Source organism: Alkalihalophilus marmarensis DSM 21297, from assembly GCF_000474275.2.
GTDB classification, from domain to species: Bacteria; Bacillota; Bacilli; order Bacillales; family Bacillaceae_D; genus Alkalihalophilus; species Alkalihalophilus marmarensis.
Window position 1 is genome coordinate 57,672 of the sequence record NZ_ATAE01000006.1, and the last position, 55,692, is coordinate 113,363.

Sequence of the window (55,692 nt, forward strand, 5' to 3'; positions counted from 1 at the left end):
CTTTGGTCTAGGATCCGGAGTACGTTTGTTTCTTGATTCCACTCAACAGATTGAATGGTCATTTTAACACATCCTTTGTTTCTTGAATTAATTGATCAATCGTACGAATATTTCGTCTTTTTATGATGAAAGTGCTTCCTAATTGCAACGCATTTTGCTGAGCGTATAAACGTTTTTGACAATCTGAAATGTTATCAATATCAGCCACATGAGCAAGTCCAATAATCCTTCTAATTAATTCACAGCCAGCAAAGCCAACAGCATCTTCAAAAATGGTACCTAGCATATAATCGACGTAGCCTTCTGTTTGTATAAAAGCTTCTACATGGTGGTTTTGCCATAGCTTTTTATATTCTTCTTTAAATACCTCTACTGTTTCGATGATGGTTTGATACAGGTCAGAATGCTGCTGTTCATCTATAGCCGTTTTTGAGATGGTATTTAATAGTATATTAGCAATAAATAAACCTAAATCAAAGCCAGCAGGACCATAAAAAGCAAATTCCGGATCAATCACTTTTGTTTCTTCTGCAGTAACAAACACACTCCCTGTGTGGAGATCCCCGTGAATGAGAGCTTCTGATTTTGTAAGAAATATATATTTAAGTTTGGCAGCTTCTAGCTTAAGCTCTTCGTTTTTCCATAGTTCATTCACAGTATCTTTCAAATGATCTTCGAAGTCATTTGTATCATGATCAAAGAAAGGATCTGTGAACACGAGGTCTTCTGTGATTTTACAAAGCTCAGGATTTGTAAATCTAACTGAGATTTCTTTTATCTCTTGCTGGTTTTCACCAAAAGGAGAGGAATGAAAGATCGTTTTTGCTAGATATGTCCCAATATGCCTGCCAAGATTAGGGTAGGTCTCACCATCAATTAGTCCTTTTCTTAAGATAGTATAGTCAGATAAATCTTCCATAACAGTGATAGCTAAGTCATCATCAGTATGTATCACGTTAGGAACCAATGATGGGACAGTTTCTGCAGCTTTTTGCAAGGCTTCCGCTTCAATTTTTGCTCGTCTTAAAGTAAGGGGCCAGCTTTCCCCTACCACTTTTGCATAAGGTAGTGCTTGTTTGATAATGAGAGATTGTCCGCTTAGTGAATCGCTCAAGTGAAATACATAATTAAGATTACCATCACCAATCTCTTTGCATATAAGAAGAGAAGGTGCAGGGAAGAGGCCGAGCTTCTGATTAAGCTTTTCGATGTAGGCGATAGCCGTTTCTTCTGTGAATGGTTCATAACTTGTCGTGGCAATGCTTGTACTCATTAGATCATCTCCTAAAATAATAAAAATAAAAAACCTCTTTTCTGATCGAAAAGAGGTGGATGTATGATCGCATCTCTCTTATCTCTCAGACAAAGTCTGTTGGATGTAGCACCGTGCCATTGATAAGTTTAAATCATCAATTATAAAAGAAAGGTCGGTTGCTGGGCGTCATAGGGCCAATTCCCTCAGCCTACTCGTAATAAGAGTGGAATATGAAGTTTTTGGAAAAATGTAAGATCACTTGATGAAAACTATAAAACATGTATCTACAATTCGTCAATATTTTTTTAAAATAAATAATTTTCAAATCTGATTAAAATAATTATTGACAAGTTAAGTTAGTACCTGTCATGATAGTAACAATAAATTGATTGTTCAGTTTATTCTGCCGGGAATTTTTAGATTTAAGTGAGTTTAATTAGAATTTTATACCAATCTCTTATCAAGAGCAGGTGGAGGGACAAGCCCAGTGAAGCCCGGCAACCGGTTTGAAAAACACGGTGCTAATTCTTGCAGCGATTATTAGCTGATAGATAAGAGGGAGTTTAAACTATACAAACCTCTCCCTCTTTAGGAAGAGGTTTTTTTGTTTACTATTCATGCAGGAGGTCTAAAAATGACAGTTATCGCTCAGTATTTAGTTCATGATCAAAATGGTGAATTTGAAAAAAAAGCAGAAAAAATTGCAATAGGACTAACGGTTGGTTCGTGGACCGATCTGCCAGAACTTGAAAAAGCACAACTGCTTGCTCATAAAGGTGAAGTTGTTGAAGTGAGGGAAATAGAGGAATCAGCAGATGGAGTCAGAAGAGGGTTAATTAGTATTTCTTTTCCTGCTGCTAACTACAGCTTTGATCTGCCGGCTATTCTTACTACGACCTTTGGCAAACTATCTTTAGACGGCTCAATCAAACTGATCGATCTACATTTCAGCAATGAAATTCAACGCCATTTCAAAGGACCGCGTTTTGGAATTCAAGGGGTGAGAGAATTAACAGGTGCTTACGATCGTCCATTGGTGATGAGTATATTTAAGGCAGCTATTGGAAGGTCACTCGACTCGCTTCATGAGCAAATGCTTCATCAAGCGTTAGGTGGGGTTGATTTAGTGAAAGACGATGAAATTCTATTTGAAAATGAATTAACTCCCCTTGAGCAAAGAGTTCCGGTTGGGCTTGCAGCGATTGCTGAAGCAGCAGAAGAAACTGGAAATCGGCCTTTATATGCTGTGAATTTAACAGGAAAGACATTTGAGTTGAAAGAGCGGGCAAAAACAGCGATTGAACTCGGAGCACCGGCCTTACTGTTTAACGTATTTACATACGGACTCGATGTTCTTCAAGGGTTAAGAGAAGACCCGGAAATTGATGTGCCGATCTTAGCACATCCAGCCTTTTCAGGGGCTATAACCTCTTCTAGTAGATATGGGGTGAGCAATCCATTACTTTTAGGGAAATTACTACGTATGGCTGGTGCAGACCTAGTCTTATTCCCGTCACCTTATGGCAGTGTAGCGATGCCCAAACAAGAAACATTACAAATTGCTCAAGCTTTGCGAACAGCAGAGGAGCCATACGCTCAAGCATTTCCTGTCCCATCAGCAGGTATTCACCCAGGTATGACAGCGCAATTAATTGAAGACTTTGGAATTGATACTGTCATTAATGCAGGCGGAGGCATTCATGGTCATCCAGAAGGAGCGAGCGCAGGCGGTGCAGCTTTTAGAGAAGCTATAGATGGTGTTCTGTCTGGCCAGACATTAGAAGAGAAGGCTGAATCAAGTTTAAACTTGAGAAAGGCACTAGATACGTGGGGGCTCATAAAAGTATGAAGAAACCGATTATTTTCTGTGACTTTGACGGGACAATTACAGAATCAGACAACATTATTGCTCTAATGAAGCAGTTTGCCCCTCCTGAATGGGAAGAGATCAAGGATCAGATTTTAAATCAAACCATTACGATACAAGAAGGGGTCGGGAAATTATTCTCCTATATTCCCTCTTCTAAAAAGCAAGACATGCTTGAATTTCTCAGGGAGAACGCACACTATCGGGAGGGTTTTGCTTCCCTGTTAACTTATGCGAATGAAAAAGATATCCCATTTTACGTAGTGAGCGGAGGCATTGATTTTTTTGTTTATCCAATGCTTGCAGAATTTGATGTGCCTCTAGAGCAGATCTATTGTAATAAAGCCGATTTTTCAGGTGAGAAAATCCTAATTAAATGGCCGCATTCTTGTGATACGCATTGCACTAATGGCTGCGGATGCTGCAAACCAAGTATTATACGATCATTCGATGAGACATTGCATGAGCGTATTGTCATTGGCGATTCAATAACTGATCTTGAAGCAGCAAAGTTAGCAGACTTAGTTTTTGCACGAGACTATCTAAAAGAAAAATGCGAGGAATTAAATATTACCTATCAGCCTTTTGAAAATTTTCATCAGATTACGAATTACTTAGAAGGGAGGAAGTCAGTTTGTCGATAGATAAGTGGAACGAATTAGCTGATATTAAAGATGAATTAGCTGCTCGTGATTGGTTTCCTGGAACAAGCGGCAACCTTTCTATAAAGGTAAATAATGAGCCGTTATCTTTTTATGTGACAGCTAGCGGAGTAGATAAGCGTAAACGAACGGAAAAAGATTTTTTGTTAGTGGATCAATGGGGTCAATCTATCGAACAAACATCCTTAAAACCTTCTGCAGAAACGCTCCTTCATGCACAAGTATACCGGTTAACGGACGCTGGATGCTCGCTGCATGTGCATACAATTGATAATAATTTAATTTCAGATATGTACGGTGATACAGGAGCCGTAACGTTTAGAGGCAATGAATTAATTAAAGCATTCAATATTTGGGAAGAGGACGGGGAATTAACGATCCCTATTGTTCGTAATTTTGGAGATATCCCTAAACTTAGCCAAGCTGTTGCTGATGTTATTAAACCAGAAACGAGAGCTGTTTTAATTAGAAATCACGGAATCACTGTCTGGGGGCGTGACGGCCTAGAAGCTAAAAAACATCTGGAAGCACTTGAATTTTTGTTCAGCTTTCATGTGAAACAGCTGCTTCTCACACAACATGTACAAGCGATTAAGGGAGGAATGAACTATGGCAACATTGAGATTTCATGATACGAACGAGAGACTAGAAGGAGAAAAGGTAGAAGCATATTTAAATGATCAAGGTGTTATCCATGAAAACTGGTCAACAGATAAACTACCGTCTCACTTAGTTGAAAAGTACACATTATCAGAGGCTGAGAAAGAAGAAATTCTAGAAGTTTATGCAAATGAAATTGCTGATATTTCAGAGAGAAGAGGCTATCTAACTGCAGATGTAATCTCACTATCTTCTGCTACGCCCAAGCTTGAAGATTTACTTAAAAACTTTAAGCAAGAACACCATCATACTGATGACGAAGTACGTTATATTGTGAGCGGACATGGGATATTTGCTATTGAGGGGAAAGATGGCCGTTTCTTTGAAGTAGAGTTAGAACCGGGCGATCTAATTTCTGTACCTGAAAATTATCGTCACTATTTCACGCTGCAAGAAGATCGCCAAGTCGTAGCCATTCGCATTTTTAAAACAAAAGAAGGATGGGTGCCGGTATATGATCGAAAAGAGGAAGTAAAATAAAAAAAGCTGGGACGGAAGTATTTAACTGAGAGCGAACAAAATGCTACTTCATCTGAAGCATAGTATGAAGCGGAGTGTTGAAAAAACTTTACTCCTCTGGCGTTATTGTTTGCAAGACTCATTAAATGCTTTGTCCTTTTTTCTTTTTTTAATAGAGGCGCTGCATGTAGCTTTCTTCAAGCTGCTGCTGAATTGTTTCTGTGTCACGATTCAATGTCTTTGCATGACTTGATAAAATAGAGGCTGGATTTGGAAGTTCATTATCATACGAAGTTGAATCCCATAAGTTTGAACGAATAAAAGCTTTGGCACAGTGTATGAAGCACTCTTCTACCTCAACGACTATTCCTAAAATGGGGATTTTCCCTTTTACACTCATTGATTCTAATAAATTTTGATCATTCGTTACTCTAGCCTTCCCGTTGATTCGTAGAGTTTCATTAAGTCCAGGAATGATACATAACAAGCCTATCTGAGAGTTCTGAAGAATGTTTTTGATGGAATCAAGCCGCTTATTGCCTGGTCTCTCAGGAATAATCAATGTTTTTGAATCAAGGATGGATACAAAGCCCGGAGCATCTCCTCGTGGTGATGCGTCACATAAACCAGCTGCGTTGGCTGTAGATAATACGACAAAGGGAGATTTAGATAGAAACTCGCTCACATGCCGATCAATGTGATCAATAACTTTTCGTTTAGCTAAAAGACTAGGTTCCCCAAGCATATTTAAAAGTTCATTTTCTGTATTAATAAAAGAACAATCAGACAATTTCATAGATTAAAGCTCCTTTGGTTGATTTTACTATATTTATCATACTAACTTCCTTGTCGTTCGTAAATGCTTTAATGCTTATTTCTGATGTTTATGAAAACCTGAATTAGGGAAAGGATTTATTGAGATAGTAAAAGGAGTGAATGAAATGAATATACTAGTAGTTGGAGCAAATGGAAATGTAGCAAAGCAAGCTATTAAAGAATTAAGCAAAAGTGATCATAAGGCAGTAGCGATGATTAGAGATGACAAACAGACAGAATCACTTATGGATGCAGGCGCAGACAGAGTGGTCATTGCTGATTTAGAGGAAAATATCGATCATGCCTTTGACGGGATAGATGCTGTCATCTTTGCAGCTGGTTCTGGAGGTCATACCGGGGCAGATAAAACGATTTTAATTGACATGTGGGGTGCGATGAAAGCAGTAGATGCTGCGAAAAAACATAAGGTCGACCGCTTTGTTCTGCTTAGCTCAATGGGGACTGTTGATCCTGATAAGAGTGATCGCATCAAACATTACCTTGTTGCTAAAAAAATAGCAGACGATCATCTAAAACAATCAGGTTTAAATTATACAATCGTACGACCAGGCACTCTCACAGATGATGAGGCTCTTGGAAAAATTAAACTAGAGCAGGAAATTGAAGTGCGCGATACCACGATCACTAGAGCGGATGTTGCTAAGGTTTTAGCTGAGGTTGTGGATCGGGTGAATACCTATGGTAAAACGTTTGAAATTTTAAATGGTGATACACCAATTAATGAAGCTCTAGATCGAGTGTAAAAAGGAATCTTTAGGTGAGTGAACAATATTTGTTCACTCACCTTTTTTATTTTTCCTCATACACATAGGGTGAGGTGAGGGCTATGACAGGAAGTGCATTTCTCTTTTATGAGATGCTTGGGCTGTTAGTTATCGGATTCATAGGCTTTACAGCGCGGAAGGTGAGAATTCTGCCAGTTGAAGCAAATAGGGTTTTGACCCAAGTGATTTTATACATTACTCTTCCTTCTTTGATCCTTTATGCTATGGACATTAACTTATCAACTGAAATCATGTTTGAACTCCTATGGTTAATAGGTTTATCGATATATGCTATGGCAGTTGCAATCTTAGTAGGAAGAGGAATGCGAAGGAGTGCGACATTACCTGAGAATAAGCAAGGTGTGTATGAAGGGTTAATTGTATTTGGAAATCAAGGATTCATCGGATACGCCGTTACTTTTTATTTGTTTGGAGAAATAGGAGTGTTATATACAGCTATTTTTATAATTTTTTATCTATTTTTAATCTGGTCGTATGCCATCTACTTAGTGGCGAGAAACTATCAAAAAATTAACCTATCCTTATTATTCTGGAATCCTGGTATAATCGCTATTACTCTTGGATTGGTCATAATGCTATTGCCCTTCGGCTGGCCTTCTCCTGTATCCTCCCTGCTTTTAACACTAGGACAATTGACAATGCCATTATCAATGTTATTGATAGGCAGTTTATTAGCTGGTTTGACGTCTTCTACTTGCCGGAAATTAATGACATCGAAGTATGTGTGGCTTGCCGTGCTGGCAAAATTAGTTGTCATTCCTGTTTTTCTTTTACCTTTTATCTATTTGCCTGTTTCTATGACTGTTATCGGAGTAGCTATCCTTGTGACAGCAACACCATCTGCACCAACCATTACAATGTATGCAGAGAAATATGGAGGCGATACTAAGTTTGCGGCAGTTATAGTGGCAGCGGGGACAATTCTTTGTGTGCTGACGATTCCGTTATTGTACAGCTTGATCGTATGGCTTTCATAATATAGTTAGTTTTAGAAACGTTAAAACGAAGAAGGAGCTGTCCCAGCAGGACAGCTCCTTTTTAATGTTCTTTATTCAAGTTCCATAATGAAGTTTGCATCAAAATAGAAGAAAATGAAGATGGCAGCAACAAAGCAATAAATGGCAAAGTAAATAAGTTTGCTGCGTTTTAGGAACTCAATCAGCCATACAATACCTAGCCATGAAAAAATGAATGTAGCGATGAAAGCAACGACTAATGCCAGGACCCCTGTTTCAGCAACTAGTGTGCCGTCTGTAAAATCACCAATAGCTAACACTGTTGATCCTAGGATTACAGGAATAGATAAAAGGAACGAGTAGCGTACAGCCGTTTCTTTATTTAATCCTGCAAATAACCCTGTAATTAGAGTCGCTCCAGACCTTGAGATTCCAGGAATAACAGCAAGTGTCTGTCCTAAACCTACGATAATTGCATCGACAAATGTCATGTCTTTTTCTGTTCGGTTTCCGTGTTTAACAAAACGTTCAATAATAATCAAGAAGATTCCCGTTGTAGCAAGAGCTAAGGCGATAAAAGGTGGTGTTTTTAAAACACTGCCAATCGAATCTTCTAGTAATACGCCTAACACACCTGTAATTCCAGTTGCTACGATAATATAGAGTCCAAATAAAAAATGCACACGGTTTTCTTTTGAACGATTCCCAAAAAATGAGAAGAATCCAATAATGACTTCAACGATATCTTTTCTGAAATAGATGACAACCGCTAAGATGGAAGCGAGGTGTAAAAAGATCTCAAATCCAAATCCGGGGAAAGAGTAATTAAAAACCATTTGTGTAATGATAATATGAGCCGTACTTGATATAGGAAGAAATTCAGTAATTCCCTGAACAATTCCAAAAATGATTGCTTCAATTATTGACATAGTAGGTTCCTTCCTTTTTATGAATAGTCATTTTTTTATTGGGTAATAACTGCTTCATTCTAGCAAACTTTTCATTTTTAGAAAAGAGTATTTAGTAGAAATACATCGTACGTTCACTTTATTGTTTATTGCGGCTTCGTTTTTAAAATTCTATAATGTAGGGAGAAAATAGAGTAAGTGATTTTAGAATGGATGTGGAAAAATGAAACGGAAAAGAACCTTTTTGGTTTTAGCTATAGCGTGTATTTTAGCAGTTGTGACGGTTGTAACAATGGACAGGCAAGAGGTAGGTAATGAAGTTGGGATGGTTGCTGAAGATTTTGTACTGCCGACCTATCAAGGCGTTCAAGAATCATTTAATCAGTACGAGGGTCAAGTTGTGATCCTTAATATGTGGGCCTCATGGTGTGAGCCATGCCGTGATGAAATGCCAGACTTTATGGAACTACAGCAAGAATATCATCAAGAGGGTTTAGACATAGTGACTGTAAATATGCAGACGTATGAACGAACGCTAAATGATGCCCCTGAATTTATAGAAGAAATGAATCTCACACTTCCTGTTTTTTTTGATGAAGATGGGGTTGTATCAGATCGTTACGGAATAAGAGTTCTGCCGACAACTTTTGTTATTGACCGTGAAGGAGTCATTGCCCATGTGATTCCTGGTGAAGTGAATTATGAAAGATTAGAAGAATTGATTAAACCATTATTATAAGTGGATCTAGTGTAAGTCGAGCCTATGCTCGGCTTTTTGTGTTGAAGATGAGGAATTAGTAATTTATGAATAATTTGGAAGGGGAACTTCATACTATGAGCAAAGGAAAAGAACGGAGCTGATGTGAGATGTTTGCAGAAGTGCGAGATCAGATCAAAGCTATTGTGTTTGAAGATAATCATATACAGATTTTGCAGACATCTCGCACACAACAAGCTGTTTTATACAAAGCGCTGACAAAAAAAGGACGGATAGGAGATACGGTTATATTAAATACCACAGCGAGCGAATTGAATCTAGGTACCGGAGGATATGATTTTGTTAAATCAGTGGGAGAGAATGCCCATGTGACTCCTTGTCTAAATAGGGATGACGGTCATATTCTGAAATTACGATATACTCCGATGCAGCATCAAGTCTTATCTGTAGAATCACAGGAAAGTCCATATCATTCATTGTTTCAAACCGCGTTTTCTTTAGAGAAGAAGCCTGTTTTAGTCGGTGAATTGCATAGTATGATTCCCATCCTCTATGCAGGTTCTAAAGTTTTAGACAAAGGGGCTACTGTGTGTATTATCATTGATGATCAAGCAGCTTTGCCTCTTATGCTCAGTGAACACATTAGAGCACTTGAAGGAGAAGAGACATTTGTAACCATTACGGTAGGCCAGGCTTTTGGAGGGACATATGAAGCAATTACCATCCAAACTGCTCTTCAATTTGCCCATGAACATCTTAAAGCTGACATTATTATGATCACTGTCGGTCCTGGAGTTGTAGGCACAGGAAGTTATTACGGATTTACAGGAATGTCTTTGGCGAATTGGTCTAATAATGTGGCGGCTTTAGGGGGGATTCCTGTATGGATTCCGCGCTTGTCCTTTGCTGATAAAAGGAAGCGGCATAGAGGGATTAGTCATCATACATTAACGCCGCTAATAGAAGCAGTCCTGACGAAGGTTATCTTGCCCCTGCCCCTTTTAAAAGGAGATAGGCTTGAAATGATTGACAACCAGCTTTCTTTGCTGCAAAAAGCAAAAGTGAGCCCTGAAATAAAGTGGATCGAAGAACAGGAAGTTCAACAAAAGACAGAGCAAGCTCTTCGTACGTTAGGAAAAGATATTAAGACTATGGGAAGAGGCTATCAAGAAGATCCAGCTTTTTTCTGGGCAGTGGTGGCAGCATTATGGACCAGTCTTAATTTAGGCCGTGAATGAACAGTCTTAACCCAGTCTTCTACGTACTCAAAATGCTGCATAGACTCTTTCAGTTTGGCATTAATTTCCCAAGCTTTACCTGCTAAAACGATTCCTTGATTGTGTACATAGACTTTCATATCTCACACATCCTCGAATGATAGATTATATGGTACACTTCTATGTAATAACTATGTCAAAAAGAACCTAGGAGTGAGATCGTTGAATCATCTTTACGAAAAAACAATCAAATCTAACTCGATATACAGCGGCAAGATCATTGACTTGCAAGTGGATGAAGTAGAACTGCCTAACGGAAAAACAAGTAAAAGAGAGATTATTAAACACCCTGGAGCTGTAGCTATTCTTCCTATTACAACAGAAGGAAAGTTGATTTTAGTTAGGCAATTTCGAAAAGCACTTGAAAAAACGATTATTGAAATACCAGCAGGCAAGTTGGATGAAGGGGAAGAGCCTGCTGATTGTGCGAAAAGAGAGCTTGCAGAAGAAACAGGTTATGTAACAGACAATCTTGACTTTTTACTTTCATTTTATACATCACCTGGATTTGCTGATGAGCTCATTTATATGTATGTGGCTACTGGTCTTACAGCAGGGGAAGTAAGCAGGGATGAAGATGAATTTCTAGATGTGATCGAGGTAACACTTGAGGAAGCAGAAGAGATGGTGCGAGATGAACGGATTCATGATGCCAAAACAGCTTATGCGATTCAATATATGCGGTTAATGAAATATCTTGATAAATAAGAGGAGCGCTCCTGCTTTGAGAGTAGGAGCGCATTGTTGTTGTGTAATTAACATATCACCGAACTTGTTTACGATAGGGCTTGCTCTAGATCATAAATAATATCTTCAACGTTCTCTATTCCTACAGACAGACGAATTAGACCATCTGCAATCCCCATCTTTATCCGTTCTTCTCGAGGTACAACGGAGTGAGTCATAGAAGCAGGGTGCTGAATCAATGAATCAACATCCCCTAGGCTGACAGCACATTTAAGTAATTCAAGTTTGTTCATCATGTTAAGTCCAGCTTCAAGTCCTTCTTTTAATTCAAAGCTGATAAGTCCGCCGAAACCGTCCATTTGTCTTTTTGCGAGTTCGTGTTGTGGGAAGCTTTTTAACCCAGGATACATGACATTCGTCACTTTTGGGTGGGATTCTAGGAATTCGGCAACCTTTTGAGCATTTTCAGAGTGCCGGTCCATTCGTACACCTAATGTTTTTATTCCTCTGACAAGTAAAAAGGCATCAAATGGAGCAAGGATTCCGCCAATATCTTTTTGAGTTGTAAATTGAATATGCTCAAGAAATTCTTTTGTACCAACAGCGACACCAGCTACAAGGTCCCCATGTCCACCTAAATATTTTGTTGCACTATGGACCACCACATCACACCCATATTCTAGGGGACGCTGCAAGTAAGGAGACATAAATGTGTTATCTACTACTGTAGTCACATTATGCTCTTTTCCTATTTGACCTATAAGTGCTAAGTCAATGATTTGCATCGTTGGATTAATCGGAGTTTCAATATAGATAACTTTCGTATTTTCTTTTATTTCACGGAGGATGCTTTCTTTATCTCGCATATCACATAATGTGTAGTCCACATTAAACTTATCTTTTAAAATCGATAAAAAGCCAAATGTACAACCATAGAGGCCTCGTGAGCATAAAATATGATCTCCGGAGCGCACAAGACCTAGAAGCACAGCCGAAATAGCAGCCATACCAGACGCGAATGCTAATGCTTTTTCTCCTTTTTCAAGAGCTGCGATTTTTTCTTCTAATGAGGTAACTGTCGGGTTTCCAAGTCTTGAATATACATAACCTTCCTCTTCGCCGGCAAACCGCCTTCCGCCTATCTCTGCACTAGGAAAGACGAAAGTAGACGTTTGGTGAATAGGTAGAGCAAGTGAACCGGTAAGAGGATCTGGTTTGTACCCTTTATGGACAGCTAATGTTTGAAAGCCTTGCTCTCGGTTGGATTCTTTTGATGACATGATATCCCTCTTCTCTTTTTGTAAACGTTTTCATAATAGATGAAAAAAATAGCACACGTAATGGATGCCCCTCATTATTACTATACTAAAAATGAGCAAGTTTAAAAAGAAGAAAAAATCTATCATTTTATCTGCAGGCATAGATTGCAGCTTGTCTTCATAGAGTAGAGTAAGAGTGTACAGAGGAGGGATGCGGATGTTTAAGTATGGGGTAAGAGATATGATCTCATTTCACATCCAAGAAAATAGATCGATTTATTTATTCATAACTGTATTATTTTTAATTGGAATTATTTTTGGTGCCATCGTCGTTAATAGCTTGAGTTTGACACAAAAGCATGACTTATATATGTATTTGGGGCAATTTTTTGGACAGGTATCAGAGGGGAACCTAGCACAATCATCTGCTATTTTCAGTCAAAGCTTCGCTCATTATGCTAAATACTTTGGACTTATGTGGCTGCTTGGACTCTCAGTAATTGGGCTGCCGGTTATACTAATATTGTTATTTTTAAAGGGAGTCGTTGTTGGATTTACGGTCGGCTTTCTTGTCAATCAAATGGGAATGTCAGGCTTTCTTCTTTCCTTTGTAGCAATCATGCCCCAAAATTTTATCCTTGTACCAGCTTTCTTAATAGCAGGTACCGCAAGTGTAGCTTTTTGTTTGAAAATGATTCGTCATCAATTTTTAAAAAAATCAAGTACTCCTTTCTTTCCGATTTTCATTAAGTATTCTGCATTAATACTATGTGTGGGGGCAGCGCTTGCTGCAGCGTCTGCTGTAGAGGCATATCTTTCACCTTTGTTAATGAGGTTTGTACTAACTACTTTTTAATAATTATTCTTAAATAAGAACATATGATTAACTTTAAATAATAATCATTATTGATTGACACTATTTTTTAAGATGATTATAATGATAGGAGGTTAAAGGCTTGGGAGGGACACACATACAATGGAGAAAAGACTAGAAAGAATTAAAAAGCATTTGCACTCACAAAGCTATAAATTAACACCGCAGCGTGAAGCAACCGTTCGTGTGTTACTTGAGCATGAAGAGGATCACTTGAGTGCAGAAGATGTATACCTCCTTGTCAAAGATAAAGCACCGGAAATTGGACTAGCTACGGTATACCGCACGCTAGAATTACTAGCTGAACTTAAAATTGTTGATAAAATTAATTTTGGTGATGGCGTATCGAGATTTGATCTCAGACAAGAAGGAGCCGCTCACTTTCACCATCATTTAGTATGCATAGAATGTGGTGCAGTAGACGAAATTCAAGAAGATTTACTTGGTGATGTGGAAGAGATCGTTGAGCGTGATTGGAACTTTAAAATTAAAGATCATCGTTTAACTTTTCATGGGATCTGTTATCGCTGTAAGGATAAAGACCAATCAAATGAAAACTCTAAGGAAGATTTAAATAGAGATTAAATAAAGTGCCGTTCACGAGGTGAATGGGCACTTTTTATATTGTGCAGACACTTAATACAGGAACCTAATGCAAGCACCTAATCACTCGTTTGTTAAGACAGGTATAATCCTCACACTTTTTGGCATAGCTTGATAGTAACAGCTAATCCAAATGGATTTAACTTTATCGAGGTGAGGATATGAAACAGTGGTTTTTGCTCGTTTTACAAAGTATTAAAGTTTTTCTGCTATTTATAGGATGCACAGTTCTATTTTATTATGGTATCCTATGGGTGAGTGCTGAGTATGAAAGCTATCATCGATATGATGAACCAAAAGGAAAAGCGGTCAAAGTGATGAGTTATGAATCAAATGAGATAGAGATGACATGGGTCGAGCGTCTAATGATGTACTATCATTTTGGTGAATAGTTTCTTAGTTTTAATGGACTTATTTGTGCTTCTCATTTTATAGACAATTCATCAAGGGCTTTAAATAAAGGAGAGGGTGTATATGCAAAAAGATGTAAGCGAATTCCTGCACTACATCCAGATTGAGAGAGGCCTTGCTGAGAATACGATTCAATCGTATCGCCGTGACCTGTTAAATTATGCGAAGTTTTTACAAAACGTCATTGATATTCAAACGTTTAAGGATGCTACACGTCACATGATTGTAGATTACCTTTTCTTCTTAAAGGAGCAGGGTCGAGCTGAAGCGACGATTGCAAGAACGATAGCGTCGATTCGTGCTTTTCATCAATTTTTGCTTAGAGAAAAATTAAGTGAGCAAGATCCTTCTGTTCACCTTGACATACCTAAAGCTTCAAAGCGCCTGCCAAAAGTGTTATCATTGGAAGAGGTAGAAGCGTTGTTAACAATTTCTGGACAAGATCATTTATCTATTCGCAACCGTGCAATGATGGAAACATTATATGCAACAGGCATGCGCGTCTCAGAATTGATTAATCTAAAGTTAACAGATACCCATCTATCAATGGGATTTGTGCGATGTATAGGTAAAGGGAATAAAGAAAGAATTATTCCTTTAGGTCAGCAAGCAACGAAAGCGCTTCAACTCTATTTAGAGCAAGCAAGGTCTACTATGCTTAAAAAGAATAGACATGAATATGTTTTTGTAAATCACTACGGGAGGCCGCTGACAAGACAGGGGTTCTGGAAAATTGTAAAGAAGTTAGCTGAAGCTGCTAAGATTGAGAAAGAATTGACTCCACATACGCTTCGCCATTCATTTGCAACCCATCTACTTGAAAACGGGGCTGATCTCCGTGCTGTTCAAGAAATGCTCGGACATGTTGATATATCTACTACTCAAATTTATACTCATGTCACAAAAACACGAATGAAAGACGTCTATGCTCAATACCATCCTAGAGCATAATCGTTTTTTTTAATAAAAGAGGTCAGACTTCTGACATCTATGATTATTAGCAAAACTCACCAAGAAAAGGGAAGACTATGGTAGGAATGTAAAGGGGGCACTTTTAAATGAGCAATCAATTTAAGCGCGTATTTTTAATTGTGATGGATTCAGTAGGTATTGGAGAATCTCCTGATGCAGCAAGGTTTGGAGATGCAGGTTCTGATACATTAGGACATATTGCAGAAAAGATGAATGGACTAACAATGCCCAATATGGCAAAGCTTGGTTTAAGTCATATTAAGGAAATAGATGGGGTAGAAAAAGTAGACAAGCCTATCGCTCATTACGGTAAAATGCAGGAAGCATCTAACGGAAAAGATACGATGACAGGCCATTGGGAAATTATGGGCTTGGATATCCAAGAACCATTTCAAGTCTTTCCAGAAGGTTTTCCGCCTGAATTAGTAGCAGAGCTTGAACGCCAAACTGGCCGCAAAGTGATTGGTAATAAAGTAGCTTCCGGGACAGAAATTCTTGATGAACTAGCAGATGAACATGTTAAAACCGGAGCGCTGATTGTTTATACTTCAGCAGATTCTGTCTTACAAATCGCCGCGCATGAAGAGATTGTGCCAATTGAAGAATTATATGATATTTGTGAGAAAGCAAGAAAGCTGACACTCGATCCTAAGTACATGGTTGGCCGAATTATTGCTCGTCCTTTTATTGGTACGCCAGGTTTATGGAAGCGTACAGCGAACCGTCATGACTACGCTTTGAAGCCTTTTGAGCGTACAGTTATGAATGAGTTAAAGGATAGCGGATTAGATTCCATTGCTATCGGCAAAATTTCTGATATTTACGATGGCGAAGGAATTACAGAAGCGATTCGTACTGTGTCAAATGATGATGGGATGGAAAAATTGGTTGGGACGATGTCAAAAGATTTCACAGGAATCAGCTTTTTAAATTTAGTTGATTTTGATGCGTTGTATGGTCATCGCAGAGACCCGATTGGGTACGGCGTGGCACTAGAGCAGTTTGATCGTCAGCTAGAAGAGGTATTTGCTCAGTTAAGAGAGAATGATTTATTAATCATTACAGCTGACCATGGAAATGATCCTACTCATCCAGGCACAGATCATACACGTGAATATGTTCCATTGCTTGTGCACTATAAAGGGCAGACAGAAGCTAAAGATTTAGGGATTCGTCAAACATTTGCTGATATTGGAGCAACAATTGCTGATAACTTTAATGTGACTCTACCTAAACACGGAACAAGCTTTTTAGGCGATCTTTAATTAATAGGGGGATAAAAAATGGTAAACAAACAAGCACTACAAGAAGCAGCAGCGTATTTACAAGAGAAAATGGGTGAAACACCATCAATTGGCTTAATTCTTGGATCAGGCCTTGGTGTACTAGCTGAAGAAATCGAAAATCCTGTAAAGATTCCTTATAACGAAATTCCTAACTTCCCAGTTTCTACAGTGGCTGGACATGCGGGTCAACTAGTTATTGGTACACTTCAAGGTAAGCAAGTTGTAGCGATGCAAGGCCGCTTTCATTTCTATGAAGGGTACAGCATGGATGTTGTCACGTTCCCTGTTCGTGTAATGAAAGAGATCGGTGTCAAGCAGATTATTGTAACAAATGCTGCAGGAGGCGTGAACGAATCATTTGAAGCAGGAAACTTAATGATTATCACTGATCATATTAATAACATGAATGCAAATCCACTAATTGGACCTAATGATGAGGCATTCGGTGTACGTTTCCCTGATATGTCAAATGCTTATTCAAAAGAATTAAGTGAACTTGCCAAAACACAAGCTTCTCAGTTGAATGTTGAACTGAAAGAAGGAGTGTATGTTGGTAATTCAGGTCCTTGCTATGAGACTCCAGCAGAAGTTCGCATGATTCGTAAAATGGGCGGCGATGCAGTCGGTATGTCAACGGTCCCTGAAGTTATTGTAGCCCGTCATGCTGGTCTTGAAGTACTAGGTATTTCATGTATCTCAAATATGGCAGCAGGTATCCTGCCACAGCCATTAACACACGATGAGGTAATGGAAACGACAGAACGAGTCAAATCAGACTTCCTATCCCTAGTAAAAGCCATCGTAAAAGAAATGTAAGAAGAAAGGCGGAAGCGACTGTTCTGGCATGCGGAGAAATAAGGGGGAGCGATTTGAAGTCGCACTTTGACTTCAATCGATGCACCGTTTTATCCCGCAGGACAAGGAGCTGCAGCTGGAGGTTTGCCAAAAAGAAGCGTTCTTTGCTTCGTTTGGCAAAGTGAAGGTGCCGATTATCTGAATCATGGAACTGGACATAGAAAGGCGGAAGCGACTCGATAAATACGAATTTATAGCCTCATAAGAAAAGCTAGTATTTATATGAATTTTATATCATCTAAAGGAGCGATTTTAATGGAAAACATGTTAGAGAAAATTAAGCAGTCAGCTACATATTTAGAAGGGAAAATCGAGACAAAACCTCAGATTGGTCTAATCTTAGGCTCTGGTCTTGGTGAGCTTGCAGATGAGATTGAAGATGCTGTTAAGATTCCTTACTCAGATATTCCTAACTTCCCTGTATCTACTGTTGAAGGTCATGCAGGTCAGCTTGTTATTGGTAAGCTTCATGGGAAAGATGTCGTAGCAATGCAAGGCCGCTTCCATTATTATGAAGGCTACACGATGCAAGAGGTAACATTCCCTGTACGTGTAATGAAGCAAATTGGTGTTGAATTAATGGTTGTTACAAATGCTTGCGGCGGCATGAACAAGAACTTTGAACCAGGCGATCTAATGATTATTACGGATCAACTAAACTTCACAGGTGATAACCCGCTTATTGGTGCTAACTTCGAGGAGCTTGGACCACGCTTCCCTGATATGAGCAGTGCGTACACTACTGAGTATGTTGATTTTGTGGAGAAGACAGCTAATAATTTAGATATTAAAGTTCAAAAAGGTGTATATGCTGGCGTAACAGGACCTACTTACATGAGTGGTGCTGAGCTTGTTATGCTTCGCAACTTAGGCGGGGATGTAGTTGGAATGTCCACGGTTCCTGAAGTGATTGTAGCTAGTCACGCCAGTATGAAAGTTATTGGTATTTCATGTATTACGGATATGGCGATTGGCGAAGAACTGCAAGGAATCACTCATGAAGAAGTAGTGGAAGTAGCAAACCGTACAAAACCAAAATTCATTAAGCTTGTAAAAGAAATTGTTTCTACAGTAGAAGTGTAAAAGCAGCACTCTAAGATGAGGGAGATGTTTGGGAAATGCGCATGGTAGATATTATTGAGAAAAAGCGTGATGGCTTAGAGTTAACGAAAGAAGAAATTCAGTTCGTTATTGAAGGCTATACAAATGGAGATATTCCAGAATATCAGATGTCAGCACTCGCAATGGCGATCTTTTTTAAAGATATGAGTACAGCAGAGCGTGCCGAGTTAACGATGTCAATGGTGAAATCAGGGGATCAAATTGATCTTTCTGCTGTAGAGGGTATAAAAGTGGATAAGCACTCTACAGGCGGTGTTGGTGATAAAACGACGATTGCCTTAGCTCCTTTAGTAGCGGCACTTGGTGTGCCTGTAGCTAAAATGTCTGGACGCGGCTTAGGCCACACAGGCGGAACGATTGATAAACTCGAAGCGATTCCAGGCTTCAGTGTAGAAATTGAAACAGATAAATTTATTGAACTAGTCAACAAAAATAAGTTAGCGGTGGTTGGCCAAACGGGGAACTTAACACCGGCGGATAAGAAACTTTACGGTCTGCGCGATGTAACAGCAACCGTGAATTCTATTCCACTGATTGCAAGTTCAATTATGAGTAAGAAGATTGCATCTGGTGCAGATGCGATTGTTCTTGATGTGAAAACGGGTTCTGGGGCGTTCATGAAAGAGTTGGATCAATCAAAAGAGCTTGCTAAAGCGATGGTTGAGATCGGGAACAGCCTTGGCCGTAACACTATGGCGATCATTTCAGATATGAATCAGCCGTTAGGTTTAACAGTCGGTAATGCTCTTGAAGTAAAAGAAGCGATTGATATGCTGCGCGGTGAGGGCCCTGAAGACCTTCGCGAACTATGCTTGACGCTTGGAAGCCAAATGGTATATTTGGCAAATCAAGCGAGTTCCGTTCAGGAAGCTCGTCAAAAACTTGAAGAAGTGATTTCATCTGGTAAGGCTCTTGAAACATTAAAAACGTTTATTGAGGCTCAAAATGGTGATCCTTCTATTGTAGATGATCCAGAAAAGCTGCCGAAAGCTAAGCACTTAATAGAAGTTAAAGCGAAAGAATCAGGTTCAGTTTCTGCCATTGTTGCGGACAAAATCGGTACAGCTGCTATGTTATTAGGTGCTGGACGAGCAACGAAGGAATCTGAAATTGATCTTGCTGTTGGACTTGTATTAAATAAAAAGATTGGTGATAAAGTAGAAGCAGGCGATTCTATTGTTACCCTTCATAGTAACAATGAAGATGTGCAAAATGTCATTGACATGGTACTAAATGCGTACTCTATTACAAGTGAAAATGTGGAAAAACCAACATTAATTTACGATGAAATTCATTAAGACTAAAAACAGCCTTTTTACATAAAAAGGCTGTTTTTATGTTTAAAATGGAACAAGAACGTTAATACATAAGTAAGTACCCAATTTAGTAGCAAAAAGGAGAGTGTACGTCATGGCAGAAGTAATGTTTACAGCACAAGCAAAAGCAAAAAATGGAAGAAATGGACATGTAACCTCTAATAATGGTGTGATTGACCATAAGCTGGTTATGCCGACAGGAGGCAATTCTGATAAGGACGGAACGAATCCTGAGCAATTATTTGCAGCAGGCTACGCCGCTTGTTTCGACGGAGCACTTAACTTAATGGCTAAAAAATCCAATGAAGACATTGATTCTGAAATTGAAGCAGAAGTAAGTTTGTTAAAGGATCCATCAGATGATGGCTTTAAAATTGGAGTTACGTTAAATGTATTTATTAAAGGTGTCTCTCAAGCCACGGCGGAAGAATTGACACATAAAGCTCATGAGTTTTGTCCGTACTCTAAAGCGACGCGCGGTAATGTCGATGTTAATTTAAATGTAAAAGCAGAGTAATCCAGTGCCCTTTATCTTTTTAGATGAAGGGCTTTTTGGTTGAACGTCAAAGATCTGAAACAAGCAAAAAGATACCATTATTTTCAAATTTAAGATACAATGGTGGCAGATAAGAAAGAGCCCATTATGTTTTAGGAGTGACTGTTTATGAATGGTGTTAGTCTTGTTTTAGAAGGCGGCGGAATGAGAGCTGTTTACACAGCTGGTGTGCTTGAAGCTCTGATGAAACATGAAATTGAAATCCCTCATGTGATAGGAGTTTCTGCTGGAGCGTGTAATGGGTCATCTTATGTGTCTAAGCAAATTGAAAGAAACCGTAAAGTTAATATTGATTATATCGATCGGCCGGAATATTTAAGTTTCAAAAACTTAGTAAAAACGAAATCGATTTTTGGGTGGGATTTTATTTTTAATACGCTTCCTAACGAACTTGAACCTTTTGATTTTGAAACATTTAAAGATTCTCCGCAAACGTTCACCATTGTAACGACGAAACTAGATACAGGTGAGCCTTACTACTTCGATAAACATTTACCAAAAGAAGATCTTTTAACTGTTTTGAAGGCATCAAGCAGTATCCCGATGCTTGCACCGCCTGTTACATACAAAAATGATGTGTTTTTTGATGGCGGGGTAGCAGATCCGATTCCAATAAAACGTTCCATAGAAGAAGGACATCAAAAGCATGTGATCGTTCTAACTCAAAATAAAGGGTATCAAAAAACCCCTATGAAATTTACGCGTTTTGCAAAATGGCAATTCAAAAACAATCCAGCTTTCTTGCAAACCATGCTCACACGTTATCAAAGGTATAATCAAACGTTAAAACGAATTGAAGAGATGGAGGCAAGTGGTGAAGCGTTTGTTATTAGACCCAAAATGCCCGTCCGCGTCTCAAGGCTAGAAAAGAACAAAGAAAGGCTCGCTGCTCTTTATAATGAAGGGGCAGAGGATATGCTGAGCGAGATGAATAAATTCGAACGTTGGTTAGCCAAGTAATGCAAAGCTAGGACAAATTGTTCTAGCTTTTTTATCCTTCCTCTTTCTAGATAGACATCTCTATGATATTCTAGAATAATACAAATAAGAACAGATGTTTCTTTTTTGATTTTCATTAGAAAGAGAGCTTTATACATATGACAGGAAAAACACATGTAGCCGGAGGGCTTGCATTATGTATGGCAGCAGATACCTTTTTGCTGCCTCATAGCGGAACACCGCTTTATTATGTTGCGGGGATGGCTGGAGCGTTAATCCCTGATATATGCCATATCCACTCTAAAATTGGAAGGAGGCTTCCTCTTTTATCTAGAGCCATCTCATCTATATTCGGTCATCGGACGCTCACTCACAGTCTGCTTTTTTTAGGAATATGGGCGTTGATTTTTCATGTCTTTTTCGCAGAGTATACGATGATACGAGATGGATTGATTGTAGGTATGATTAGTCATATTATTTTAGATGCAAGTACAGTGAGGGGAGTACGATTATTCTATCCACTAGACTTTCGAGTTCGTCTTCCGTTCTACATTCGAACCGGTGGAGCTTTCGAGAGAGTCTTATTCTTAGCTTTGTCTCTTTATATTGTCATTTATTCACTCGATACTCTTAAAGGATGGCTGTAGTTTTACTTTATCTTTAACAATTCGTTCACTCTTCTTTCTGCGCTTTTGTGGTAAAGTAATTTTCATAGGTGAAAGAAGGGGGTCCTATGTTTGGCTAAAAAAATAGAAAATATATTAATCGTTGCGTGGCTTACCTCATTTACTGCAATGCTTGGTTCCCTGTACTTTTCTGTGGTCCGTCAATTTGAGCCATGTTCGTTGTGCTGGTATCAACGTATATTGATGTACCCAATTGTGATTATTTTGCTTATTGGGATTATACGAAGAGATACAACAGCTGCTATTTATTCTTTCGTTTTTTCGATTATAGGGATTCTTGTTTCCTCTTATCATTACGCAAACCAAAAGCTCCCTTTCTTGCAGGATGCTGTCCCTTCCTGCGGGAGAGTCCCATGCAGCGGGCAGTATATTAATTGGTTCGGTTTTGTAACGATCCCGTTTTTAGCTTTAACAGCATTTACGATTATTGCTGTATGCAGCTTAATCATCATTCGTAATACTAAGGAGAGAGAGTAGAGATGAAGAAGGTACTTGTTTTTGGTGGCATCGTAGTCCTATTATTTGGGTTATTAGCAGTTGTTAATTCTATGAAACAATCTCAGCTAGCAGAGGGAAATCCATTTGGAAAAGAACGGATTGCTCCAGCAACAGCCGAGTTAATAAACGATTCAAACTATCAAAATGTCATCTTGCCAGAAGAGCTTGAGGAGATCCTTGAAGATAATGGGGATGTAACGGTGTATTTTTATAGTTCTACTTGTCCTTATTGTAAGGAGGCCACACCAAGGCTTGTACCGATCAGTGAAGAATTGGGAGTAGACCTTGTTCAATATAACCTTACTGAATTTGAGGATGGTTATTCTGATTATCGAATTGAATCCACACCAACACTCATCCATTATGAGGATGGTGAAGAGGTTAACCGAATTGTAGGCAGCGCTCCAGATGATGAATATAGAGCGTTTTTTGAAGAACACGTAAATAATTAAACAATAAAGCAATCAACGTTTTAATGTTGGTTGCTTTTTTTATATTTAGAAGCTATTGACAACTTTAATCGTTTATCGATATAATCTGATAAAACAAAGTTGTTTAGTAGGCTTTAATGAGAGGTGTGTGTTGAATGCGTTTTAGCTATGTAAGTCATTTATACTGTCCGAAATGTTCTGCAACATATTCTGCAGATGAAAAAAATAATTTGTGTTCATGTGGTTCACCATTACTAGTGAGTTATGATTACAACTCATTAAAAGAAAAGTGGAAAAAAGAAGATTTACTACATAGAGAGCCTAATTTATGGCGTTATCATGAATTGCTGCCAGTAAAAAAGAAAGAGAACATCGTTTCTTTAGGAGAAGGGATGACTCCATTACTTTCTATGGGTAAGCTCGGTGAAGAGTATGGAATTACAACATTATTGATGAAAGATGAAGGGTTAATTCCTACCGGTTCGTTTAAAGCAAGAGGATCAGCAGTTGGTGTTTCTAAAGCAAAAGAACTTGGTGTAGAAGAGCTTGCTATGCCTACAAACGGTAATGCAGGAGCAGCGTGGTCTCTGTATGCTGCGCGTGCTGGGATTAAAAGTCATATCGTTATGCCAAAAGATGCCCCGATGATTACGAGACAAGAGGTTCATGTGGCTGGCGCTGATTTGAAAGTGATTGACGGTTTAATTAGTGACGCAGGTAAATTAGTAGGGGAAGCTGTAAGTGAATATGGCTGGTTTGATGTATCAACATTAAAAGAGCCTTACCGGATTGAAGGTAAAAAAACAATGGGGCTTGAAATTGCAGAACAATTGAATTGGGAACTCCCTGATGTGATTTTGTACCCAACTGGAGGAGGAGTCGGCTTAATTGGAATATACAAAGCACTTAAGGAATTAGCCGAAATTGGTTGGATTGAAAAAGAAAAGCTTCCTAGGCTTGTAGCTGTTCAGGCAGAGGGATGTGCACCAATTGTTAAAGCATTTGAAGCAGGAGGTAAAGATTCTGAATTTTGGAATGACTCTGTAACTGCAGCTTTTGGAATTAATGTGCCTAAAGCACTTGGTGACTTTCTAATTCTTGAAGCGATCTATGAGACAAAAGGTTGTGCAATTGCGGTGTCAGATGAACATATTTTACAAGAGCAGCATCATATTGCCGAAAGAGAAGGAGCATTTATTTGTCCGGAAGGGGCTGCGACATTTGCGGCTGCAAAAAAATTACGTCAAGATGGATGGATTAAAGAAAATGAAACCGTCATATGCTTAAACACAGGCATGGGAATCAAGTATCCCGAGACGGTTCCGATGAATGTGGCTGTCCGCTCAAAAACAGAACGATTATAGGGGGATGAAGATGAAAAAGCCATCATTGTTAACTCAAATTTTATTGGCATTTGTTCTGGCCACCATCGTCGGGTCAATCTTTGGTTCTTCTGCAGAAGTTGTCAGTCCCTTAGGTACCTTTTTCTTACGACTAATTCAATTTGTGATTGCACCGCTCATTTTAGCGACCCTTGTCACAGGAATTGCAAGTCTTGGAAGCGGTAAGAAATTAGCTAGGCTTGGTGCAAAAACCGTCGGTTTCTTCTTAACCACCACTTTACTTGCTGTATCGCTAGGTCTTGCGATTGGATTTTTATTCTCTCCTGGTGAAGGGTTAAATATTGAACCGCCAGCTGCAGGTGCAGTTGAGGTAAATGAAACAGAAGGATTTGTTACAACACTTCTAAATATCATTCCTACCAATCCATTTGCAGCCCTTGCTGAACAAAATATTTTACAAATCATCTTCTTTGCAGCTGCTCTTGGTATAGGGATAACGGTAGTAGGAGAGAAGGCCATTCCTGTCAGACGATTTTTTGAAGGGTTTGCTGATGTGTTACTGCGTATCACAGGGGCTATTATGAAGCTTGCCCCAATTGGTGTATTCGGGATCATGGCTCCTATTGTCGGGAATTACGGGCTAGAAATTTTACTACCTTTAGGTAAAGTAATACTTGCTGTTGCTGTAGCATGTATCTTACATGTCGTAATTGTTTATGGTTTAGCAGTTAAGACTTTAGGTAAAGTCAGTCCACTGCATTTCTTTAAAGGTATGGCACCTGCAGCTCTTGTTGGTTTTACCACTTCAAGTAGTGCAGCAACGCTGCCTGTTACGTTGAAAAATGCACAAGAGAGAGTCGGTGTATCAAAAGAAACGAGCAGTTTTGTTTTACCGCTCGGGGCAACGATTAACATGGACGGAGGAGCTATTTATCAAGGGATCGCGGTGTTGTTTATTGCTCAATTTTATGGGATTGAGCTGACAATGCTCCAGATCTTTACTGTTATGCTGACGGCTACTCTAGCATCTATCGGTGCGGCAGGGGTGCCAGGTGCGGGTTTGATTATGCTTGCGATGGTTTTAAGCTCTGCTGGACTTCCGATTGAAGGCATTGCCTTAGTAGCAGCGATTGATCGTATTCTAGATATGTTTAGAACAGGAACTAATATCTTAGGTGATGCAGCAGCTTCGGTTGTCATTGATCGTTCTGAGAATAAGAACAAACCTATTGAAGCAAATGAGCTTGCTTCATAGAAGAAACACCCTGTGCCGTCTTAGGTACAGGGTGTTATTATTTTAGGGCTATGGTATTTACCTGTATAGTAGAGTCCTTCTTAAATATTGACTGTAGTTTTTACCCTTTTTGACAACCATACTGCCGTTTCATTGAATAGTCTATTTTCAAAAGCATGGCTTGAAAAGGTATGATCTCCTTTTTCTATGAAAATACGATTTGCATCTTTAGCGGCAGTAACAAAATCATGAGCATTGGATTTTGGAACTTCTTGGTCTTCATCACCGTGAATGATAAGTACAGAGCCATTAAAAGTTGAAATAGAAGTGAGAGGATCATGACGCTTTAAGTCTTCAAAGAAAGATTTACTTAGTTCAAAGCCTTGGTAATCATAGACACCATTCTTCTTAGCAGACATAACCGCATCCTCCGTAGTAATGGATACAATATCATCATATGGTCGAGCAACAGGTGCCCAAAGCACAACTTGATTAAGTTGAGGGATTGTAGGTGAGGTTAATGCTGTAACTGCTCCCCCTAAACTATGACCTACAAGAGATATACGATTAGGATCTACACCCTCTAGTTCCATAGTATATGAAATCACTGATTTAAGCTCGTCTACTTTCTTTGTTACACTAATATCTCTATAATGGCCATCACTTTCACCACAGCCGCTAAAATCAAATCTTACACAAATATAGCCTAAAGAACTGAAGTAGCGTGAAGCTTTCACAAACATTCTGTGTTCACCAATTTTATTGCCCACAAACCCATGAATAAAAATGAGGGCAGGTGCTTCTTTCTCAATCGATTGTTCAGGTGTATGTATTGCGGCCGATAAATTATACTCACCTGAAGGAATGGTAATATGTTTGCTTGCCATCCGTCTCACGCTCCTTTGTGTTATTTAGTTTATTATAAAGAGTACAACCCAAAATAACAATAAAAATTCTAATTGTTCCGGGTGGTTTTGTCGGAATAGAGAATAATTACTGTAAAAAGCTTTGCTGATAAGGCTACCGAGGCTTGCGCCATTTTATTGGTGCAAGTCTCTTTTATATTAAGAATAAAAATAGTCTTTATCTAAATTTAGGTAGATTTAGAATGTAAGAGATATAAGGGAATACAAGGAATGTTTTTGAATTCTTAAAAGAACATCCTAAAGTATCTACAATCTATACTCCTTGCCTCCTAAACCATAAAGGACATAATTTACATTCAAAGCAGGCTAAGAGATTTTGGCGGCTTTCCTTTCCGGAAGGCTATTTTTAATTTGATTATTTACCTAGTTATTATTGATCGAACATGTATAAAAAAGAAAACATTGGTAAAAATGGTGGGTAGCAAACTTAGGGACATCTTGTTTTTTGAGGCTTCCTTAAGAGGACTATGAAAATGATGAGATGGAGGTCGGATGGGATGCGGAAAGTCTTATCTACACTATTAGCTATCATACTTGTATGTATGGTGGCAGCACCAATGGGATATGCAGCTGAAAAGCAGGCTAATTTAGCAGAAAATGCTTCATCAGCTATTGTGATCGAGCGCGATACAGGAGAAGTGTTATTCGAGAAAAACAGCCACGATCAACTTCCCCCTGCTAGTATGACGAAAATTATGACTATGCTTTTAATTATGGAAGCAATTGATGAAGGTTCTCTTTCCTACGATGATAAAATTCGCACGAGTGAAAACGCGGCATCAATGGGTGGTTCTCAAGTGTTTTTAGAGCCAGGTGAAGAAATGACGGTTACTGATATGTTAAAAGCGATTGCTGTTGCCTCAGGAAATGATGCATCAGTAGCAATGGCTGAACACCTTGGCGGTACGGAAGAGGAATTTGTCTCAATGATGAATGAAAAAGCAAAAGAGTTGGGGCTCGAAAACACGAATTTTATGAACTCTAACGGATTACCTGCAGAAAATCATTACACTACAGCGTATGATCTAGCGATGATCTCAAAAGAGCTGCTTAAGTATGAAGATATTACAAAATTTACAGGTATATATGAAGATTACTTAAGACAGGATTCAGAAAATAAGTTTTGGCTTGTGAATACGAACAAGCTTGTAAAGTTTTATCCTGGAGTTGACGGTCTTAAAACAGGTTTTACAAGAGAAGCAATGTATTGCTTAACAGCAACAGCACAAAAGAACGATATGCGTGTCATTTCTGTGATTATGGGAGCACCTACTCCGAAAGAAAGAAACGCTCAAATTACAGAGATGCTTGATTATTCTTTTAGTCAATTTAAAACGCATAAACTGTATGAGAGAGACCATGTTTTAGCTGAAGTGAAGGTTAGTAAAGGGGATAAAAATCAAATTCCTGTACAAACCTCAGAATCTGTATCGATTTTAACCAAAAAAGGTGAATCGATTGATGACGTGACAGAGCGTATGGAAATCGATCAGCAATTGCATGCTCCACTTGCTAAAGGAGATCCAGTTGGAACATTATATATCGAAAGAGCTGGAGAGGTTCTAAGTGAAACGCCGCTTGTTGCCGGTGATGATGTAATGGATGCTTCTTGGTGGAAGTTATTTAAAAACGTATTATCAAAATTTAGTGGCAAATAAATCACATAGTAGAAATTAATCGTATGGTGGAACTAGATCGTCTTATTAGGCGAATGAAGACTACTTTTTACGAATGTAAACTAGTTTTGTCATATGGCAGGTATAGGAGTGGAAAAAGGCGAAATTCTCTCTAGCAAAACAAACAGGGGGTCCTGTATGTGAGACTTAGAGGGAGTGATCGAATGAGTTTAGTGATGGATTTAGAGCGAAAAGGAAGTGTGCTGCTCGTTAGACTTGAAGGCGAGCTTGATCATCACACTGCTGAAAAATTACGTAAACAAGTAGAAGGTCACCTAACCGATGCGAGTGTCAAGCATATTGTTCTTAATCTTGAACAGCTGTCTTTTATGGATAGTTCAGGACTAGGAGTGATACTTGGACGCTACAAACAAGTAAAAGCAAATGGAGGAGAGATGGTTGTTTGCGCCATTTCACCAGCAGTTAAACGTTTGTTTGAGATGTCAGGATTGTTCAAGATCATCCGTCTTGAGGAAAATGAACAATTTGCATTAAAGACATTGGGGGTGGCCTAATATGCGTAATCAAATGGATTTAACCTTTTCTGCCTTAAGCGAAAATGAATCATTCGCACGTGTAACCGTTGGCGCTTTTATTGCTCAGCTTGACCCTACGATGGATGAGATGACAGAAATTAAAACAGTTGTTTCAGAAGCAGTTACGAACTCCATCATTCACGGGTACCATAATAAACCAGAAGGTATGGTCTATATTCATGTCACTCTTGATAACGGAGTCATTGAATTAACGATTCGAGATGAAGGTATGGGAATTGAAGATATCGAAGAGGCCAGGCAGCCTCTTTATACAACGAAGCCTGAGCTTGAGCGTTCTGGTATGGGCTTTACGATTATGGAGAACTTTATGGATGAAATTAAGGTCATCTCTGAGCCGATGATTGGTACGACGGTTTATTTGAAAAAGCATTTAACTAATAGCAAAGCGATTTGCAATTAAGGAGTTTTGCCTATGGATGTCGAGGTAAAACAAGTAAAGAAGAAAAAGGAAGCTCACTTTTCTGATAAAGAGGTCAAGGAGCTCATTGCCCGAAGTCAGGAAGGTGACCAACAAGCGCGTGATCTGATTGTAAACCGCAACACAAGACTCGTGTGGTCTGTTGTGCAAAGGTTTATGAACCGTGGGTATGAAGCAGATGATTTATTTCAGATCGGATGTATCGGTTTAATTAAATCCGTTGATAAATTTGACCTTTCCTATGATGTGAAATTCTCAACGTATGCTGTTCCGATGATCATTGGAGAAATTCAACGCTTTTTACGAGATGATGGGACAGTGAAAGTAAGCAGATCTATTAAAGAATTAGGAAATAAGATCCGCAAAATGAAAGATGAATTAACTAAGTCTCTAGGACGTGTGCCCACTGTTAATGAAATTGCTGAACAGCTTGAGATAACTCCTGAAGAAGTGGTATTCGCTGGTGAGGCAAGCAGATCGTTAACGTCTATACATGAAACAGTTTATGAGAATGATGGAGATCCGATCACTTTGCTTGACCAGATTGCCGATCAAACAGAAACAAAATGGTTTGATAAAATTGCTTTAAAAGAAGCCATCCGTGACCTCGATGAGCGAGAGCGGCTGATTGTCTTCTTAAGGTATTATAAAGATCAAACGCAATCAGAAGTGGCGACAAGACTTGGCATTTCCCAAGTCCAAGTTTCTCGATTAGAGAAAAAGATCCTTGAACAAATGAAAGAAGTCATGGGGGAGCAAATATAGACGTGAGAAAGCAGCCTATTGGGCTGCTTTTTTGGTGTGTGATAAGAAACTAGATGCTAGGAAGTGTAGCCCCCCTTTGTACCTTGCATGTTTTCTTCCGATCTTTCTCATACTAAGTGATAACTCATATGATTAAGGGTGGTGAAAAAATGGGGGATGCTGAGGTATACATTCGAATGAAGCAACGGATAGAGGCGGATATGAATCAATCATTAACAGTCGGAGATGTGGCCCATATCGTCACGAATGAACCTAGTTTGAACCAATTACTTCACATACCAATTTATCAAATCACAAAGCAAGATAAGAATCGGGTTGTTATTGATGTTATGCAAGTCATTTATGCAATCAATACTCACGTAAAATCTTTAAGTATTCAAGCCGTAGGTGCCGCACAGACGATTATTGAAGTAAATGTTCAAACTAAACCGTATAAAGTGGTCTATGTCACGCTGATCTGGTTTTTATTATTTGTCGGAGCAGCACTGGCTATTATGAATTTTCATGAAGATGTAAGCATGAGAGAAGTCCACGGTCAAATTTATTATTTAGTAACAGGAAAAACTATTGCCAAACCGCTTCTGCTCCAGATTCCGTATTCCATTGGCCTTGGCCTCGGGATGATTCTATTTTTTAATCATATCTTCAAGAAAAGACTTAATGATGAACCTAGTCCCCTTGAAGTAGAAATGTTCAATTATCAGCAGAATTTGGATCAATACGTCATTATGGATGAATTACAAGTCACGCGTAATGATGCAGATCAAACTGTATTAAAAGAGAGTGGTAGGAAGGGAAATGGTTATTGAAGCAGTAGCTGTTATGTTTATTGGTCTAGCAGGAGGAATTGCTGTTGGAAGCGGATTGGTTGCTTTTCTTACAGTTTTAGGAATTGCTCCTAGAATGACACAGTTAACGAAGACTCATCAATCGATTCGTGCGTATGAAGGAGCGATAATTTTAGGGGCACAAGCTGGTGTGTGGGCTAGTTTTACTCCCTTTTCCCTTATGCTCCCAAGCATCTTCCTTATTCCTATTGGCCTTGCATGCGGAATGTTTGTCGGAATGCTTGCGGCCGCTTTAACAGAAGTATTAAATGTCTTTCCACTCCTCGCTAAAAGGATTGGGGTCACAGAGAAAATCGTTATATTAATGATGGCTATCGTTTTTGGAAAAATAGCAGGCTCGCTCATTCAATGGTTGTTTTTATAGGAGGTGAGGCAATGTGTTAACTGATGAACAAAAAAGGTATCAAGCAAATATTGAATTATATCATTCAAAAAGACCGGTGTTCTCAAACAGTCTTAAGGCGTTTATTGTCGGGGGCGCAATTTGTGCACTAGGACAATGGATTAACAATGTTTATATGAATATCTTTGACCTTACCCAAAAAGAAGCGATGAGTCCAACTTTGGCAACGTTAATCTTGGCAGCGGCTCTTCTAACAGGATTTGGTGTCTATGATAAGCTTGGACAATTTGCGGGTGCAGGCTCGCTTGTTCCGGTTACCGGATTTTCTAATGCCATGACTAGTGCGGCACTTGAACATAAAAGTGAAGGACTGGTGTTTGGGATCGGGGCGAACATGTTCAAGTTAACAGGAGCAGTGATTGCTTTTGGAGTGTTATCAGCTTATGTAGTCGGACTCACTCGATTGCTTGTTCAGATGCTTATTCAATAAAGGAGCCACTTTTATGAGAGTAGGAAAAACGACTTGGCAGTTTAATCAGCCGGTATACCTTCAGTCCACTGGTACAGCCGTTGGGCCGGTAGAAGGTGAAGGCCCGCTTGGAACTAATTTTGATAAGGTGTTTGAAAGTCTATACTGCGATAAAGAGAATTGGGAGCTCGCTGAGAGGGCTTTGATGGAAGAAGCTGTTCGAATAAGTCTAGAAAAAGTAAATATGAAGCCAGAAGATATAGATGTAATGTTAGCGGGTGATCTTCTTAATCAAATTGTTACCTCTAATTATGCCGCTAGACAGCTGAGTATTCCTTTTCTCGGCATGTTCAGCGCGTGTGCCACTGTCATGGAAGCTGTGGCTGTAGCAGCTGTACTGATTAACAGCCATTACGTCTCAAACGCTCTTGTTGCAGTAAGCAGTCATCATTCTACAGCTGAAAGACAGTTTAGATATCCGACTGAATTTGGCGGACAGAAACCAGAGACAGCCAGTTATACCGTAACAGGGTCAGGAGCAGCCGTTCTTAGCAATCAGCCGAGTGCGATTCGGGTTAGGCAAGCAACCATTGGACAAGTAGTAGATATGGGAGTAACTAATCCTCTTGATATGGGATCGGCAATGGCCCCGGCTGCAGCTAAGACGTTAATTAATCATTTTAAGGATACAAAAAGGGATCCTTCCTACTATGATTTGATCGTTACGGGTGACTTATCACGTGTAGGAAGTTCAATTTTGCGCAAGCTAGTAGATGATGAAGGATATACCTTAGGAAATAATTACGAAGATTGTGGAATCATGATCTATCATCAGGAGCAGCCTGTATTTGCTGGAGGCAGCGGAGCAGGTTGCCCTGCTGTTGTCACATTTGGCTATCTAATGAAGGAGATGGAGAGAGGTATCATAAAACGTCTTTTGGTTGTCGCAACCGGCGCTTTATTAAGTCCTTTAATGATTCAGCAAAAAGAAACCATTCCTTGTATTGCCCATGCTGTGTCATTTGAGCTAGAGGAGGATAGTTGATGGAATATGTCATTGCATTTATTGTAGGGGGGATTATTTGCATTATAGGGCAGCTTCTCTTAGATGTAGGGAAATTATCTCCTACTCATACATTAAGCGCCTTGGTAGTACTCGGTGCATTACTCGACGGCTTCCATTTATATGATCGTTTAATTGACTTTGCAGGGGCGGGAGCGACCGTTCCGATCACAAGCTTTGGTCATTCACTCGTTCACGGGGCGATGGCAGAAGGTGAGAGGTTTGGGTTTCTTGGTGTGGGAATGGGCATTTTTGAAGTGACATCAGTAGGTATATCATCAGCAATTTTATTTAGTTTTTTAGTTGCTTTAGTTTTTAAGCCGAGGGGGTGAAGGTGTGTTAGAAAAAAAACAAAGAAAAGTCATATTGATTACCGATGGCGACGAACATGCGAAGCAAGCAGTTGAAAAAGTAGCTGTCGATATAGGAGGCAGGTGCATCAGTCATTCTTGGGGGAATCCTACTCATGTACCTGGAGAAGAACTTGTCCAAATGATTCTAAGCACACCTTCAGATCCCGTTTTAGTTATGTTTGATGATTGTGGTTATCAATATGAAGGGCCGGGGGAGAGGGCGATGCGAGTGGTGGCAACTGATCCCAATATAGAGGTTCTAGGTGCCATTGCTGTTGCTTCCTCGACTCATTCATGTGAATGGGCAAAAGTAGATATAAGCATTGATCGTTACGGAGAGCTGACCGAGTTTGGTGTAGACAAAGATGGGGTCGCTGACATGGAGATTGGCAGAATTAATGGAGATACTGTCTACATTCTAGATCAGCTTGATATTCCTTTTATTGTCGGGATAGGTGATATAGGAAAGATGGCAGGGCTTGATACGTTAAAAAAAGGCTGTCCGGTAACAAAACAAGCAGTTAATCTCATCTTAGAGAGGAGTGGCTACCGTGAGTCAAGAAAAGGAAAATCATGAAGAACATTTTAGCCGGGATTTCACAAAAAATGAGACGCGACTCGCAGAAAGGCTTGGGCTAGGTGAATCGTTTGATGTAGGGGTTAGAACGTTATCCATCCTTGATCGCAAGACAAGTATCTATTTTGTAAATGGATTAATTGATAGTCTTTACGTGATCGAATTAATGAAGGAATTGATGGACTTAGATGTTCGCCACCGTAAAACTCATAATATCAAAGAGGCGTTCAAAAACCATTTAACCCATGTTCAAGTAGAAGAAACGCATTCAATGGACAAAGCGATTACGCAAATGCTCTCAGGACTCATTTTTATCCTTGTAGAAGGAGAAGAAGAAGCTTTTGTTATTGATGTTCGTCAATATCCCGGCCGAGGACCAGAGGAGCCTGATACAGAGCGTGTAGTGCGTGGGGCAAGAGATGGCTATACCGAAAATATTATCATTAATACTGCTCTAACTAGACGGAGAATCCGAGATGAGCGTCTTCGTAATGAAATTATGCAAGTCGGAGTACGCTCGAAAACAGACATCTGTGTCTCCTACATTGACGGCATTGCTGATCCTGTCTTGGTTGATATTATTAAAAAGGAACTAGAAGCGATTGAAATTGACGGACTTACGATGGCAGACAAAATTGTCGAAGAATATATTGTAAAGCAAGGGGCAAATCCATTTCCGCTCGTACGGTATACAGAGCGGCCTGATGTGGCAGCCACTCACTTGCTTGAAGGTCATATCATCATCATAGTTGATGCGTCGCCAAGTGTTATTATTGCACCGACCACATTGTTCCATCATGTTCAGCATGCTGAGGAGTATCGCCAATCGCCAGCAGTAGGGACTTTCCTTAGATGGACACGTTTTATAGGGATATTCTTCTCTTTGTTTATTCTGCCGTTTTGGCTCCTTCTCGTTATGCAGCCAAGTCTTTTGCCTGCTGCCCTTGAGTTTATCGGTCCTGAGGAAACGAATAATATTCCGATGGTGCTGCAAATATTATTTGCCGAAATGGGGATTGAGCTCTTGAGGATGGCAGCAATTCATACACCTTCTCCGCTTGCAACGGCACTAGGGTTAGTAGCTGCATTATTGATAGGTGAAATTGCTATACAAGTCGGCTACTTCACGCCGGAAGTTATCTTATACGTGGCTCTAGGGGCGATTGGCATGTTTGCTACACCTAGTTATGAGCTTGGTGTGGCGCTTAGAATCACAAGAATCTTACTCATTATTTTAGTAGCCTTCTTTAAGGTGCCAGGTCTTGTGATTGGTACGACGATCTTTGTTCTATTACTCGCTGGTCTAAAAACATTCAACAAGCCTTACATGTGGCCGTTTATACCATTTGATCCGCCTGCGATCTGGCAGATCCTGATTCGTTCTACCGTGCCTTCAGTGCGGTGGCGTCCAAGTATCGTTAATCCGCAAGATCCGATCAAACAAAAACCTAGCGGAAGGTAAGGCTGAGCGTTAAATACCTATATAAAAATGGCTTTCTCTCTCTTTTAAGGGTTGATGACTTCTTCTTTGTGTGCTAAAGTAGTTACAACAATTTAATGAACCTCATGAATAATGGGGTAGAGGCGCAAAACGAATGAGTACAATTGGGGAGCTGATGGCTGGCTTAGAACCAAATGGAAAGGTCAATTTGCCGAAGCGCTTATTTTGCCATGAAATATGTGAACAATGAACGAACTGTCACTACATTCGTAGTGGAGGACTATTCTAGAAGTGAGGTTACTCTTGCGCATATTAGGGCAGCTAGTGTAACAACATTAGCTGCTTTTTTGTATAGACAGGAATAAAAGGAGAGAGATTCTATGTATATGCACGGTTCAAGTCTTATTAATGATAAAGGTCATCTAGAAATCGGCGGGGTCGATACAATTGAATTAGCAAATAAGTACGGAACACCATTATTTGTGTACGATGTTGCATTAATTAAAGAGAGAGCTGAACAGTTTCAGGAGGCGTTTAGGGAAGAAGGTGTAAATTATCAAGTAGCCTATGCATCTAAAGCTTTCAGCTGCATTGCAATGTTTCAACTTGCTGATGAACTTGGGTTGAGTTTAGATGTTGTATCAGGCGGTGAGCTTTATACAGCGATACAAGCGGGTGTACCGATGGAGCGTATTCATTTTCACGGCAACAACAAAAGCTTAGCAGAGCTTGAAATGGCTGTAGAATCAGGGATCGGCTGTGTCGTTGTTGATAATTTCTATGAGTTAAAGCAATTAGGACATATTTGTGCTCGTCATGATGTGAAAATGGATATCTTGCTTCGTATTACACCAGGTGTAGAAGCGCACACGCATGATTATATTTCTACAGGACAAGAAGATTCAAAATTTGGTTTTGACCTAGAAAGCGGCCAAGTAGACCAGGCGATTCAATTATCACTACTAGATCCACATATTAATCTGCTCGGCATCCATTCACATATCGGTTCACAAATATTTGAGACGAGCGGCTTTGTAATGGCTGTTGAGAAAATTTTTGAATTTATCGAGAAATGGCGTGAAGAACTAGGATTTACCCCAAGCGTTCTTAATTTAGGGGGCGGATTTGGCATTCGTTACATTGAAGGTGATACGCCGCTGCCTGTTGGTGAGTATGTTAGAAAAATGGTTCATGTTATTAAAGAAAAGGCAGCTGCTCATCGAATGGAGATCCCTGAAATTTGGATTGAACCAGGTCGTTCACTAGTTGGGGATGCGGGTACTACTTTATATTCAATTGGTTCAAGAAAAGAAATTCCAAATGTTCGTCATTATTTGTCTGTTGATGGTGGAATGAGTGATAATCTCCGTCCGGCACTTTATCAAGCGGAGTACGAAGGGATTCTTGCAAATCGTGCGGACGAGGAAGCGACAGAGACGTTCTCTATTGCAGGGAAATGCTGTGAAAGTGGAGATATGTTAATTTGGGATCTTCCACTGCCAAAAGCATCACATGAAGATGTGTTAGCCGTATTCTGTACAGGTGCGTACGGCTATTCAATGGCTAATAACTATAACCGCATTCCAAGACCACCAGTTGTATTTGTAGAAAAAGGCGAAGCACAATTAGTTATTCAAAGAGAATCATATGAAGATCTAGTTCGCTTAGACCTGCCTTTAAAGCAAGTAATGAAACAGATGTAAGTTGGCGCAGGCGCGGGCGGTCCGGGAGCCTCCTCGGGCTTTCGCCCTGTGGGGGCTTTCTGGTCAAGCACATCCCGCTGGAGTCTCGCACCTTTCGCTCAAATCACTGGAGGAAGGATGTTATTTAGTGCTTCATTTTTGTAAGCAACTGTTCAGTGATGTAGTCTTGGAAGGTGAATCTTTAATGCCTGGTGCTTTATAATTTGAACTGAATTATAACTAAATGGCTCCACTTAATAATTGATCAATGCTATAAACCAGCGGATGAACTATGCGAAGACTCCTGTGTGGACTAGAGCAGGAGTGAGATCCCGCAGGGCTTTAGCCCGAGGAAGCTCACTAGCTCCACACGGAAAGCGAAGTATAGTTCAGGAGCGGGTAATACGCAGCCTGTTTCTTTTCTTAAGATGTTTCGATTTCACTTTCAGCTTGGAATCGTGTACAATAAGGTGAATCTTATCAATTGGAGGCTATACATATGAAAAAAGGTAGTATTGCATTTGAAAATGGCGAAAAGCTAATTATCGAATTTTATCCAGAAGCAGCACCTGGAACAGTAGCTAATTTTGAAAAATTAGCAAATGAAGGATATTATAACGGTCTTACTTTCCACCGTGTTATCCCAGGTTTTGTTGCTCAAGGCGGATGCCCGACTGGTAACGGTACAGGAGGTCCTGGTTACACAATCAAATGTGAAACAGAAGGGAATCCTCACAAGCACGTACCGGGCGCACTTTCAATGGCACATGCAGGAAAAGATACAGGTGGAAGCCAGTTCTTTATCGTTCACGAATCTCAGCCTCACCTAGACGGCGTACACACTGTATTTGGACAAGTTGTAGAAGGGTTAGATTCAGTGACTCGCATTAAACAAGGCGACGTAATGCAAGAAGTAAAAGTTTGGGAAGAGTAAATTCTTTCATTTTAGAGTCATCTTATGATGGCTCTTTTTTGTTCTTTAATGAATAAGGGTCACATTCGAATATGAAAAACCGGCAGTTCAGTATGAACTGCCGGTTTATTTATGTTTTACACAATCGTTAATTCTTTTGGAGTTTTCGTGAGCGTAATATGTCCATCTTTTGTGATAAGAACATCGTCTTCAATTCGAACTCCTCCTAAAAAAGGATCATAAATGCCAGGTTCAATCGTATACACCATGCCTTCTTTTAGGATGCCATCATTTAGGTGGCTCATTGAAGGAAACTCATGTACATTAATCCCCATACCATGACCGATCCTGTGCGGGAAACGATCACCGTAACCCGCTTCTGTAATCACGTCACGTGCTGTTTGATCTAGGTCTCCAATTCGTGTACCTGGTTTGCTGATTTCAAGAGAAGCTAGCTGTGCTTGTAAAACAGTGTTATAGAGCTTTCTTTTTTCATCGCTGATTGAACGAAAGGCAAAGGTACGCGTGATATCTGAAGTGTATCCCTCTAAAACAACGCCGAGGTCAAATAACACAAAGTCTCCTTTTTGTAATTTCCGTTTTCCTGGATTTCCGTGTGGAGCGCCTGAATTTTCACCGAAAAGAACCATTGTTGAAAATGACATTTCGCGTATGCCTTTTTTCTTTAATTCATATTCAATTTTTGCAAGTACTTCCATTTCTGTAATGCCTTCTTTAAGAGCATTTTTACCAACTTCTACACCGAAGTCTGCCATCTCAGCTGCTCGCTGAATGATTGATATTTCAGATGAGTCCTTAACCACGCGCATCGTGTTTAATTGGTTCTCTACAGGCAGCAGTTCAGCATTAGGAAACAGCTGAAGAAGCTCATTCATCCGTGCAACGGTTAATACATCTGTTTCGATTGCTGCTGAAGAAATAGTATCTAATTGACGATCTTTTAATAATTGCTGAATAAGTCCCCAAGGGCTTTCATGATCTTTATATCCAACAATTTGGTGCTCCCATCCAGCATCTTGAACTTGTGAGACTTCCATACTTGGTACGACCATAATTGGGCTGTGATCTTTGAAGACAAACAATCCCACAAGTCTCTCATGAGGGTCTGTATAGAAGTTAGTCAGGTAGAAAATATTTTCTTTTGAAGTAATAAAAGCGACATCGGTCTTTTCTTCTTTTAGCCAGGTAGTGAGTTGATTGATACGATGTTTCACAAAAACGCCTCCTTAAGCAGATTCGAGTTGAATTAATGCTGCTTTTAATGATCTTTGTTTTGGGTTGAAAGGGAAACAACAATTAATACAATAATTGCGATTGGTACTGAAATAACAGCTGCATTCAGCTCAAATGGTTGTCCTAATGGAATTTCCCAGATGAGTGTTGTAAAGAGACCTGTGAACATAGATGCAATTCCGCCTGCTGCTGTGACACGCTTCCAAAAGAATACAGCTAGTACTGCTGGTGTAATTCCTGCTCCATAAACAGTGTAAGCATACATTTGGACAGCTAGGACAGTAGGGAAGAATCGAATAATGATAAAGGCTAGTACACCAAGAATAACAATAAAAAGACGAGTCATCCAAAGTTTCTTTTTATCTGAGGCATCTTTATCAATATAGTTGCTGTAAATGTCGTATGTGAGGTTCGTTGCAGCTGAAAGTAAATAAGAGTTACCTGTAGTAATGATAAATGATGCAGCTGCAGCAAGCAACAATCCGCCGATGGCAACAGGCATCACAACTGTTGTAGCTAGTAAAGCCATTCCTGGGTCGATATCAGGAAAGATTGAGCGAGAAGCAAAGGCGATAATCGCTATGGAAGGTGAAATGACTAACATGGCGATTAACCAGCCGATCTGTCCTCGTTTAGAGGCTTGATCATTTTTGGATGAAGCCAGACGTTGATACATATTTTGATCACCAAGTAATAAAAATAGCGAAGGCAGCAAGAATCCAATTAGCTGCAAGGTTGTAAGTCCTCCAGTTGCAGTCGTATGCGATTCAGGAACATTTGCAATGATTTCACTCCATCCACCCGCAATAATGATAATAGTTGGTACAGTAATTAATAAGCCGCCGACCATTAAAAAGCCGCTTAAGGCATCTGTTTGAGATACAGATCGTAAGCCGCCGATCATGGCCAAGAATATAATCATGACTGCACCGATGATCGTTCCCTGACTTACATCCATGCCCGTTGTAATATTTAAAATAAACCCAAAACCTTGGATCTGGTAAGAAACGATTCCAACATAAGCTAAGATGATAATTAAAGATGCCAGGTTACGAGAAGTCGTTCCATACTTAGCTTCAAGAATACCAGCTACAGTGAATTTACCAAATGCACGTATCTTAGGTGCAACGACATACAAAATAAGAATACCGATAAGAGTCGGAAGCATATACATGATGGCTGGAATGATCCCATATGTATAAGCCATAGATGTTTCCCCACCTGAGATACTGCCGCTTCCTGTCCATGTTGCAAGCAGGGTACCCATTAAAACAAACGGACCTAAGCTTTTTCCAGCTAATACAAAATCCTCACTTCCAGAAACTTTCTTAGACATGAAAATTCCTATACCGATCATAATGACGGCATACACTGCCATAAACCATAGTAATGTTGAATCTGGTTGTAATTCCATAACGTTTCACATCATCTCCTTCGAGTAGTTTACTTGCTTGAATTTAACAACAGTTAATAACCTAACATACCTTTTTGGAGAAATAAAATGGCTGCATATGTTGATGTGGAGGTTTATTTGGTAGAATTTCATGCGAGTTTTATTATTTTAAAATTGTAATTAACAAGATAAGAACACCGCTTTCAAAAATCGGCGTATTTTTATGAAAATTATAATAATTTGTGTTGAAATCTAAAAATAAAATAGTTCGAAATACCCACAAAAATTTCATGTGTTTTTTGATGTGTCTTTAGACAAGCTTTGCTGAATAAACTAGGTTAGTCATATAAATGAGGGGGGATGCATTATGGAAGATCAACTAACGTTAACCGTAAATGGGGAAGGGGAAGTTAGCGTAATGCCTGATCAAGCTGAAATCACGCTTGGTGTAGTGACAGAAGCCGAGACAGTAAGTGAGTCTCAGCAAGTGAATAATGACATCTTTTCTGCTGTTATTTCCGCTTTAAATGAAATTGGAATCGAGGATAGTCAGATTCAAACAATCACTTATCGAATTGAGCCGCGATATGACTATGTAGAAGGAGTGCAGCAATTTAGGGGATACGAAGTCACTCATATGATTAACATTAAGGTTGAGGATATTACACAAGCTGGAGATGTTGTCGATACGGCAGTAGCGAACGGTGCCAATGTCATTCAATCGATTCAATTTACAGTAGCGGATTCAACGGACTTATACCGACAAGCACTTCAATTAGCATTAGAAGATGCAAAAGGGAAAGCCATGGCATTGACAGAAACACTTAATGTCACCCTGAATGAAACCCCTCAGAAAATAATTGAGAGGTCAGGCGGTGCACCTGTCAGGATGTATGATGGGGCGACGTTCAGCACACAAGCGACACCTATCCAAGCTGGTACTATATCAGTCCGCGCATCAGTAGAAGCAGTATTTTCATATCAATAATAAAAAGAGCAAGTACCTTAGTTGGTATTTGCTCTTAATCTATTATTCGTTATATAACGTTTTCATCCATTCAACAATGCTCATATTTTGGGTGTACCGAAGGTCTTCGACGTTGTGATGACCGATAAATTGCCCATCCTTAATGGCAATGACTTCATCTAGAATCATTTCTACCTCTTTAATTTCATGAGTTGTGATTAGAATAATCTGCTTTTCTAAATCTACAAAAGAGATCAGTCCTTGCACAATTGAGTCGCGTACCATCGGATCAAGTCCAGAAAATGGTTCATCTAGTAAAATAACTGGCACATCTCGAGATAACGTTAGGATCAGCTTCAGCCTTCCTCGATTCCCTTTGGATAAATGTTTTAGTTTAGTATTTTTATCTAATTTCATAAATTCTCGTATTTCTTCAGCTTTTACTAAATTGAAATCTGGGAACTGTGAAGCGTAAAATTCAATCGTCTGACCCACATTATAAAAGCTGTAGTATTCATCAAGTTCTGATAAATAGGTTACATCTTTTGCGATGCGGCGGTCAGCTTCCTGACCATTCACAATGACAGAACCTTTTGAAGGTTGAATAAGTCCAGCAATGAGTTTCAATGTTGTAGATTTTCCGCTGCCATTTTCCCCGACTAACCCAATAATCTTCCCCTTATTTAATTCAATGTTAATATCTTTTAAAGCTGTTTTGGTCATATATTTTTTAGAAACATTGTTGAAGGTTATCATTGCTTAGGCTCCTCTCTAGAACTATTTAGAAAATCAGTTAAGCCTGACTCAATTTCCCTATCTGTGTAACCCATTTGGTGCATACCTGTTACAAAACGAGAAATTTCTTCTTTTTTTAGTGAATTGCGCATAACATCAAGAACCGTTTTGTCTTCTGTTACAAATGTACCTTGCCCGCGCTTTGTTTCCACAATATTCATCCCCTCAAGTTCTCTATATGTTCGCTGTACCGTGTTTGGATTGACGCTCGACTGGATACCCATTTCTCTTACAGATGGCAGCTTATCACCCGGAGCTAATTCCCCGCGTAAAATTTGACGCTGTATCCTTTCTGCTAGCTGAAAGTATATTGGTTTTGATGCATGAAACGTATCAGTCATATCCTACACCTCAACTTTTCGATCCAGCATCCAACAAGCTATGAAGAATAAAGCTAGAGCCAAGATCGTTTCAAATAATAATGTACCGGCATAAAAAGAAAGTGACCCCATTTGAGTGGTAACATCAGTGCCTGTTTCTAAACTAGTTTGAAAGTCAATACTTTGAATCATTTGTCCAAGTTCAATTTCTCCCCACTCGGTAAGTGCAGCATGGATAGACGTGTTTCCAAACCATCCAATAAAACTAAACAAGGCGATAAAGCTGATCCCAGTCAAAACAAAACTTAAAAAGCTATGGAAGACTCTAGATAGCAGCAAGAATATCATCCAGAAAAACATCACCCATACGACTGCAGATAAGGCAAACAAATATAATGTAAAGCCTCCATAAAATCCGAGTTCAGCGATTTGAGCAAAGGAAATATAGGAGGAGAGTTCTCCCCACAGCTCAGACTGTGTTATGGCAATTAATCCAACGGCCGCAACAATAACGGTTGTAATAACCATAGAAACAATACCGGCAGCTAGTTTAGCTGAAAGCAAACCATAAGCAGGAAGAGGGTTATGAAGCCATAAATGTAATTTTTTATGTTCAGCCTGTAAGCTGAAAAACATATAATAAGCTAAATAAAAGGCTTGCAGACCTATTGCCAATACGACAACGCCTATTAACGCTTCCCACATAAATCCATTGCGCTGACCAATAAATCCAGCAATCGCACAGATGATTAAAAAGCCTGCGACCGGCATGATAAAAGCGGGCACCCCTAAGCGGATTTCTTTTTTTAATAAATTTCCCCATACATTCATGAAGATCCCTCCAAATTTTTAATGTCTTAGTGTGTTAGTTAGATAGTACACTAAGACGAAAGTACAGTCAACATCTTTTACAAAATGGACAAGCCCATTTTTATTGTTGTTTCAAATTGCTATATAAGTAACAATAGAGGTAACATGAAAACGAAAGGTGCGGTTAGTATGATTCAACTATATAAAGGGGAAGGTTTCTGGAAGAGGTCTACTTCTTATAAACCAGGAGAGAGGCTGACGGAGAATGCGATTCAACAAATAGAGAATTTATTAGATGTAGAGTTGCCCCTTATGTATAAGAAGCTTATGAAGGAGCAGAATGGCGGAGAATTAACCTACCGTTATCTTTTATTTGAGGACGGGGAAGCAGCCATCATCGCTTACTTTCAGGAGCTTGATGCAGAATGCGGAGTCGGTCTATCTAGTGTTTTCATAGAACAACTCCATTTACCTGAAAGACAAGTGTTACTAACTGGGACCATGGATACGTGGCTTTCACTAGATTACAGATACACAAAAGTTCCTAAGGTTGTTTATTTTTCTGCAAATGAGGATGGCTCTTGGTCTGAAGAAGTAGCTGCGCAGTCATTTGATGAATTTCTAGGTAATCTGTTTCTACAAGAGAATGATGATTAATTCAATTAACATTTTCAACGTAATAATGATAAACCTATTGAAGCCTAGTTCCTCGCTAATTGGAACTAGGCTTTAATAAATGAACGAGTGGATTTTGCACCGTTATCAGGTGTAAGAAGGTTCTTTAATTCTTGTTCACTTTTTCTCGAGACGAGAATATATAAGGTGTCTTCATTTTCAATCATGGTATTCCCAGTAGGGGTAATTAACTCTCCTTTCCTAATGATTGCATTAATCAAGACATCTTTTGGAAAGGGGATATCCTTTAACTGTTGACCTATGACCACTGTTTCCTCATTCACTTCATACTCTATAATTTCAGCATTTGCTTTACCAATAGAGATTAATTCAAGTGTATGCATCGGAGTCACTTTTTTAGGTCCTGTTAAGGAGAGAGAATTTGCAAAAAAATGGATGGTTGACCCTTGTATAAGCGTTGACGTTAGGACGATGAAAAAAATAAGGTTGAAGAATAATTGACTGTTTTCTAATCCAGCAAGTAAGGGGAAGGTAGCAAGCACAATAGGAACAGCACCTCGTAATCCAGCCCAAGAGAGAAACGCTTTTTCTTTCCAATTCATATTCATCTTCCATGTGGATAAAAAGACAGCAACAGGTCTGGCGATAAAGATAAGAATGGCGGATAGTAAGAGGCCGACAATTATAATCGTTCCATCGAGCAGATCACTTGGAAAGACGAGAAGACCTAAAATAACGAACATAGAGATTTGCATCATCCAAGCAAACCCTTCGTTAAACCTGAAAATAGAGTGTTTGTATGTGAGGTCATGACTGCCGATGACAAGCGCGCACACGTAAACAGCGAGAAGACCGCTTGCTCCTAAAAGAGCCGTTACGCTGTAGGTTAACAAGGCAAAAGCAAGAGCAAAAACTGGGTAGAGCCCGCTTGAATCGAGGTTTATGCGATTAATAGCAAGAGAAGCGGCTTTTCCAAATGTAAGACCAATAATAAGTCCGGCCCCCATCTGCCAGAAAAAATTTGTGATCATGTATGTTATAGAGGTTGCGTCATTTAAGATGAACTCGATAAACAGTAAGGTCAAAAAGACAGCCATTGGATCATTCGCACCAGACTCGGCTTCTAGTGTTGAACCGAGGCGCTCTCTAATATTTTGGCCTTTTAATACGGCAAAAACAGCTGCTGCATCTGTTGAACCTACGATCGCTCCAAATAACATTCCTTCAAACCAAGTCAAGCCGAGTATGTATTTGGCAGCTACAGCAATAATGCAGGAAGTAATAATTACACCGAGGGTAGCTAATGAAAGTGAGGGGAGCAGGACGGGTTTTACGGTAGACCACTTTGTTTGAAGGCCGCCCTCAAATAAAATAATGACCAAAGCAAACAGACCTAGTAATTGAGCAAGTTTTATATTCTCAAAATGAATAAATCCTATTCCGTCACTTCCTGCAAGCATTCCAAGAAGGATGAACAGCACTAGTGCAGGTACACCGAAACGAGAGGAAAACTTAGCAGCCAGTACACCTGTAATGAGAAGCAACGCACATAGCAGGATAAAGTAGTCATTAGATGAGAGAGTCTCAATCAAGTTAGGTTTTCCCCCCTTTTTGTTCAAATGGATAAAATCAGTGGAATCCTTACTAAAGTATATGTAGTCATTTGCCTATATGTTCGAAAATTCTATAGAATGAGAAGTTGTTTTCTTAAATTCAAGATAATATAGTTGACGGTATGTGAGGAAACGAGATACAATGTCGGTAGTTGTAAAAAATTGAATGATGTTTCCTTCGGGGCGTGGTGAAATTCCCGACCGGCGGTGATGAAGCAAATGCTTCTTAGTCCGTGACCCGTTTTCGCTTCTATCGGCTGTGATCTATCGGCTGTGATCAATACAATGATTAGAGTATAGAGGTGATGTGTTTGCTGCATCTTGAAAACGGTGGACCTGGTGAAAATCCGGGACCGACAGTTAAAGTCTGGATGGGAGAAGGAACGAGAGCATGATTTGAAAAGGGATTAAGACAGATTCTTTGTGTTAATTTTCTTAGACATGCCTTATTTAAGTCTATCTTTTTTCAAAAGAAAGCACTTATTAAAGGGACCAGTCTGCCTTTTTAAATATTATTGAAATCCATTATGTTCATAATGGCTAGTTCATGCTACTCTTCTTTAAATGACACCCCCGAATGATGAATCGTTCGGGGGTTTTTTATTTTCTTAGAAGGAACATCGGATGAGAGGGATGGCGTGATGAATGATAAAGATTACATGAAGCTGGCTCTAACGCTTGCGGAACAAACACGTGGTCAAACATCTCCCAATCCGATGGTAGGGTCTGTCGTCGTAAAAGACGGAGCGATTATAGGAATGGGAGCTCATTTAAAGGCAGGGGAAGGTCATGCTGAAGTTAATGCATTGAAAATGGCCGGTGAAAAAGCCAAAGGGGCTACCATTTATGTGACGTTAGAACCGTGTAGTCACTATGGTCAAACTCCTCCCTGTGCTGATTTAATTATTGAAAAACAATTGAAACGCGTTGTAGTAGCAACAGTCGACCCAAACCCAGAAGTATCTGGACGTGGGATCAAACGACTTCGTGATGCCGGGCTTACCGTGGATGTTGGAGTATGTGAGGCTGAAGCTATTGAATTAAATCGTATATTCTTTCATTTTATTCAAACAAAGCGGCCTTTTGTAACCATGAAAACAGCATCTACCCTAGATGGAAAGACAGCCACTGTTACAGGTGAAAGTAAGTGGATTACAGGAGAGGAAGCGAGGCTTGATGTACACCGTGACCGTCACATTCATGATGCAATCTTGGTTGGAATTGGTACAGTGCTGAGCGATAACCCAGCTTTAACGACACGTCTGCCGAATGGCGGGCGCAATCCGATTCGAATTATTTTAGACAGACACCTGCGTCTGCCGGAGAGTTCACAAGTAGCTTGTGATCAAGCAGCGAAGACTTGGGTATTTACTACAGAACATGCCTCTAGTGAGAAAGAAGAAGCCCTTCGTATGCTTGGTGTGGATGTGATTAGATTACGTGACTACTCGATTCCCTCTATATTGATGGAATTAGGAAAAAGACGAGTGATGACGCTCTATGTGGAAGGCGGCCAAGAAGTAAATGGAAGCTTCATTAAAGAAAGAGCGGTCAATCAAGTCATAACCTATGTGGCGCCTAAAATGGTGGGAGGGAAGAATGCCCCGACTTCAGTTGGCGGAGAAGGAATTTCTTCTATTAATCAAGCACTTGAGCTCGAAGTGATTGATGTAGTACAAGTAGGACATGATATTAAAATCACTTCTTTAGTTAAGGAGGGGTAAGATGTTTACTGGAATTATTGAAGAAATTGGCAGAATTGACCAAGTACGTCAAAGCGGCGAAGCTATTGTGATGAATATAGCTGCAAAAAAAGTTCTCAGTGATGTAGCTCTTGGAGACAGTATCGCAGTTAATGGGGTGTGTCTTACGGTTACTTCGTATACAAACCATTCATTTACAGTCGATCTCATGCCAGAAACGGTCCGTGCTACTAGTTTAAACGGATTAGGCAGAGGCGCAAAAGTGAATCTTGAGAGGGCAATGAGTGCTAAAGGTAGATTTGGAGGCCATTTTGTATCTGGACATGTTGATGGAATCGGCAAAATCATCTCAAAAGAACCTAAAGATAATGCAGTCTATTATACAATTGAAGTGTCTGATGACTTAAGACACTACATGGTTCATAAAGGTTCCGTTGCAGTAGATGGAACAAGCTTAACGATTTTTGGAGTAGATGAAACTTCCTTCACGATTTCAATTATTCCCCACACGATTGAAGAAACGATTATAGGATCAAAAGGTGTGGGAGATATTGTGAATATTGAGTGTGACATGATAGGAAAATATATAGAACAATTTCTAACAAGGAAAAAGAGTCCAACCAAAAAGAGCAGTCAGCCGATAAAACAAACCTCCTTGAGTGAACAGTTTTTATCAGAGCATGGTTTTAAATAGCGAACTAGATTAGGATGGTGAAGCAACATGACAGACAAAATGTTTGATCCAATTGAAGAAGCAATTTATGAATTGATGCAAGGAAAAGTCGTCATTGTATGTGATGATGAGGATAGGGAAAATGAAGGTGATTTTGTTGCCATTGCAGAGAAAACAACACCTGAGGTTATTAATTTCATGGTCACTCACGGTCGCGGTCTAGTTTGTACACCAATTACTGAAGACCGTGCGAGGGAACTAGATTTAGTCCCAATGGTTGATCATAATACAGACCCTCACGGAACAGCTTTTACTGTCAGCATTGATCATCATACAACGACGACAGGAATTTCGGCTCATGAGCGTTCAGATACCGTATTAGCACTTGTGGATGATCAAACGAAGAAACATCATTTTAAACGTCCTGGACATATTTTTCCGCTGATTGCTAAAAACGGTGGAGTTTTGCGCCGGGCTGGTCACACAGAGGCTGCTGTTGATTTAGCAAGATTATCTGGAGCTAAGCCTGCTGGGGTCATCTGTGAAATTATGAATGAAGATGGTTCAATGGCCAGAGTGCCTGAGCTTCGCAAGATTGCTGATGAACATGATCTTAAGATGATTACGATAAAAGATCTTATTTCCTATCGTCATCGTAAAGATAAGCTTGTTAAGCAAGAGGTGGAAATTAAACTTCCGACTGTTTTTGGTGATTTTCGCGCCATTGGCTATACAGATGTACTTGAAGGAAAAGAAAGTGTTGCTCTTGTAAAGGGTAAAATAAGAGAAGGAGAGCCAACCCTTGTCAGAGTTCATTCAGAGTGTTTAACTGGTGATGTGTTCGGCTCTAACCGCTGTGATTGTGGACCGCAATTACATGCAGCTCTAGCACAAATTGAGCAAGAAGGCTCTGGAATTCTGCTTTATATGCGTCAAGAAGGGCGTGGGATTGGCTTAATGAATAAGCTCAAAGCCTACAAGCTTCAAGAAGAGGGTTATGATACAGTTGAAGCAAATGAGAAGCTGGGTTTTGGACCAGATCTTCGTGATTATGGTATTGGGGCGCAGATCTTAAGAGATTTAGGTGTCACTCAAATGAAACTTCTAACGAATAATCCAAGAAAAATTACGGGTCTGAAAGGATACGGATTAGAAGTGGTGGACCGTGTTCCAATTCAAATGCCGCATAATGTAGATAATGAGCGTTATCTGCGTACAAAAACAGAAAAGCTTGGCCACATGCTTCATTTTTAATCGTAAATAAAAGGTAAACGAGAAGCGCTAGACTTCTAGTGCTTCTCTCAAATTGATCCATACATTAGGAGGAATTTAAACATGGGTAAAGTATATGAAGGTCATTTAGTAGCAACAGGGTTAAAAGTAGGGATCGTAGTTGGACGATTTAACGAATTTATTACTAGCAAATTATTAGGCGGAGCTGAAGATGCTCTAAAACGTCATGGTGTTGCTGAGGAAGATGTAGATGTAGCATGGGTTCCTGGTGCTTTTGAAATTCCATTTGCTGCAAAGAAAATGGTCGAGAGCGGAAAGTATGATGCAGTTATTACACTAGGGACGGTTATTCGCGGTGCAACTCCTCACTTTGATTACGTGTGTGGTGAAGTAGCGAAAGGTGTAGCTTCTCTATCTCTTTCATCAGGTAAACCGGTTATTTTCGGGGTGCTGACAACTGATACGATCGAGCAAGCTGTAGAACGTGCTGGTACAAAAGCAGGAAATAAAGGCTGGGAAGCGGCTGCGGCTGCAATTGAAATGGCAAATCTAGGTCGTTCGTTCGAATAATATTCACTTAAAATCAGCATAGCTGCCAAGCTATGCTGATTTTTTGTTTCTTTAGTCTTAAATTGCCATTGGTATATGAATTAAAGACGCAAAATGTGTATGAATATGGTAAAATGTATGGGGTGAAAGCGGATACGTTACATTAGGTTCAGAGGAAGAGGAGAAATCATGCTCATACCATACAAAACATCTCAGAAGAAAATAGCGATGGGCTTACTATCGTATATGCCAAAAGAGAAGGATGTAAAGAAACTTATTAAAACGATCGAGCTTTATGAAACGAATGAAACATGGAAATTATTTTTTTGGAAGGTAGACGAAGATATTGTAGGGATTGCCGGTCTGGAAATGGATGGAGATGAAGCCATTTTGCACCACCTAAGCGTCAATCCTTCTTATCGTGAAGAGGGCTTAGGAACGAATATAATACACGCTTTAAAACAAAGATTGAATGCAGATCTTAAACCATCAAAAGAAACAAAAGACTTCCTTTTAAACTGTGAAGAAAAAACGAGCTAACACGAAAAAAGTAGACAGATGATTTGTCTACTTTTTTTCATGTTTCATCATTCGGTTCTCACTTAACCTGAGTTCACGCTCTTTTATAACGGAACTGCGATCCCTTAGTTTATGTTTGTGAATAAGCTGTTCCGAATCTAACGCGCTTGGCGATCCCCATATGACTTTCCTCTCGTAAGCGAGCTTTTCACATGCCGCTAGCAGTTTCTTATCATTTATAGGAATCATAAAATCGGTAAATTTACTACCTGCTTGCAAGGTTCTCTCTAAAATTAGTTGTTGTAATTGGCTGGTATCTATACCAAGCTGTTCTATTAACTTTTTCTCTGCTTCAATAATTCTAAGAGCACTGCGGTACATCCGTTTTGCACCTGTCACATTTCCTCTCCGCTCATGATATAAGGCCACTGCTAGCTGTATTAACCCAACCCAGTGTAGTTTTCTCTTACCAGGAGGGTCTTCTTTCCAATGTTCTTCTAAAATTTCATGGCATTCAAAATAATCACGCGTGGCATGAAATTCAATCAGAAACTCTAAATAGGCGTTTGAATACATAAAAAAACTCCTTTGAGCAACACTCCATCTACTATATTTTCTATTTTATCAGGAACACATGGGGTTTGTAAGCTAACTGTATTACCAAGTTTCTTAGCGACCTTCTCTAACCCTATATCTATTGCCTGTTACAGAGTGTTTCGAAGTATGGTATAATCTCATCTAGCGCAAAAAAATCAAGGCTAGTGGTGAATGTGAATTGAATTCAAATGAAGTAAATCCTTATGAAATAAATCCTTATGAAATAAATCCTTATAATGTAAAGCTTGATACCTTTGAAGGGCCTCTTGATCTTCTGCTTCATTTAATTAATCAAGCAGAGGTTGATATTTATGATATTCCGGTAGCACCAATTACGGACCAATATATGAGTTATGTTCATGCTATGCAAGAGCTTCATCTTGATATTGCTAGCGAATATTTGGTTATGGCAGCAACTCTTCTAGCAATTAAAAGTAAAACGCTCCTACCTAAGCAGGAGGAATTGTTTGATGAAGAATTAATTATTGAAGATGAGGAAGATCCAAGAGATGAATTAATGAATCGATTAATTGAGTATCGTAAGTATAAAGAAGCCGCAACGGAACTTAAGGAAAAAGAAGAAAAGCGCAGCCTTGTACATACTAGACCGCCAGAGGATCTAGAGCCGTTAATTAGTGAAAACGATCGTCGTGAAGTAGCTATTTCTGGGGTTTCATTATTTGATATGCTCGCAGCTTATCAAAAGTTAATGAAACGAAAATCATTAAAAGCACCACGTACGACAACGATTAGATCCCAGGAGTATTCAATTGAAGATCGAATGAATGAGGTTGTTTCCTATCTAACGGATCTTCCAACCAACTCTTGTTCGTTTCATGAATTGTTTACCGTACCTGAGAAAAGTCATATGGTTGTGACATTTCTAGCTGTATTAGAATTAATGAAGACAAAAACGATTCGTTGTGAGCAGGAAGGGAATTTTGCAGATATTACAATCTTTAAGCAGGAAGGAGGAAAGCTATAATGACTAAAAATGAAATGAAGGCTATTGTCGAGGGCTTATTATTTGTAGCTGGGGATGAAGGAATGACGTATGAACAGCTTGCAGAAGTAATTGAAGTTGAAGTTGACACTGTAAAAGATGTGATGAGTGACCTGCAGGCATCAATGGAAGACGCTGTGCGCGGGTTACAGATCGTAGAAGTTGGTGGTTCATTCCGTTTTCAAACAAGGGCAGATCATGCACCTTATATAAAGAAACTAGCTACGTCGCCGCTGCATTCAGGGCTTTCACAAGCAGCCCTAGAAACGTTAGCCATTGTTGCTTATAAACAGCCTATCACACGTGCTGAAATAGATGAGATTCGTGGAGTGAAGTCTGAACGAGCACTTCAATCGCTTACTTCAAAATTATTAATTAAGGAAGTAGGAAGAGTTGCCGGAACGGGGCGGCCTATATTGTATGGGACAACCCCTCAATTTCTTGACCATTTTGGGTTAAAGCATTTAGATGAGCTTCCGCCGCTGCCTGAGGATATTGAAGATGATCCAATCGAAGATGAGGCTGATCTGTTCTTTAAGAATATGGAAGAAGGACTTTAGTGAAAAAGGTATGTCTGACTTTTAAGTGAGACATACCTATTTTATATGGTCAAGTTCACATGGACATTCTCTGGTCATACGCTTTAACGATGAGTAAAAATTTAGGGGGCGGCATATGGGATATAATGACCAACTGTATGAATGGGCTGAGGATATAAAGCAACTTTGGAATGAACAAGGGGAATTCATTGAAAGTCAGGTTGGGAAACAGAAAACAGTAGCTTTTGTAAGCTCCTTAACGTCATTATTAAACTCAATGGAAGAACAACAGCTAAGAGATTCCGCTGACTATGAAAATGAGGCATGGGAAGTCTATGACGCTTGGCATAAGATGTTTAGTGATAATCGAAATGACGGGGGAGTACGCGCAGTTCCAATTGGCGGCCATACACTCCCGCCATTGCCGTATGCTTATAATGCACTAGAGCCTTATATTGCAGAAGAAATTATGAGGCTGCACCATGATAAGCATCATCAAAGTTATGTAGACGGCCTTAATAAAGCTGAAAATGCCATGCAGGGAGCCAGAGAAACAGGTGACTTCTCCCTCATTAAACATTGGGAAAGAGAAGCTGCTTTTCACGGATCAGGTCATTACCTTCATTCAATCTTCTGGGAAATTATGAATCCTGATGGCGGGGGAGAACCAAGTGGAGAACTGTTAGAGCAAATCAATCAAGATTTTGGTTCATTTGAACAGATGAAAAAACATTTTTCAGAAGCAGCAAACGCGGTGGAAGGTGGAGGGTGGGCCATATTGGTTTGGTCACCGAGGTCTCATCGCCTCGAGATCCTGCAAGCAGAAAAGCATCAAAACCTTTCTCAGCAAGATCAAATTCCATTGCTTGTCTTAGATGTATGGGAGCATGCATATTACCTGCAGTATAAAAATGAAAGGAAGCCATATATCGAAAATTGGTGGAACATTGTAAACTGGCCAGCTGTCGAAGAGCGGTATGCAACAGCGAAACAAGTAAGATGGCAGCCTTATTAAAGAGAGCTTGCAGGTAAAAAGAACGGATAGGGCAAATGGGTTTACGTATTTAAATGAAAGATAATGTGCACATAAAGCGAAGATCCACAACTACTCTAAGAAAACAAAATCAAGTGGGTATCTTAAACAAAATAGAGACTGGTTTTAAATAAGCCAGTCTCTTATTTGATTTATTCTGTTCCTTATAAGCATCTATTTTTATTCAAATAAAGATTCCTTTTGATTTAACAGATCTAAAAAATATGGCTTTAGATCTCGGATTCTATGCTTGTCGGGATATTTGTCAGTACCTGTTACAATTAGAGCTGCTCTTGTATCATCTTCATGGAGCCCTCCATGCTCACCTCCACCATAATGAACAGGGGCACCTTCTGACTTTAAAGTATAACCTGGCTTTGCTGTAATAATTAAAGAGCCTTCTTGACTTTTAAGGGCTGAATAAAGTTGTTCTAGAGCGTCAGGATATTCACCGTAAACAAGGGTATTAGATTGCTTATCTACACTCAAGTCTAATACTGATAAATCTCCACTAAGGTCCCAAGTTTGATCATAACGATCACGAAGATTACCATTTTTCTTATAAGAAAGGGACGAATCGTTTGCTGCTTGTTTAACCATAATGTCCTCACCCTCTGCCCAAGCCAAGTGATCGATACGTTCATCAGTAAGCAAGTTTAAAATGTTTTGTTTGTTTATATTCTCGTTAGTGAAAAAGAGGTAGGCCATACGGTGATTGTTAGCGATAATGACATCTCCATCCGTTGGTTCATCTAAGAGCTTTGCAATGGAATATGGCTCAAGCAGAGCTTCAAGTTCTATTGCAGTATGCTCGCCTTTGTCTCTAAGAGCTACTTGGCTGTGGTCCCCTAATAAGATGAAAATCGTGTCATCTATGGCTTCTTCCCAGCTAGGATAACTGTTCAAAATAGTCTGCAGGTGATAATCCGCCTTTGAAAAGCCTTCAAGATTAAGCGGCCCATGGTGATGCGCTTCTTTGTCAAAATCAGGAAGGAATGTCATGAGAAAATCAGGCTGTTGACCAGCTTCGATTAAGTTTTGGATAACTTCTGTTGAATATTGATCATTAAGGCCATATTGCTCATATACATGGTCTGGCAGGTTTTTATTTTTAAGAGCTTTTGGCTTAATGACCTGTCCAAATGCTAGTAAATCAGGCCCTTTTGTCTTAAAGGTCGATTCCGTATGAACGGCGTGTTTTACTAAAGGCGGGATCGTTAATTCGTGTTGAATCGGTCCTTTGTAAAGTAACATGTTAACAGATCCGGTGGTTACTCCTGTATTGGCTAATTCATCATAAACAGTCGGAATATCTTGATTTAAATGTGTATTATTTAAATGTTCTAGTGCATCTTCAAGAATTTGATTTGTACCAATTTTAAAGGTGCGAGGTATGGTAGAGCCATAATCGACCAATCTGTTTTCGTCTTTGTTATACCAAATCAATCCGGGTACATGATGTTCCTCTGGACCAACACCAGTTATTAATGAACTCTCAATAACAACGGACATAGATGGAAATGGAGAAATAAGATCATCAAATACTTTTCCGTGTTCTGTTAAAAAAGCAATCGCTGGAGTTCTTCCTTCTTGTATCCCGAGTTTAATTAATTCAGGTGTCATAGAATCGACCATGATAACCATTATTTTCTTAGATGAGTGGTCACTTGATTGAATGGAAGCGCCGCTTTTTTCTTCTTCTTTAGAAGTACAACCTGAACAAACAAGGCTAATTATTATAATGAAAATAATCCATGCTCTCATTTTGATCCCTTCTTTCTATCGTACGTTTGAATCTCAAACCCCTCGCCTTCAAGCCATTCCGCGTACATAACAGCTTTGATTTCAGGGATTCCTCTTCTTAATAGTTCTTCTTTTAACCACTCTTCACTCATATTTAGCTGCTGTAAGCTTTCAGTAATTAACTCCCCGTCTAATATTAAAAGGATAGGCAGCGAAACAGATTTAGCGGGGATGTTTAAGTCCTTATTAATAGGGGTATCAAATTGCTGCTTTTTTAATACGCTGACTGACCCATTCGTTTCAAGCACCCCATATTGAACTTCACGTACAGAAAATACACTTTTCTCTCTTAAAAGATGCTGAAGCTGATTTAAGTCGAGCTTATTTTTTCTCAATTCTTCATATTGAATTTTTCCATTCGCAATGATTAATGCAGGTGTTCCTTCTAGATAGGCTCTTGTCCCTCTAAACTTTTGAGTAAGCATTTCAATAAAATAGATTAATGATCCCCAAAAAAAGATGGCGTAGATAACATACTGCAGGCCGATCTCCTTGTCATAAATAGCATTACCAACCAGCTCCCCAAGTACTAATGCTGAGATAAAGTCAAATGGAGTCAGCTGTGTAATCTGGTTTTTGCCTAACACTTTAGTCAATATTAATAATGCAAAGAAACCGACTAAAAGCTCGGTAGTTAGCGATAGGAAATTTGTATGCACAGCGTTTCTCCTTTTAAGATGTAATCCTTTATAGTGTGATCAAAATGATGTTTTTTATCAAAAGGGAAAACAAAAGCTGCCATTGTAGGGGCAGCTTCAAAGAAGT

The 55,692-nt window shown here is 39.5% G+C and carries 63 protein-coding genes, 1 pseudogene and 4 riboswitches (1 of these 68 cut by a window edge); of the genes and pseudogenes, 48 read left to right on the forward strand and 16 right to left on the reverse strand.

Going from position 1 to position 55,692, the window contains the following annotated elements; all coding sequences use genetic code 11:
* Positions 1 to 62, reverse strand: the beginning of a protein-coding gene (gene mtnA / locus A33I_RS03185; RefSeq protein ID WP_022627013.1) for an S-methyl-5-thioribose-1-phosphate isomerase. The gene continues 991 nt to the left of window position 1, outside the view; only the first 62 of its 1,053 coding nucleotides appear in the window; it begins with the start codon at positions 60 to 62; its stop codon lies off the left edge, out of view.
* Entirely contained in the window at positions 59 to 1,273 is a 1,215-nt protein-coding gene (mtnK, locus tag A33I_RS03190; RefSeq protein WP_022627014.1) for an S-methyl-5-thioribose kinase, read from the reverse strand. Before mtnK ends, mtnA begins: the two co-directional genes overlap by 4 nt.
* Before the next feature lie 75 nt (positions 1,274 to 1,348).
* A riboswitch (SAM riboswitch) is annotated at positions 1,349 to 1,479 on the reverse strand.
* Between the two features lie 230 nt (positions 1,480 to 1,709).
* A riboswitch (SAM riboswitch) is annotated at positions 1,710 to 1,813 on the forward strand.
* A gap of 76 nt (positions 1,814 to 1,889) precedes the next feature.
* On the opposite strand from mtnK, the gene A33I_RS03195 reads away from it, so the two are divergent.
* The 4 genes from A33I_RS03195 to A33I_RS03210 are packed head-to-tail and all read left to right on the forward strand — an operon-like array spanning position 1,890 to position 4,924.
* Positions 1,890 to 3,104, forward strand: a complete 1,215-nt coding sequence (locus A33I_RS03195) for a 2,3-diketo-5-methylthiopentyl-1-phosphate enolase (RefSeq protein ID WP_022627015.1) — start codon at positions 1,890 to 1,892, stop codon at positions 3,102 to 3,104.
* Positions 3,101 to 3,766, forward strand: coding sequence for a 2-hydroxy-3-keto-5-methylthiopentenyl-1-phosphate phosphatase (locus A33I_RS03200; RefSeq protein ID WP_022627016.1), 666 nt, complete (start codon positions 3,101 to 3,103; stop codon positions 3,764 to 3,766). Before A33I_RS03195 ends, A33I_RS03200 begins: the two co-directional genes overlap by 4 nt.
* Positions 3,757 to 4,416: a methylthioribulose 1-phosphate dehydratase gene (locus A33I_RS03205; RefSeq protein ID WP_022627017.1), complete on the forward strand. Its 660-nt coding sequence runs from the start codon at positions 3,757 to 3,759 to the stop codon at positions 4,414 to 4,416. Before A33I_RS03200 ends, A33I_RS03205 begins: the two co-directional genes overlap by 10 nt.
* Positions 4,394 to 4,924 carry a 1,2-dihydroxy-3-keto-5-methylthiopentene dioxygenase gene (locus tag A33I_RS03210; RefSeq protein ID WP_022627018.1) on the forward strand — a complete coding sequence of 177 codons (531 nt, stop codon included), beginning with the start codon at positions 4,394 to 4,396 and terminating at the stop codon, positions 4,922 to 4,924. Before A33I_RS03205 ends, A33I_RS03210 begins: the two co-directional genes overlap by 23 nt.
* A 148-nt stretch (positions 4,925 to 5,072) precedes the next feature.
* On the opposite strand, the gene A33I_RS03215 is transcribed toward A33I_RS03210, so the two are convergent.
* On the reverse strand, positions 5,073 to 5,699 hold the full coding sequence (locus A33I_RS03215) for a pyridoxamine 5'-phosphate oxidase family protein (protein ID WP_022627019.1): 627 nt from the start codon (positions 5,697 to 5,699) through the stop codon (positions 5,073 to 5,075).
* Between the two features lie 145 nt (positions 5,700 to 5,844).
* Here A33I_RS03215 and A33I_RS03220 point away from each other — a divergent pair, with 145 nt between their 5' ends.
* Both A33I_RS03220 and A33I_RS03225 read left to right on the forward strand, forming a co-directional pair.
* Positions 5,845 to 6,483, forward strand: coding sequence for an SDR family oxidoreductase (locus A33I_RS03220; RefSeq protein ID WP_012958351.1), 639 nt, complete (start codon positions 5,845 to 5,847; stop codon positions 6,481 to 6,483).
* An 83-nt stretch (positions 6,484 to 6,566) separates the two neighbouring features.
* Positions 6,567 to 7,502 carry an AEC family transporter gene (locus A33I_RS03225; protein ID WP_022627020.1) on the forward strand — a complete coding sequence of 312 codons (936 nt, stop codon included), beginning with the start codon at positions 6,567 to 6,569 and terminating at the stop codon, positions 7,500 to 7,502.
* Positions 7,503 to 7,573: 71 nt separating this feature from the next.
* Here A33I_RS03225 and uppP read toward each other — a convergent pair whose 3' ends face one another.
* Entirely contained in the window at positions 7,574 to 8,410 is an 837-nt protein-coding gene (gene uppP / locus A33I_RS03230; protein ID WP_022627021.1) for an undecaprenyl-diphosphatase UppP, read from the reverse strand.
* A gap of 202 nt (positions 8,411 to 8,612) precedes the next feature.
* Here uppP and A33I_RS03235 point away from each other — a divergent pair, with 202 nt between their 5' ends.
* Together A33I_RS03235 and A33I_RS03240 are read left to right on the forward strand one after the other, a co-directional pair.
* Complete coding sequence (locus A33I_RS03235) at positions 8,613 to 9,128, forward strand: TlpA family protein disulfide reductase (protein WP_022627022.1); 516 nt, start codon at positions 8,613 to 8,615, stop codon at positions 9,126 to 9,128.
* 128 nt (positions 9,129 to 9,256) lie between these two features.
* Positions 9,257 to 10,345, forward strand: coding sequence for a DUF3866 family protein (locus tag A33I_RS03240; protein WP_022627023.1), 1,089 nt, complete (start codon positions 9,257 to 9,259; stop codon positions 10,343 to 10,345).
* Here the strand turns inward: A33I_RS03240 and mciZ are convergent.
* Entirely contained in the window at positions 10,273 to 10,464 is a 192-nt protein-coding gene (mciZ, locus tag A33I_RS21490; RefSeq protein ID WP_075683493.1) for a Z-ring formation inhibitor MciZ, read from the reverse strand. The two genes, A33I_RS03240 and mciZ, sit on opposite strands and share 73 nt — an antisense overlap.
* 82 nt (positions 10,465 to 10,546) lie before the next feature.
* Here mciZ and A33I_RS03245 point away from each other — a divergent pair, with 82 nt between their 5' ends.
* Positions 10,547 to 11,092, forward strand: coding sequence for an NUDIX domain-containing protein (locus tag A33I_RS03245; protein WP_022627024.1), 546 nt, complete (start codon positions 10,547 to 10,549; stop codon positions 11,090 to 11,092).
* Between the two features lie 68 nt (positions 11,093 to 11,160).
* Here the strand turns inward: A33I_RS03245 and megL are convergent, their stop codons facing one another.
* Positions 11,161 to 12,351: a methionine gamma-lyase gene (gene megL, locus A33I_RS03250; RefSeq protein WP_022627025.1), complete on the reverse strand. Its 1,191-nt coding sequence runs from the start codon at positions 12,349 to 12,351 to the stop codon at positions 11,161 to 11,163.
* Between the two features lie 196 nt (positions 12,352 to 12,547).
* Between megL and spoIIM the strand changes: the two genes are divergently transcribed.
* From spoIIM to A33I_RS03325, 15 genes are all read left to right on the forward strand, one after another.
* Positions 12,548 to 13,186, forward strand: a complete 639-nt coding sequence (spoIIM, locus tag A33I_RS03255) for a stage II sporulation protein M (RefSeq protein ID WP_012958358.1) — start codon at positions 12,548 to 12,550, stop codon at positions 13,184 to 13,186.
* A gap of 120 nt (positions 13,187 to 13,306) precedes the next feature.
* Positions 13,307 to 13,789, forward strand: coding sequence for a ferric iron uptake transcriptional regulator (fur, locus tag A33I_RS03260; RefSeq protein ID WP_022627026.1), 483 nt, complete (start codon positions 13,307 to 13,309; stop codon positions 13,787 to 13,789).
* Between the two features lie 179 nt (positions 13,790 to 13,968).
* Entirely contained in the window at positions 13,969 to 14,199 is a 231-nt protein-coding gene (locus A33I_RS03265) for a YqzK family protein (protein WP_022627027.1), read from the forward strand.
* Between the two features lie 82 nt (positions 14,200 to 14,281).
* A complete protein-coding gene (gene xerD / locus A33I_RS03270; RefSeq protein ID WP_022627028.1) occupies positions 14,282 to 15,169 on the forward strand; it encodes a site-specific tyrosine recombinase XerD in 888 nt (295 codons plus the stop codon).
* Positions 15,170 to 15,276: 107 nt separating this feature from the next.
* Positions 15,277 to 16,455, forward strand: a complete 1,179-nt coding sequence (deoB, locus tag A33I_RS03275) for a phosphopentomutase (RefSeq protein ID WP_022627029.1) — start codon at positions 15,277 to 15,279, stop codon at positions 16,453 to 16,455.
* A gap of 18 nt (positions 16,456 to 16,473) precedes the next feature.
* Complete coding sequence (locus A33I_RS03280; protein ID WP_022627030.1) at positions 16,474 to 17,292, forward strand: purine-nucleoside phosphorylase; 819 nt, start codon at positions 16,474 to 16,476, stop codon at positions 17,290 to 17,292.
* A gap of 294 nt (positions 17,293 to 17,586) precedes the next feature.
* A complete protein-coding gene (locus A33I_RS03285) occupies positions 17,587 to 18,414 on the forward strand; it encodes a purine-nucleoside phosphorylase (protein ID WP_012958365.1) in 828 nt (275 codons plus the stop codon).
* 35 nt (positions 18,415 to 18,449) lie between these two features.
* A complete protein-coding gene (locus A33I_RS03290) occupies positions 18,450 to 19,751 on the forward strand; it encodes a pyrimidine-nucleoside phosphorylase (RefSeq protein ID WP_022627032.1) in 1,302 nt (433 codons plus the stop codon).
* A gap of 112 nt (positions 19,752 to 19,863) precedes the next feature.
* Positions 19,864 to 20,286 carry an organic hydroperoxide resistance protein gene (locus A33I_RS03295; protein ID WP_022627033.1) on the forward strand — a complete coding sequence of 141 codons (423 nt, stop codon included), beginning with the start codon at positions 19,864 to 19,866 and terminating at the stop codon, positions 20,284 to 20,286.
* Between the two features lie 147 nt (positions 20,287 to 20,433).
* Entirely contained in the window at positions 20,434 to 21,285 is an 852-nt protein-coding gene (locus A33I_RS03300) for a patatin-like phospholipase family protein (RefSeq protein ID WP_022627034.1), read from the forward strand.
* Positions 21,286 to 21,422: 137 nt separating this feature from the next.
* Positions 21,423 to 21,911 carry a metal-dependent hydrolase gene (locus A33I_RS03305; protein WP_022627035.1) on the forward strand — a complete coding sequence of 163 codons (489 nt, stop codon included), beginning with the start codon at positions 21,423 to 21,425 and terminating at the stop codon, positions 21,909 to 21,911.
* A 90-nt stretch (positions 21,912 to 22,001) separates the two neighbouring features.
* On the forward strand, positions 22,002 to 22,427 hold the full coding sequence (locus tag A33I_RS03310) for a disulfide formation protein C (RefSeq protein WP_022627036.1): 426 nt from the start codon (positions 22,002 to 22,004) through the stop codon (positions 22,425 to 22,427).
* Positions 22,428 to 22,429: 2 nt separating this feature from the next.
* Positions 22,430 to 22,900: a thioredoxin family protein gene (locus A33I_RS03315; protein ID WP_022627037.1), complete on the forward strand. Its 471-nt coding sequence runs from the start codon at positions 22,430 to 22,432 to the stop codon at positions 22,898 to 22,900.
* A 134-nt stretch (positions 22,901 to 23,034) separates the two neighbouring features.
* Positions 23,035 to 24,243, forward strand: a complete 1,209-nt coding sequence (locus A33I_RS03320) for a threonine synthase (RefSeq protein ID WP_022627038.1) — start codon at positions 23,035 to 23,037, stop codon at positions 24,241 to 24,243.
* Positions 24,244 to 24,253: 10 nt separating this feature from the next.
* Positions 24,254 to 25,477 (forward strand): dicarboxylate/amino acid:cation symporter, encoded by a 1,224-nt coding sequence (locus A33I_RS03325; protein ID WP_022627039.1) that lies wholly within the window; start codon positions 24,254 to 24,256, stop codon positions 25,475 to 25,477.
* An 80-nt stretch (positions 25,478 to 25,557) separates the two neighbouring features.
* Here A33I_RS03325 and A33I_RS03330 read toward each other — a convergent pair whose 3' ends face one another.
* Positions 25,558 to 26,343 carry an alpha/beta hydrolase family protein gene (locus tag A33I_RS03330; protein WP_022627040.1) on the reverse strand — a complete coding sequence of 262 codons (786 nt, stop codon included), beginning with the start codon at positions 26,341 to 26,343 and terminating at the stop codon, positions 25,558 to 25,560.
* Between the two features lie 251 nt (positions 26,344 to 26,594).
* Here A33I_RS03330 and A33I_RS21495 point away from each other — a divergent pair.
* The 14 genes and pseudogenes from A33I_RS21495 to A33I_RS03395 all read left to right on the forward strand — a co-directional run.
* Positions 26,595 to 26,732: pseudogene (locus tag A33I_RS21495) on the forward strand (PLP-dependent transferase); the annotation flags it as partial.
* Between the two features lie 147 nt (positions 26,733 to 26,879).
* A complete protein-coding gene (locus tag A33I_RS03335; protein ID WP_022627041.1) occupies positions 26,880 to 28,040 on the forward strand; it encodes a D-alanyl-D-alanine carboxypeptidase family protein in 1,161 nt (386 codons plus the stop codon).
* Between the two features lie 182 nt (positions 28,041 to 28,222).
* Positions 28,223 to 28,573, forward strand: a complete 351-nt coding sequence (spoIIAA, locus tag A33I_RS03340; protein ID WP_012958376.1) for an anti-sigma F factor antagonist — start codon at positions 28,223 to 28,225, stop codon at positions 28,571 to 28,573.
* Between the two features lies 1 nt (position 28,574).
* On the forward strand, positions 28,575 to 29,015 hold the full coding sequence (gene spoIIAB / locus A33I_RS03345; RefSeq protein ID WP_022627043.1) for an anti-sigma F factor: 441 nt from the start codon (positions 28,575 to 28,577) through the stop codon (positions 29,013 to 29,015).
* 12 nt (positions 29,016 to 29,027) lie between these two features.
* Positions 29,028 to 29,798 (forward strand): RNA polymerase sporulation sigma factor SigF, encoded by a 771-nt coding sequence (sigF, locus tag A33I_RS03350; protein WP_012958378.1) that lies wholly within the window; start codon positions 29,028 to 29,030, stop codon positions 29,796 to 29,798.
* 149 nt (positions 29,799 to 29,947) lie between these two features.
* A complete protein-coding gene (locus A33I_RS03355; protein WP_022627044.1) occupies positions 29,948 to 30,607 on the forward strand; it encodes a stage V sporulation protein AA in 660 nt (219 codons plus the stop codon).
* Complete coding sequence (locus A33I_RS03360) at positions 30,597 to 31,010, forward strand: stage V sporulation protein AB (RefSeq protein ID WP_022627045.1); 414 nt, start codon at positions 30,597 to 30,599, stop codon at positions 31,008 to 31,010. Before A33I_RS03355 ends, A33I_RS03360 begins: the two co-directional genes overlap by 11 nt.
* Positions 31,011 to 31,023: 13 nt before the next feature.
* On the forward strand, positions 31,024 to 31,479 hold the full coding sequence (spoVAC, locus tag A33I_RS03365) for a stage V sporulation protein AC (RefSeq protein ID WP_022627046.1): 456 nt from the start codon (positions 31,024 to 31,026) through the stop codon (positions 31,477 to 31,479).
* 13 nt (positions 31,480 to 31,492) lie between these two features.
* Positions 31,493 to 32,503, forward strand: coding sequence for a stage V sporulation protein AD (gene spoVAD, locus A33I_RS03370; RefSeq protein ID WP_022627047.1), 1,011 nt, complete (start codon positions 31,493 to 31,495; stop codon positions 32,501 to 32,503).
* Entirely contained in the window at positions 32,503 to 32,853 is a 351-nt protein-coding gene (spoVAE, locus tag A33I_RS03375; protein ID WP_022627048.1) for a stage V sporulation protein AE, read from the forward strand. Before spoVAD ends, spoVAE begins: the two co-directional genes overlap by 1 nt.
* Before the next feature lie 4 nt (positions 32,854 to 32,857).
* Complete coding sequence (gene spoVAEA, locus A33I_RS03380; RefSeq protein ID WP_022627049.1) at positions 32,858 to 33,451, forward strand: stage V sporulation protein SpoVABEA; 594 nt, start codon at positions 32,858 to 32,860, stop codon at positions 33,449 to 33,451.
* Positions 33,426 to 34,913: a spore germination protein gene (locus A33I_RS03385; RefSeq protein WP_022627050.1), complete on the forward strand. Its 1,488-nt coding sequence runs from the start codon at positions 33,426 to 33,428 to the stop codon at positions 34,911 to 34,913. The genes spoVAEA and A33I_RS03385 overlap by 26 nt, the downstream gene beginning before the upstream one ends.
* Positions 34,914 to 35,022: 109 nt before the next feature.
* Positions 35,023 to 35,183: riboswitch (Lysine riboswitch) on the forward strand.
* A gap of 89 nt (positions 35,184 to 35,272) precedes the next feature.
* The gene (gene lysA / locus A33I_RS03390) at positions 35,273 to 36,595 is read left to right on the forward strand and encodes a diaminopimelate decarboxylase (protein ID WP_022627051.1); all 1,323 of its coding nucleotides are present in this window, start codon (positions 35,273 to 35,275) and stop codon (positions 36,593 to 36,595) included.
* Positions 36,596 to 37,073: 478 nt separating this feature from the next.
* Entirely contained in the window at positions 37,074 to 37,508 is a 435-nt protein-coding gene (locus A33I_RS03395; protein WP_012958388.1) for a peptidylprolyl isomerase, read from the forward strand.
* 116 nt (positions 37,509 to 37,624) lie between these two features.
* Here A33I_RS03395 and A33I_RS03400 read toward each other — a convergent pair whose 3' ends face one another.
* On the reverse strand, positions 37,625 to 38,722 hold the full coding sequence (locus A33I_RS03400) for a M24 family metallopeptidase (protein WP_022627052.1): 1,098 nt from the start codon (positions 38,720 to 38,722) through the stop codon (positions 37,625 to 37,627).
* A 44-nt stretch (positions 38,723 to 38,766) separates the two neighbouring features.
* Positions 38,767 to 40,155 carry a sodium:solute symporter family protein gene (locus A33I_RS03405; RefSeq protein ID WP_022627053.1) on the reverse strand — a complete coding sequence of 463 codons (1,389 nt, stop codon included), beginning with the start codon at positions 40,153 to 40,155 and terminating at the stop codon, positions 38,767 to 38,769.
* A gap of 346 nt (positions 40,156 to 40,501) precedes the next feature.
* Here A33I_RS03405 and A33I_RS03410 point away from each other — a divergent pair, with 346 nt between their 5' ends.
* Complete coding sequence (locus A33I_RS03410; RefSeq protein ID WP_022627054.1) at positions 40,502 to 41,122, forward strand: SIMPL domain-containing protein; 621 nt, start codon at positions 40,502 to 40,504, stop codon at positions 41,120 to 41,122.
* A 42-nt stretch (positions 41,123 to 41,164) separates the two neighbouring features.
* Here A33I_RS03410 and A33I_RS03415 read toward each other — a convergent pair whose 3' ends face one another.
* From A33I_RS03415 to A33I_RS03425, 3 genes are read right to left on the reverse strand one after another with little or no spacing between them, the layout of a single operon-like run.
* Complete coding sequence (locus A33I_RS03415; RefSeq protein ID WP_022627055.1) at positions 41,165 to 41,857, reverse strand: ABC transporter ATP-binding protein; 693 nt, start codon at positions 41,855 to 41,857, stop codon at positions 41,165 to 41,167.
* Positions 41,854 to 42,237: a GntR family transcriptional regulator gene (locus A33I_RS03420; protein WP_022627056.1), complete on the reverse strand. Its 384-nt coding sequence runs from the start codon at positions 42,235 to 42,237 to the stop codon at positions 41,854 to 41,856. Before A33I_RS03420 ends, A33I_RS03415 begins: the two co-directional genes overlap by 4 nt.
* A gap of 3 nt (positions 42,238 to 42,240) precedes the next feature.
* Positions 42,241 to 43,047, reverse strand: a complete 807-nt coding sequence (locus A33I_RS03425; RefSeq protein ID WP_022627057.1) for a hypothetical protein — start codon at positions 43,045 to 43,047, stop codon at positions 42,241 to 42,243.
* A 144-nt stretch (positions 43,048 to 43,191) separates the two neighbouring features.
* Between A33I_RS03425 and A33I_RS03430 the strand changes: the two genes are divergently transcribed.
* A complete protein-coding gene (locus A33I_RS03430; protein WP_022627058.1) occupies positions 43,192 to 43,683 on the forward strand; it encodes an SMI1/KNR4 family protein in 492 nt (163 codons plus the stop codon).
* Positions 43,684 to 43,748: 65 nt separating this feature from the next.
* On the opposite strand, the gene A33I_RS03435 is transcribed toward A33I_RS03430, so the two are convergent.
* Positions 43,749 to 45,254 (reverse strand): potassium/proton antiporter, encoded by a 1,506-nt coding sequence (locus tag A33I_RS03435; protein WP_022627059.1) that lies wholly within the window; start codon positions 45,252 to 45,254, stop codon positions 43,749 to 43,751.
* 191 nt (positions 45,255 to 45,445) lie between these two features.
* A riboswitch (FMN riboswitch) is annotated at positions 45,446 to 45,662 on the forward strand.
* A 254-nt stretch (positions 45,663 to 45,916) separates the two neighbouring features.
* Here A33I_RS03435 and ribD point away from each other — a divergent pair.
* The 5 genes from ribD to A33I_RS03460 all read left to right on the forward strand — a co-directional run bounded on the left by ribD (position 45,917) and on the right by A33I_RS03460 (position 49,973).
* Positions 45,917 to 46,999 (forward strand): bifunctional diaminohydroxyphosphoribosylaminopyrimidine deaminase/5-amino-6-(5-phosphoribosylamino)uracil reductase RibD, encoded by a 1,083-nt coding sequence (ribD, locus tag A33I_RS03440; protein WP_022627060.1) that lies wholly within the window; start codon positions 45,917 to 45,919, stop codon positions 46,997 to 46,999.
* A gap of 1 nt (position 47,000) precedes the next feature.
* Positions 47,001 to 47,672, forward strand: coding sequence for a riboflavin synthase (gene ribE / locus A33I_RS03445; RefSeq protein ID WP_022627061.1), 672 nt, complete (start codon positions 47,001 to 47,003; stop codon positions 47,670 to 47,672).
* Between the two features lie 39 nt (positions 47,673 to 47,711).
* On the forward strand, positions 47,712 to 48,905 hold the full coding sequence (locus tag A33I_RS03450; RefSeq protein ID WP_012958398.1) for a bifunctional 3,4-dihydroxy-2-butanone-4-phosphate synthase/GTP cyclohydrolase II: 1,194 nt from the start codon (positions 47,712 to 47,714) through the stop codon (positions 48,903 to 48,905).
* A gap of 81 nt (positions 48,906 to 48,986) precedes the next feature.
* Positions 48,987 to 49,454: a 6,7-dimethyl-8-ribityllumazine synthase gene (gene ribH, locus A33I_RS03455; protein WP_012958399.1), complete on the forward strand. Its 468-nt coding sequence runs from the start codon at positions 48,987 to 48,989 to the stop codon at positions 49,452 to 49,454.
* Between the two features lie 168 nt (positions 49,455 to 49,622).
* Positions 49,623 to 49,973, forward strand: a complete 351-nt coding sequence (locus tag A33I_RS03460; protein WP_022627063.1) for a GNAT family N-acetyltransferase — start codon at positions 49,623 to 49,625, stop codon at positions 49,971 to 49,973.
* 27 nt (positions 49,974 to 50,000) lie between these two features.
* Here A33I_RS03460 and A33I_RS03465 read toward each other — a convergent pair whose 3' ends face one another.
* Complete coding sequence (locus A33I_RS03465; RefSeq protein WP_022627064.1) at positions 50,001 to 50,528, reverse strand: DUF309 domain-containing protein; 528 nt, start codon at positions 50,526 to 50,528, stop codon at positions 50,001 to 50,003.
* 244 nt (positions 50,529 to 50,772) lie between these two features.
* Between A33I_RS03465 and A33I_RS03470 the strand changes: the two genes are divergently transcribed.
* The 3 genes from A33I_RS03470 to A33I_RS03480 all read left to right on the forward strand — a co-directional run bounded on the left by A33I_RS03470 (position 50,773) and on the right by A33I_RS03480 (position 53,106).
* A complete protein-coding gene (locus A33I_RS03470) occupies positions 50,773 to 51,534 on the forward strand; it encodes a segregation/condensation protein A (protein ID WP_031311390.1) in 762 nt (253 codons plus the stop codon).
* Positions 51,534 to 52,112, forward strand: coding sequence for an SMC-Scp complex subunit ScpB (gene scpB, locus A33I_RS03475; protein ID WP_022627066.1), 579 nt, complete (start codon positions 51,534 to 51,536; stop codon positions 52,110 to 52,112). The genes A33I_RS03470 and scpB overlap by 1 nt, the downstream gene beginning before the upstream one ends.
* 115 nt (positions 52,113 to 52,227) lie before the next feature.
* Positions 52,228 to 53,106, forward strand: a complete 879-nt coding sequence (locus tag A33I_RS03480) for a superoxide dismutase (protein WP_022627067.1) — start codon at positions 52,228 to 52,230, stop codon at positions 53,104 to 53,106.
* A 198-nt stretch (positions 53,107 to 53,304) separates the two neighbouring features.
* Here the strand turns inward: A33I_RS03480 and A33I_RS03485 are convergent, their stop codons facing one another.
* Positions 53,305 to 54,888 (reverse strand): alkaline phosphatase family protein, encoded by a 1,584-nt coding sequence (locus tag A33I_RS03485; RefSeq protein WP_022627068.1) that lies wholly within the window; start codon positions 54,886 to 54,888, stop codon positions 53,305 to 53,307.
* On the reverse strand, positions 54,885 to 55,586 hold the full coding sequence (locus A33I_RS03490; protein ID WP_012958406.1) for a DUF421 domain-containing protein: 702 nt from the start codon (positions 55,584 to 55,586) through the stop codon (positions 54,885 to 54,887). Before A33I_RS03490 ends, A33I_RS03485 begins: the two co-directional genes overlap by 4 nt.
* Positions 55,587 to 55,692: the final 106 nt, after the last annotated feature.

Bases quoted from the DNA above. Each gene is read 5' to 3' on its own strand.
- A33I_RS03285 (WP_012958365.1), top strand. From the start codon at position 17,587: ATGGAAAACATGTTAGAGAAAATTAAGCAGTCAGCTACATATTTAGAA.
- lysA (WP_022627051.1), top strand. From the start codon at position 35,273: ATGTATATGCACGGTTCAAGTCTTATTAATGATAAAGGTCATCTAGAA.
- A33I_RS03360 (WP_022627045.1), top strand. From the start codon at position 30,597: ATGGTTATTGAAGCAGTAGCTGTTATGTTTATTGGTCTAGCAGGAGGA.
- A33I_RS03450 (WP_012958398.1), top strand. From the start codon at position 47,712: ATGTTTGATCCAATTGAAGAAGCAATTTATGAATTGATGCAAGGAAAA.
- ribH (WP_012958399.1), top strand. From the start codon at position 48,987: ATGGGTAAAGTATATGAAGGTCATTTAGTAGCAACAGGGTTAAAAGTA.
- xerD (WP_022627028.1), top strand. From the start codon at position 14,282: ATGCAAAAAGATGTAAGCGAATTCCTGCACTACATCCAGATTGAGAGA.
- A33I_RS03290 (WP_022627032.1), top strand. From the start codon at position 18,450: ATGCGCATGGTAGATATTATTGAGAAAAAGCGTGATGGCTTAGAGTTA.
- mciZ (WP_075683493.1), bottom strand. From the start codon at position 10,464: ATGAAAGTCTATGTACACAATCAAGGAATCGTTTTAGCAGGTAAAGCT.
- A33I_RS03355 (WP_022627044.1), top strand. From the start codon at position 29,948: ATGGGGGATGCTGAGGTATACATTCGAATGAAGCAACGGATAGAGGCG.
- ribD (WP_022627060.1), top strand. From the start codon at position 45,917: ATGAATGATAAAGATTACATGAAGCTGGCTCTAACGCTTGCGGAACAA.
- A33I_RS03280 (WP_022627030.1), top strand. From the start codon at position 16,474: ATGGTAAACAAACAAGCACTACAAGAAGCAGCAGCGTATTTACAAGAG.
- uppP (WP_022627021.1), bottom strand. From the start codon at position 8,410: ATGTCAATAATTGAAGCAATCATTTTTGGAATTGTTCAGGGAATTACT.
- A33I_RS03425 (WP_022627057.1), bottom strand. From the start codon at position 43,047: ATGAATGTATGGGGAAATTTATTAAAAAAAGAAATCCGCTTAGGGGTG.
- scpB (WP_022627066.1), top strand. From the start codon at position 51,534: ATGACTAAAAATGAAATGAAGGCTATTGTCGAGGGCTTATTATTTGTA.
- A33I_RS03215 (WP_022627019.1), bottom strand. From the start codon at position 5,699: ATGAAATTGTCTGATTGTTCTTTTATTAATACAGAAAATGAACTTTTA.
- ribE (WP_022627061.1), top strand. From the start codon at position 47,001: ATGTTTACTGGAATTATTGAAGAAATTGGCAGAATTGACCAAGTACGT.
- A33I_RS03265 (WP_022627027.1), top strand. From the start codon at position 13,969: ATGAAACAGTGGTTTTTGCTCGTTTTACAAAGTATTAAAGTTTTTCTG.
- A33I_RS03195 (WP_022627015.1), top strand. From the start codon at position 1,890: ATGACAGTTATCGCTCAGTATTTAGTTCATGATCAAAATGGTGAATTT.
- A33I_RS03405 (WP_022627053.1), bottom strand. From the start codon at position 40,155: ATGGAATTACAACCAGATTCAACATTACTATGGTTTATGGCAGTGTAT.
- A33I_RS03305 (WP_022627035.1), top strand. From the start codon at position 21,423: ATGACAGGAAAAACACATGTAGCCGGAGGGCTTGCATTATGTATGGCA.
- sigF (WP_012958378.1), top strand. From the start codon at position 29,028: ATGGATGTCGAGGTAAAACAAGTAAAGAAGAAAAAGGAAGCTCACTTT.
- spoIIAB (WP_022627043.1), top strand. From the start codon at position 28,575: ATGCGTAATCAAATGGATTTAACCTTTTCTGCCTTAAGCGAAAATGAA.
- deoB (WP_022627029.1), top strand. From the start codon at position 15,277: ATGAGCAATCAATTTAAGCGCGTATTTTTAATTGTGATGGATTCAGTA.
- A33I_RS03325 (WP_022627039.1), top strand. From the start codon at position 24,254: ATGAAAAAGCCATCATTGTTAACTCAAATTTTATTGGCATTTGTTCTG.
- A33I_RS03220 (WP_012958351.1), top strand. From the start codon at position 5,845: ATGAATATACTAGTAGTTGGAGCAAATGGAAATGTAGCAAAGCAAGCT.
- A33I_RS03485 (WP_022627068.1), bottom strand. From the start codon at position 54,888: ATGAGAGCATGGATTATTTTCATTATAATAATTAGCCTTGTTTGTTCA.
- A33I_RS03320 (WP_022627038.1), top strand. From the start codon at position 23,035: ATGCGTTTTAGCTATGTAAGTCATTTATACTGTCCGAAATGTTCTGCA.
- spoIIAA (WP_012958376.1), top strand. From the start codon at position 28,223: ATGAGTTTAGTGATGGATTTAGAGCGAAAAGGAAGTGTGCTGCTCGTT.
- A33I_RS03295 (WP_022627033.1), top strand. From the start codon at position 19,864: ATGGCAGAAGTAATGTTTACAGCACAAGCAAAAGCAAAAAATGGAAGA.
- A33I_RS03460 (WP_022627063.1), top strand. From the start codon at position 49,623: ATGCTCATACCATACAAAACATCTCAGAAGAAAATAGCGATGGGCTTA.
- megL (WP_022627025.1), bottom strand. From the start codon at position 12,351: ATGTCATCAAAAGAATCCAACCGAGAGCAAGGCTTTCAAACATTAGCT.
- spoVAD (WP_022627047.1), top strand. From the start codon at position 31,493: ATGAGAGTAGGAAAAACGACTTGGCAGTTTAATCAGCCGGTATACCTT.
- A33I_RS03335 (WP_022627041.1), top strand. From the start codon at position 26,880: ATGCGGAAAGTCTTATCTACACTATTAGCTATCATACTTGTATGTATG.
- A33I_RS03330 (WP_022627040.1), bottom strand. From the start codon at position 26,343: ATGGCAAGCAAACATATTACCATTCCTTCAGGTGAGTATAATTTATCG.
- A33I_RS03225 (WP_022627020.1), top strand. From the start codon at position 6,567: ATGACAGGAAGTGCATTTCTCTTTTATGAGATGCTTGGGCTGTTAGTT.
- A33I_RS03465 (WP_022627064.1), bottom strand. From the start codon at position 50,528: ATGTATTCAAACGCCTATTTAGAGTTTCTGATTGAATTTCATGCCACG.
- A33I_RS03420 (WP_022627056.1), bottom strand. From the start codon at position 42,237: ATGACTGATACGTTTCATGCATCAAAACCAATATACTTTCAGCTAGCA.
- A33I_RS03210 (WP_022627018.1), top strand. From the start codon at position 4,394: ATGGCAACATTGAGATTTCATGATACGAACGAGAGACTAGAAGGAGAA.
- A33I_RS03480 (WP_022627067.1), top strand. From the start codon at position 52,228: ATGGGATATAATGACCAACTGTATGAATGGGCTGAGGATATAAAGCAA.
- A33I_RS03415 (WP_022627055.1), bottom strand. From the start codon at position 41,857: ATGATAACCTTCAACAATGTTTCTAAAAAATATATGACCAAAACAGCT.
- spoIIM (WP_012958358.1), top strand. From the start codon at position 12,548: ATGTTTAAGTATGGGGTAAGAGATATGATCTCATTTCACATCCAAGAA.
- A33I_RS03395 (WP_012958388.1), top strand. From the start codon at position 37,074: ATGAAAAAAGGTAGTATTGCATTTGAAAATGGCGAAAAGCTAATTATC.
- A33I_RS03235 (WP_022627022.1), top strand. From the start codon at position 8,613: ATGAAACGGAAAAGAACCTTTTTGGTTTTAGCTATAGCGTGTATTTTA.
- A33I_RS03410 (WP_022627054.1), top strand. From the start codon at position 40,502: ATGGAAGATCAACTAACGTTAACCGTAAATGGGGAAGGGGAAGTTAGC.
- A33I_RS03200 (WP_022627016.1), top strand. From the start codon at position 3,101: ATGAAGAAACCGATTATTTTCTGTGACTTTGACGGGACAATTACAGAA.
- mtnK (WP_022627014.1), bottom strand. From the start codon at position 1,273: ATGAGTACAAGCATTGCCACGACAAGTTATGAACCATTCACAGAAGAA.
- A33I_RS03300 (WP_022627034.1), top strand. From the start codon at position 20,434: ATGAATGGTGTTAGTCTTGTTTTAGAAGGCGGCGGAATGAGAGCTGTT.
- spoVAE (WP_022627048.1), top strand. From the start codon at position 32,503: ATGGAATATGTCATTGCATTTATTGTAGGGGGGATTATTTGCATTATA.
- A33I_RS03240 (WP_022627023.1), top strand. From the start codon at position 9,257: ATGTTTGCAGAAGTGCGAGATCAGATCAAAGCTATTGTGTTTGAAGAT.
- A33I_RS03315 (WP_022627037.1), top strand. From the start codon at position 22,430: ATGAAGAAGGTACTTGTTTTTGGTGGCATCGTAGTCCTATTATTTGGG.
- fur (WP_022627026.1), top strand. From the start codon at position 13,307: ATGGAGAAAAGACTAGAAAGAATTAAAAAGCATTTGCACTCACAAAGC.
- A33I_RS03430 (WP_022627058.1), top strand. From the start codon at position 43,192: ATGAAAACGAAAGGTGCGGTTAGTATGATTCAACTATATAAAGGGGAA.